Raw genomic sequence first — 48,803 nt, 5'->3', positions numbered from 1 at the left:
TCCGGCGCCGCGATCGCCGCCGCCCGCATGCTGCGCGGCCGCGGCGTGGACGGCGATATCGTCGCAGTCTGCTCCTCGCACATGGTCACCAGCCTGTGAGGCTGCATCAGGCCAGCGCCGGGGCGCTTCGCCTCCCGCCGCCCCTGCCGGACGCCGGGCAGGCGCGGCCGGCCATCGAGATTCCCTGGCGGGAGGCGTGGCCGGTGCCGCCGGAGGAAATCTGCGCCTGCAGCCGCGAGGCGCTGGTCCACCATGGATACATGACCGGCGCGCTGCAGGCCAGCCGCGGCTGCGCGTTGCGCATCCGCCGGCTGTGGCAGCGGCATGACGCCCGGCGACTGGAGCGCAGCATCCTGTTGCTGGACGAGCGGCAGCGCTGCCACGTGGCGGCCTGGATCAGGATAGAACTGCTGGCGTTCGAGCCGCGGCTGAAGCGCCAGCTGGTGGAGTCTGACCTGCCGTTCGGCAGCATCCTGGCGCGGGCGGGCATCCGTCCGTCGTTCTCCGGCCGGCAGTATTTCGCCTTGCCCGGGCTGTTCGCCGCCAGCGGCGCCATCGCCTACCGCCGCTGCTGCGACCGGCATTACGGGCGCAGCCATCACATGCTGGGCGAGGATGGCCGGGTGCTGGCCGAGGTGTACGAAGCGCTGCCCTGAGCGCCGCGCCGCAGCAAGGAGCCTTGAGTCCCGGCGGGTTCAGCGCAACGCGTGGGTCAGCAGGTAGTAGGCGATGTACAGCCAGCTCAGGAAACCGTGAATGATCGCCCATAGAATGGAATGATTGGCCGACCATGACAGGGCGACCGCGATCAGCGTGCCCAGAGAGAAGCCGTATCCTGCGCGGCGCGTGTTCATGATGGAGAGACTCCTGCAGAAAGTGGATGGGGCCAGTGTACGGCCATCGGCCATATCGTGGCATGATTGGCTTAAACGCGGCCGGCGGGATTTCGTATGCATGCCGTGCGGCATGGCTTGGGCCGCGCCGGGCTTTTTCAATCCAGAATTCAGGTGACAGATGGGCATCAAACGACTCAACCACGCGGTGCTTTACGTCAGCGACGTGGCGGGCAGCGCGGCTTTTTACCGCGATGTGCTGGGCTTTCGCCCCAAGGGCGACGCCGCTTCCCGCCGCGCGGTGTTCGCGCAGGCCGCGCATTCAGACAACGACCACGATCTGGCGCTGTTCCAGCTCAATCTGGGCCAGCAGCGCTCGGGCCCGTTCAGCCCGAGCGGCGAGACGCCGGCTCTCCATCAGCCCAAGGCCGGCCTGTACCATCTGGCCTGGGAGGTGGACACCATCCAGGAGCTGAAGCGGATACGCGACCATCTGGCCGAGATCGGAAAGCTGGGCATGGAAGAAGACCACGGCGTGCACAAGAGCGTGTACGGCCATGACCCGGACGGCTTGCTGTTCGAGGTGTGCTGGTTCGTGCCGGAGGCTGCGCTGGACGCGCGCGACCGCGAACCCGGCGACGGCCGGCTGGATTGGGCGCGCGAGCTGGCCCGCGGCGTTTAGCCGTTATCCGGCAGATAGGCCGCGCGCAGCCGCGGCAATTGCCGCCACAGGCATTCGGCCTGCCGCGGGTGGCGGTGGGCGTAGCCGCGGCTGAACACCCAGTAATAGGTTTTGCTGAGCAGGGGCGGCGACAGCCGGCGGATCTTGAGTTCCGGATGATGTCGCAGGTAGAGGTCGCCGGCTTGCCGATGCACCGCGTAGGCCTGGATGCGGCCCGCTTGCAGCTTGGCGAAGTTGTCGCCGATGGCGTTGCCGTTTTCCACCCGCAGGCCTAGCGCCCGCAGATCCCGTTCTATGGACCAGCCGCGATTGATGCCGACCGGTCCTTCCAGGCCGCGCAGCCGGGCGCCGTTCCAGCTCAGGTCGCTGTCGTCGCGGATGTAGAAGGCATAGTCGAAGGTGGCCATGCGGCGGCTGGGGTCCGCCTGGCCGTCGCGCATCGGGTAGGCCATCAGGCCGCGGCGAGGAGCTTGGTAGGACAGCAGCAGCGCGCCGTCCAGCCGGTCCAGGCCCAGGTTCTGCACCAGGCGCTTGCCCGGTTGGCGCAAAAAGCGCGCGTCCAGCCCGCAGCGGCGCAGCGCGCTCCGCGCCAGGTCGATGGCCCGGCCGCGGGGCGGGCTGTCGGCCGCCGGGTCTTCGATCATATAGGGACTGGTCAGCGCGTCGCTGATGCCGACGCGCAGCGGTTCCGCGGCGGACAGCGACAGAGGGCATAGACAAGCCAGCGCGATGGGCAGACGGGACATCGGATATTCGGAATGGGTAAAGGTCTGCCCATTTTATCAAAATTAATTGAAAATATGCCGATTGTTTCATCATTGTTTGATTGACAATCAACTGTACTAGCCGCCACGCTCCAATCCCAGCTCCTGAATCTTGCGGGTCAGCGTGTTGCGCCCCCAGCCCAGCAGGTGGGCGGCTTCCACCCGGCGGCCGCCGGTATGGCCGAGGCTGGCGCGGATGCAGGTGGTTTCGAAGCGGCGGGTCAGCTCGTCGACGATGCCGACGTCGCCGGCGCGCAGCCGGCGGCGGATTTCCTCCTCCAGCATCCGGTTCCAGTCTCCGTCCGGGCATGCGGCGGCCTCGGCTTGCGGCTCGCGCAGCTCCGGCGGCAAGTCGGCCACTTCGACGGTCTGGCCCGGCGCCATTACGCAGATCCACTGACACAGGTTTTCCAGCTCGCGGACATTGCCGGTGAAGGCGCTGCGCTGGATCAGCGCCATCGCCGCCTCGGACAGGCGCTTGGACTCGACGCTCAGCTGCGCAGCGCTCTTGGCCAGGAAGTGGCGGGCCAGGAGCGGGATGTCCTCGCGCCGTTCGCGCAGCGGCGGCAGCCGCAGCCGGATCACGTTGAGGCGGTGGTACAGGTCTTCGCGGAACTGGCCGTCGCGCACCCGCTGTTCCAGATTCTGGTGGGTGGCGGCGATCACCCGCACATTGGCCTTGATCGGCGTGTGGCCGCCGACGCGGTAGAAATGGCCGTCGGACAGCACCCGCAGCAGCCGGGTCTGCAGCTCGGTCGGCATGTCGCCGATCTCGTCCAGGAACAGCGTGCCGCCTTCGGCTTCCTCGAAGCGTCCGCGACGCGTGGCCAGCGCGCCGGTGAACGCGCCTTTCTCGTGGCCGAACAGCTCCGACTCCAGCAGATCCTTCGGTATCGCCGCGGTATTGAGCGCGATGAAGGGCTTGCCGGCGCGCACCGAGTGGCGGTGCAGCGCCTCGGCCACCCGCTCCTTGCCGGTGCCGGATTCGCCGGTGATCAGCACGGTGACGTTGGACTGGGCCAGCCGGCCGATGGCGCGGAACACGTCCTGCATCGCCGGCGCCTGGCCCAGAAGCACCGGCATCGCTTCCGGACTATCCGCGCCGGCGTCCTGCGCCTCGCTCTCGGCCAATGCGCGCTCGATCAGCAGCACCGCCTGGTCGATGTCGAACGGTTTGGGCAGGTATTCGAAGGCGCCGCCCTGGAAGGCCGACACCGCGGAGTCCAGGTCGGAGTGGGCGGTCATGATGATCACCGGCAGCTGCGGATGCTCGGTCTTGACCTTGGCCAGGAATTTCAGGCCGTCGGTGCCCGGCATGCGGATGTCGGAAATGATGGCCTGCGGCTTGTCGTCGTACAGCGCATTGAGCGCGTCGTCGGCGCTGGCGAAGCTGTCGAAGGCGATGCCGGCGCGGGTCAGCGCCTTCTCCAGCACCCAGCGTATCGCCTTGTCGTCGTCTATGATCCAGACCGGCTTGGCCATGGCGTTTCTCCTCGTGTTCTTTTGTCGTTATCCGGCTTCGCCGCCGAAGGGCAGCAGCACGGTGAAGCAGGTCTGGCCCGGCCGAGAGTCGAACTCTATGCTGCCGCCGTGCTGGTGGACGAAGGCCTGGGCCAAGGTCAGCCCCAGGCCGGTGCCTTCGGCGCGGCCGGTGACCAGCGGGTAGAAGATGTGGTCGCGGATGTCGTCGGGAATGCCGGGGCCGTCGTCGACGATCTGCAATTTCAGTGCCAGCTGGTGGCGTTTGCGCGCCAGCGTGATCTGCCGCGCCACCCGGGTGCGCAGCGTGATGCGCCCCTGGCCGCGCAGCGCCTGCACCGCGTTGTTGACGATGTTGAGCACCACCTGGATCAGCTGTTCCTTGTCGGCGGACAGCAGCGGCAGGCTGGTGTCGTAGTCGCGGACCACGGTTAGGCCTTGCGGATGCTGGGCCAGCGCGATGCTGCGCACTCGCTCCAGCACCTCGTGGATGTTGATCGGCCCGCGATTGTGGCTGCGGTGCGGCGCCAGCAGCCGATCCACCAGCGTCTGCAGCCGCAGCGCCTCCTCGGTGATCACCTCGGTGTATTCCTTCAGCTCCGGCCGGTCGGCCAGCTCGTGCTCCAGCAACTGCGCCGCGCCGCGGATGCCGCCCAGCGGGTTCTTGATCTCGTGCGCCAGATTGCGGATCAGCTCGCGGTTGGCCTGGTGCTGCATCAGCGAGCGCTCTTCGTTGGCGATCTTCAGCTGCTGGTCCAGCGGCCTGAGCTCGATCAGCGCCTGGCAGCCTTCGACATCGATCGGCGTGATCGACAGCATCACGTGCAGCGCCGCGTCGTTGTGCAGCGGCTTCAGCTCCAGGTCGTGCTCGATGTAGCTGGCACCCTGGCCGAGCGCGGTGGCGAGCGCCTGGACCAGCTCGGGGCAGGGCTGGAACAGGTCGGGCAGCGCATGGCGCAGCAATTCGCGGCTGCCCAGCGCCAGCAGGTTTTCGCAGGCGGGATTGACGAAGCGCAGCGCGGCGTCGGCGTCGCAGATCAGCACCGGGGTGTCCAGGAGCTCCAGTCCGGCAAAGCTGGGTATCGTCATGGGATGGCTTGGATGGTGGTGTCGCGCTGAATGCAGCAATAAGCGCGCCAGCCCGTAGGACCGCGCCGCGGGGCGCGGGCGCGCATCCTGGCGCAAGTGTGCACCATAATGGTGCGCATGGCTATGGCAGGCCCAGTTCCTTCTTCAGCGCCTGGACGTTCTTTTCGCGGTCAGTGACTTCGTTCTGCAGTTTTTGCACCCGGTCCAGATACTTCTGGTAGTTGCGGGCCTCGTCTCCCAGCCGCACCGCCTTGCCGTCGGCCAGCGCCTTCTTGGCGGCGTCCAGCGCCTTGGCTTCGTTGGACAGCTCTTGCTCCAGTATCTTTTTGCGGCCGCCGTCGCGCTGCTTCTGGGTATCGGCGTCCACATTGGGATAGCCGCCGGACGCGGCGGGCTTGCCGGCGGAGGCGCCGTTGTTCTTGGCGCGCTGGCTGGGATAGGAGGACAGCGGGTTCAGCTTGATCGGCTGCGCGCCGCGAATCGGCACATTGGTGTAGGTGACGTTGCCTTGCGGGTCGACGTACTTGTAGATGGTGGCCGCCTGGGCCGCCCCGCAGGCCAGCAGCAGGCAGAGTGCGAATGTCTTCATCGTCCGGATACAGGGTGTGGATCGCCCTTGCATGATAAGCAAATCGGGCCGTCGCGTCATTTATGCGAGAGCAAGAAAAACGGCAGCCTGGGCTGCCGTTCTGATTGACGCGTTTTCTGCTTACAGCGAGTAGTACATCGCGAATTCCACCGGGTGGGTGGTCATGCGGGCCAGGTTGACTTCCTGCATCTTCAGCTCGATGTAGGCATCGATCCACTCGTTGGAGAACACGCCGCCGCGGGTCAGGAACTCGCGGTCCTTGTCCAGGGCGGCCAGCGCTTCGTCCAGGCTGGCGCACACGGTCGGGATCAGCTTGTCCTCTTCCGGCGGCAGGTCGTACAGGTTCTTGTCCGCAGCGTCGCCCGGGTGGATCTTGTTCTGGATGCCGTCCAGGCCGGCCATCAGCAGCGCGGAGAAACACAGGTACGGGTTGGCCAGCGGATCCGGGAAGCGGGCTTCGATGCGGCGGCCCTTCGGGCTGGCCACGTGCGGGATGCGGATCGAGGCGGAGCGGTTCTTGGCCGAGTAGGCCAGCTTCACCGGCGCTTCGTAGTGCGGCACCAGGCGCTTGTAGGAGTTGGTGCCCGGGTTGGTGATCGCGTTCAGCGCCTTGGCGTGCTTGATGATGCCGCCGATGTAGTACAGCGCGGTGTCGGACAGGCCGGCGTAGCCTTCGCCCGCGAACAGGTTCTTGCCGTCTTTCCAGATGGACTGGTGGACGTGCATGCCGGAGCCGTTGTCGCCGACGATGGGCTTGGGCATGAAGGTGGCGGTCTTGCCGTAGCTGTGGGCGACGTTGTGCACCACGTACTTCAGGATCTGGGTCCAGTCGGCGCGCTGGGTCAGCGTGCTGAACTTGGTGCCGATCTCGTTCTGGCCGGCGGTGGCCACTTCGTGGTGGTGCACTTCAACCGGCACGCCCAGCTCTTCCAGCAGCAGCACCATCGCGGAGCGGATGTCTTGCGAGGAGTCCACCGGCGGCACCGGAAAGTAGCCGCCCTTGATGCCCGGACGGTGGCCCATGTTGCCGCCTTCGAATTCCTCGGCGGACGCCCATGCGGCTTCCTCGGCCTTGATCTTGACGAAGCAGCCGGACATGTCGGCGCCCCAGGTGATGCTGTCGAAGATGAAGAATTCCGGCTCCGGGCCGAAGTAGGCGGTGTCGCCGTGGCCGGATGCCTTCAGGTAGGCTTCGGCGCGCTTGGCGATGGAGCGCGGGTCGCGGTCGTAGCCCTTGCCGTCGGCCGGATCGATCACGTCGCAGTGCATGAACACGGTCGGTTCGTCGAAGAACGGGTCGAGGCGGGCGGTGGCCGGGTCGGCCATCAGCAGCATGTCGGAAGCCTGGATGCCTTTCCAGCCGGCGATGGAGGAGCCGTCGAAGGCGTGGCCGCGCTCGAACCACTCGTCGGCGTCTTCCAGCAGCACATGCGCCGGGATGGAGACGTGCTGTTCTTTGCCGCGGGTGTCGGTGAAGCGCAGATCGACAAATTTGACGTCGTTTTCTTGGATCAGTTTGACTACGTCGGCTACTGCCATGTTTTATCTCCTGGAAGGCAACGTGCACCCAAGGGCAAGTGCGTGAAAATTTTGGTACGTCCCGGTAAGCAGGAAGCGTGCCAGCCTCTGAAACGCTGCTGCTGCATTGTGTCATAGCCGCTTTGGCTTATCCAGCCGGCTGGAATGACTGGACTTGAACCAATCTGGTGCCTCGGTCCGGGCGACGCACCGATATGGTGCAATTTGCCAGCCATGCCGGGTGGGTCGATAATCGCCAACATAAGCCCGGAATGTTGCAGGAGGAAAACAGATGAGCAGAATGAACCTGATCCTGGAGGCTGCGCACCAGCGCGCCGAACAGTTGAGCCTGTCCTACAGCGGAGCCGTGCTGCCCGACGAGGCCTATGAGTTGATGCAAGGCCTGCCCAAGGCGGTGCTGCTGGACGTGCGCAGCCACGCCGAGTGGCAATTCGTCGGCACCGTGCCTGGCGCGGTGAACATCGAATGGCGCAGCTATCCCGGCATGGAGCCGAATCCCAACTTTTTGGCCCAGCTGACCCACCAGGTCGACCCGGAGGCTGTGCTGTTGGTGATCTGCCGTTCCGGCGCCCGTTCCGACCAGGTGGCGCGGCTGGCGGCGGACAACGGCTACAGCGAGGTGTACAACGTGCTGGAAGGCTTCGAGGGCGACCGCGACGGCGACGGCCACCGCAACTCGGTCGGCGGCTGGCGCTGGCGCGGCCTGCCGTGGGTGCAGGGCTGATTGTTCCCTTGTCCGAGGCGGTTGAAGTTTGCGGCGTTAAGCGGCAAAGTGTGGGGTGAACCCGCAGCTTCGATCTGCCGACAAAGCCATGGCGCGCCGCGCAGCGCGTTCCCGATGGGCGCACGCCCGGTTTCAGGGCGCGCCGGGAGGCTTTGTCGGCGGTTCCTTGGCCGCACAAAACATATCGCATTTTGGAAAGCCGGACATGACCGACCGTTACGCCGTAATCGGCAACCCGATCTCCCATAGCCAGTCGCCGTTCATCCACGAGGAGTTCGCCCGGGCCACCGGAGAGGACATCAGCTATGAGCGCCTGTTCGCCGACATCGGCCGCTTCAACGAGGTGGTGGGCGAATTCGCAGCCAAGGGCGGCAAGGGTTTGAACATCACGCTGCCGTTCAAGGGCGACGCTTTCCGCTACGCGTCCGAGCTGACCGAGCGCGCGCGCGCGGCCGAGGCGGTGAACACGCTGGCCTTCCGCGACGGCAAGGTGTACGGCGACAACACCGACGGCGTCGGCCTGGTGCGCGACATCGTGGAAAACCTGGATTACCCGATCGCCGGCCGGCGCGTGTTGATCCTGGGCGCCGGCGGCGCGGTGCGCGGCGTGCTGGAGCCCATTCTGGAGCAGAAGCCGGCCAGCCTGACCATCGTCAACCGCACCGTGATCAAGGCCGAGGCGCTGGCGCACCATTTCGCCCGCTACGGCAAGGTGGAAGCGGTCGGCTACGCCGCGCTGGAAGGCCGCAGCTTCGACATCATCATCAATGCCACCTCCACCAGCCTGAACAATGAAATGCCGCCGCTGCCGCACGGCGTGTTCACGCCGCGCACGCTGGCCTACGACATGGTGTACAGCGCTGGCCTGACGCCGTTCCTGCAGCGCGCCCAAGGCGAAAACGCCGGCATGCTGGCCGACGGCCTGGGCATGCTGGTGGAGCAGGCGGCCGAGTCGTTCTCCATCTGGCGCGGCGTGCAGCCCGAGACGCGCAAGGTGACCAATATGCTGAGGGAAGTGTTGGCCTGAGCATGACGCGCATCCTGTTCAAGATCCTGGCGGCCCTGGTGGCCGCCTTTCTGCTGTATAACCTGTGGGTGCTCGGCCATATCGTCTACTGGCGCGACCACAATCCCGGCGCCAGTTCTTTCATGAACGAGCAGCTGGCCAGGCTGCAGCAGGACGACCCCGAGGCCGAGCTGCGCCACAAGTGGGTGCCGTACGACAAGATATCGCCGAATCTGAAACGGGCGCTGATCGCGTCCGAGGACGCCAAGTTCGTCGACCACGAAGGCTTCGATTGGGACGGCATCGAGGCGGCGTTCGAAAAGAACCTGCAGAAGGGCAAGATCGTCGCCGGCGGCTCCACCATCAGCCAGCAGCTGGCCAAGAACCTGTTCCTGTCCAGCGGCAAGACGCCATGGCGCAAGCTGGAGGAGGCGCTGATCACGGTGATGCTGGAGTCGGTGCTGGACAAGCGCCGCATCTACGAGATCTACCTGAACGTGATCGAGTGGGGCAACGGCGTGTTCGGCGCCGAGGCCGCCTCGCGCTATTACTTCCGCACCGGCGCCTCGCGCCTGTCGTCGTCGCAGGCCGCCAAGCTGGCCGCGATGGTGCCCAATCCGCGCTATTACGACGAGCGTCGCGGCGCGCCGGGCCTGGCGCGCAAGACCCGCATCATCCAGCGCCGGATGGGCTACGTCGAACTGCCCTGATCCCGCTGTTCCGGCCCGCCGCCTTGTCCGCGGCGGCGGGTGGAAGCCGCTTGTGACGATATGTTACAATCGCGACTTTCTTTTCGCGCGCCGCGCGCATGCCGCGGCCAACGCAATGGACTTACCCAGTTATCCCTTAATCGAATCCCGTATCACTCTATAAAATCCCGCCTCACACCGTCGGCCCCCTTCGCGCGCCCAGTGGGCGGAAGGAGACGTGCATGACGGTTGCCTACAAGCAACAATCCGCCGATCGTCTGCAGGAAAGCCTGGGCCTGGTGCAGCGCCTGATCGAGCGCCAGCGCCAGCTTGAACATCTTGCTACGCGTCAGGACGCGGCCGAAGCCGCCGCCGATCCGCAGGCGCCGCAACACAATCTGCTGGAGCTGGGACAGAAACTGTCCCAACTGCACCCAGCCGACATCGCCCACGTGCTGGAGGCGCTGCCGCTGGAAGACCGGCTGCTGGCCTGGGATCTGACCGATCCCTCGCGCGACGGCGCGGTGTTGCTTGAAGTGTCCGACGCGGTGCGCGAGTCGCTGATCGAGGTGATGGAGCCCGACGAGCTGGTGGCGGCGCTGGACGAGTTGGACGCCGACGAACTGGCCGAGCTGGCGCCGGACCTGCCGCGCCAGGTGGTGTACGAGGCGATGGGCCGGCTGGACGAGGAAGAGCGCGGCCAATTGCAGGCGGTGCTGTCCTACGATGACGACCGCGTCGGCGCGCTGATGGATTTCGAGCTGGTGAAGATACGCGCCGACGTCAGCTGCGAAGTGGTGCTGCGCTACCTGCGCCGCTTCGAGGATCTGCCCGGCCAGACCGACAAGATCTTCGTCACCGATGACGCCGGCCTGCTCAAGGGCGTGCTGTCGGTGCGCAAGCTCTTGGTGTCCGATCCGGACACGCTGGTGGCGGAGGCGATGGCCACCGAGGTGGTGAGCTTTCATCCGGACGAGCCGGCGGTGGACGCGGCCCAGGCCTTCGAGCGCTATGACCTGGTCAGCGCGCCGGTGGTCGACGAGCGCGGCGCGCTGCTGGGCCGGCTGACCGTGGATGCGATGGTGGACGTGATCCGCGAGGAGTCCGATAGCGAGATGCTGAACCTGGCGGGCCTGAAGGAGGAGGAAGACCTGTTCGCGCCGGTGATGGATTCGGTGAAGAACCGTTGGTCTTGGCTGGCGATCAACCTCTGCACCGCCTTCTTCGCCTCCCGCGTGATCGGCGCCTTCGAACATTCCATCGCCCAGCTGGTGGCGCTGGCGGCCTTGATGCCCATCGTCGCCGGCATAGGCGGCAATTCCGGCAACCAGACCATCACCATGATCGTGCGCGCGCTGGCCATGGGCCAGATGCAGGTTGGCCAGGCCGGCCGGCTGTGGCGCAAGGAGCTGGGCGTCAGCGTGATCAACGGCATGGCCTGGGGCAGCGTCATCGGCGTGGTGGCCTGGCTGCTGTACGGCAGCGTGTCGCTAGGCCTGGTGATGCTGGCGGCGATGACGCTGAACCTGATGCTGGCCGCCACCATGGGGGTGATGATCCCGACGCTGATGCAGAAGCTGGGCAAGGACCCGGCGCTGGGCTCCAGCGTATTGATCACCGCCTGCACCGATTCCGGCGGCTTCCTGATTTTCCTGGGACTGGCCACCCTGTTCCTGCTGTAATAGAACCATGCCGACCATAGAACAGGCGCTGCGGCGCCACCCCCTGCCCAGGCTGGAGTCCCGGATGCTGCTGACGCATGCCTGGCCCGGTCTGACCCACGCCGCCATCATCGGCCATCCCGAGCGCGAACTGCCGGATGAGGCCGCGGCCGCCTTCGACGCGCTGGCCGCGCGCCGCCTGACCGGCGAACCCATGGCTTATCTGCTCGGCGCGCGCGAATTCTACGGCCGCGATTTCCAGGTCAGCCCGGGAGTGCTGATTCCGCGGCCTGAGACTGAGCATCTGATTGAGCAGGCGCTGTCCCGCGTCGACCGGACCGCGCCGGCGCGGGCGGTGGACCTGGGCACCGGCAGCGGCATCATCGCCGTCACGCTGGCGCTGGAAGCGCCGGACTGGGTTGTGGGCGCGGTGGATGTCTCGGCCCACGCGCTGGCCGTCGCGCGCGGCAATGCCGACGCGCTGGCCGCCCGGGTCGATTTCCGGCTGGGCAGCTGGTTCGATCCGCTGGATGCGGACGCGCGTTTCGACCTGATCGTCTCCAACCCGCCGTATATCGAGCGCGACGACCATCATCTGGCCGAAGGCGACCTGCGCTTCGAGCCGCGCGGCGCGCTGACCGACGAGGCCGACGGCCTGGCCTGCCTGCGCGAGATCGCCGCCGGCGCGCCGGGGCGGCTGGCCGACGGCGGCTGGCTGATGGTCGAACACGGTTACGACCAGGGCGAGGCGGTGAGGGGGTTGTTTTCCGCCGCCGGCTTGAGCCAGGTGGAAACTATTTGCGACCTGGCCGGCCAGGACCGCATCACCGTCGGGCGCAAGGCGGGCTGAGCGATGGTCGTGCTTCGTCGATTCTGGCCGGCCGTCCTGCTGGCGGTATTGAGCGCGGCGCTGGCGGCCTGGCCGCAGGCCAATCGTCAGCTGTTTCTGTTCCTGCATCCGCTGCTGCACCACCTGCCGGCGCCGCTGTGGCGCTTTTTCAGCGTGTTCGGCGATTGGCCGACCGCATTGGCGCTGATGCTGGCCTTGTGCTGGCGCGAGCCGCGGCGTTTGCCGGCGCTGATCGCCGGTGGCGCGGCCGCCATCGTGCTGGCGGTGCTGCTGAAGGCCGGTTTCGACGTGTCCAGGCCGCCGCAAGTACTGCCGCAGGGCATGGTGGACTTATTGGATCGTTTGCCCGGAAATGGCTCCTTCCCGTCTGGGCACGCGATGGCTTCGGCCGCGCTGGCCACCTTCGCCTGGCGCGGCATAGGCTGGGGCAGGGCGGCTGCATGGCTGCCGCTGGCCGGGCTGGTGATGCTGTCCAGAATCGCCATCGGTGTGCACTGGCCGCTGGATCTGACGGTGGGCGCGCTGCTGGGCTGGGGAGCGATAAGGCTGGCGCTGCGTTTTGCCTGGCCGGATGGCTGGCCGCGAGACATCTCCCGCACGGCGGAGTTGATCCTGCTGGTGTTGCTGGCCGGCACGCTGGCCTGGCTGCTGGGGCAGCGCGGCGTGTTCGCCGAATATTGGCTGCGCGCGGCGATCGCGGGCGGGGTGGTGCTGGCCGGATTCTGGCGCTTTGCCCGGCGCGGGCACTGAGCGCGAATAAAAAAGCGGCCCGGAGGCCGCTTTTTCCGACAGGGCGATGAATCGCCGCTGCCGCTCAGTGGTGGTGGCCGTGTTCGCCGTGGGCGTGGCCGTGGCTGACTTCGTCAGCGCTGGCGGCGCGCACTTCCACCACCTTGGCGGAGAAGCGGATGCTCTGGCCGGCCAGCGGGTGGTTGGCGTCGACGACGGCTTTGCCGTCGGCGATGTCGGTGACGCGGAACAGCAGCAGTTCGCCGGTTTCCGGATCGTCAGCTTCGAATACCATGCCGACTTCGACGTCGGCCGGGAACACTTCCAGATCTTCCACGCGGATCAGCTCTTCTTCCGGGTCGCCGAACGCGTCATCGGAGGTCAGCTTCACGTCGATGGATTCACCGACATTCTTGCCTTCCAGCGCCTCTTCCACCAGAGGGAAGATGCCATCGTAGCCGCCGTGCAGGTAGCTGATCGGCTCTTCGGTCTTGTCGAGCAGGTTATTGTCGACGTCAAACATCTCGTAGTGGATCGTGACGATGGTGTTTTTGGCGATTTGCATGAGTTGGATATCCGTGATGGATGGTAAAAAAACTTGACAGGGACGGTCCCGAGGGTGTTCCTTCCACCGCAAGATAGGACGCTCGCGCGTCCGCTGGCGTAATTGTAAACCATAGACGGGCGGCTGAGCCCGTAAAAGCTGATGAATACCACAAACTTGCTGGGCGGCATGTCGCCCGAACAATTCCTCGCCGAATACTGGCACAAGAAACCTCTGTTGATCCGCGGCGCGTTGACCGATGTCGGCCCGCACGTCGATTTTTCGGTGCTGTCCGAGCTGGCGCAGCGCGACGACGCCGAGTCGCGGCTGATCGAGTACAAGAAGGGCAAGTGGCACCTTGAGCGTGGCCCGTTCCGTCCCTCGCGCTTCCGCCGGCTGGCTGACACCGACTGGACGCTGCTGGTCCAGGGCGTCAACCATCACTTGCCGCATATCGACGACATCCTGTGGCGTTTCAACTTCATCCCTTATGCCAGGCTGGATGATCTGATGATCAGCTATGCTCCGCCTGGCGGCACGGTCGGCCCGCATTTCGACGCCTACGACGTGTTCCTGCTGCAGGTGGGTGGCAAGAAGCGCTGGCAGATTTCCTCCCAGCATGACGATGACTTCATCGAGGACGCGCCGATCCGGGTGCTGAAGGACTTCCGCACGGAGCAGGAGTTCGTGCTGGAGCACGGGGACATGCTGTACCTGCCTCCGCACTGCGCGCACTACGGCGTGGCGTTGGAGCCCGGCATGACCTACTCGATCGGTTTCCGCGCGCCGCCGGCGCAGGAGCTGGCGACGCAATTCCTGGTTTATCTGCAGGACCGCGTCTGCCTGGACGGCGTCTATGCCGATCCGGACCTGAAGCTGCAGGCCGATCCGGCGAGGATAGGCGACGAGATGATAGGGCAGGTGGCTGGCCTGTTGTCGCAGATCCGCTGGGACAAGGACACGGTCTGCGATTTTCTCGGCCACTATCTGACCGAGCCCAAGGCGCATGTGTTCTATGACGCGCCGGAAGACGAACTGGACGAAGACGCGTTCGCCGAGGCATTGGCCGAGCGGGGGCTGGAGCTGGACCGCAAGAGCCAGATCCTGTTCTGCGATGCCTGCGTCTACTGCAACGGCGAGAAAGTGGACGTTTCCGATGGTGATTTTGCCGATTGGCAACACTTCGGCAATCGGCGGAGGCTGAAAGCGGGCCGCTATTCCGCCGATATGATGGACGCGCTGCACGATGGTTATCTGTCAGGTTATTGGCATCTTTCGGCAAATGTAGCAGAATAACAACAGTTTTCTTGCTTGTATCGTTCAAGCAACGCGATGGAAGGCTGAATCCAGGGGGTAAACGCCCGTTTTAATGCTTGGGCGGACACATGTCAGTCTGTGCTTGGCATTGTTGTTTTTTTAGATTTTTGCCCTCTATACAGCCATTTTTTTCGTGATACAATTTGCTCACTGATGGATTTTCAGTCGCCCGGCTTATTGTCGAGACCGTGCGATAACTGACGTCTTGTTCAACTTATCCTCAAAGGTAAAGAAAAAATGAAACAGTCGCTCCTCGTTGCTGCCCTGCTGGCCGTAGCCCTGTCCGCTTGCGGTAAAAAAGAAGCTCCGGCTGAAGCCTCCGCTCCGGCAGTTGAAGCGTCCGCTCCGGCCGCTTCCGCTCCGGCAGCTGAAGCTTCCGCTCCGGCCGCTTCCGCTCCGGCTGCTGACGCTTCCGCTCCGGCTGCTTCCGCTGCCAAGTAATTAGCGGCGAGCAACACAAAAAAACCGGCCTCGGCCGGTTTTTTTGCGCCTGCTGTTTGGCGCGGGATCGATGATTTGTAAATGTTTGGTGGAAAAACCACAGTTATTGCTGTCGAATACAAAGCGTTACATATTGCTATCGGTAATCAGCAGCGCTATTTCATCTGGCGGTTTCTAGCGACCGGGCGGCAATTAAATGAATCCCGCATAAGAAACAGCCCGCTTTCGCGGGCTGTTGTTTTTTGGTCCAAGGCTTGTTGCGTTATTGCAGCTCGGTCTGCAGTTTGCCGAGCGCCGCTTTGACGAAGTCGTCGGACAGCGGCTTGCCCTGCTTGTCCTGGATCTGCAGGGTGGTGGTGGCGCCCTGTTCGACCAGCTTGATCCGATACTCGGGGGCGGTCGGTTTGATCGCCTGGCCGTCCTTGTTCTTCCAGAAGGCCAGATTGGACCAGAAGCCGCCGGATTCTTCCTTGTCGGTGTCGCCCTTGGCCGGCTTCACGTAGTACAGGCCCTGGGAACGGTCGCGGTCGGTGACGATCAGGCCGACGCGGTCCAGCGCCAGGCCGACTCGGCGCCAAGCGCGGTCGAAGCCGTCGGACAGCTGCAGCTGGCCGTCGACGATCGGATCCTGCGGCTTGGCCGGCTTGGCCAGCGTCTGCTTGACCTGGTCGCGGGCCTTCTCTTCGTTCATGCCCAGCCGCATCATGAAGCGGCCCAGCAGCTCGGCTTCCAGATTGGGGTCGGTGGCGCGCGGCTGCCACACGGTGTTGGTCTTGCTGTTGTCGGCGTAGACCTCTTCCATGCCGCGGTGCGAGAAGTAGACCTCGGTGCCCTGCGGGGTGTTTTCCAGGCGGATGCGGAACTTGTCGCGCTCGCCGGTGGAGTACACGCTGCCGAGGCCGACGGTTTCCAGCAGCTTGCGCAGGCCGTCGTTAGGCAGTTTGGCGCGGTTTTCCGCCCAGTCGGTTTCCATGATGCCCAGGCCCGGGTCTTCGGTTTTGATCACGAAACCGTTTTCCTGCCAGAACGCCTTCAGCACCGGCCACAGCTCGGCGGCCTTCTTGTTGCCCACCAGTAGCCAGCGTTGGGTGCCGGCGCGTTCCATCTTGATGTTGTCCAGCTGATTGACGGCGACGGGCGAGCCGACCGTCGGTTCCGCGGCGTCGACGTTGGTCGCGGTGGCGCCGGCAGGCAGGTTGTACTTGTTCTGGACTTGCGGCGCGGTCAGATCGGGCGGCACTTCCAGGCTGTTGGCGGTGGTTTTCGGAGCGTCGGACTTGAAGTCCAGAGGCTTGCTCAGCGGTTGCTGGGTGCTGCAGGCGGCCAGAACGCCGCTTGCCAGCAGAATCGCGACGGACGCGCTTCGTTTCATGCTTACTCCCATCTTTCGGGGGTGAATCAAATGACTTCGGCTTGTTTCAGCGCCGCGTCCACCAGAGGTTGGGCGGCGGCGCTCAGCGGGGTCAGCGGCAGGCGGATGCCGGCGGGGATGCGTCGCATCCTCTCCAGCGCCCACTTTGCCGGGATCGGGTTGGGTTCCACGAACAGCTGCTTGTGCAGGCCTTGCAGCTTGTCGTTGATGGCGCGGGCCTTGCGGGCGTCGCCGGAGGTGGCGGCTTGGCAAAGCTCGCTCATTTGTTTGGGCGCGATATTGGCGGTGACCGAGATCACGCCGTGGCCGCCGCACAGCATGAAGGCCATGCCGGTGGCGTCGTCGCCCGAGTACAGCGCGAAGCCTTCCGGCGCGCGCAGCGCCAGATCGCAGGCGCGGCCGATGTCGCCGGTGGCGTCTTTCAGGCCGACGATGTTCGGATGGGCGGCCAGGCGCAGCGCGGTGTCGTTGCTCATGTCGGCGACGGTGCGGCCGGGAACATTATAAAGGATGACGGGCAGCGGGCTTTCGTCGGCGATGGCCTTGAAGTGCTGGTAGATGCCTTCCTGGGTGGGCTTGTTGTAGTAGGGCACCACCGACAGCACCATGTCGGCGCCGACATCGGCCGACAGCTTGCCCAGCTCGATCGCCTCGCTGGTGGCGTTGCCGCCGGCGCCTGCGATCACTTTGACCCGGCCCTTGGCGTACTCGACCACCGCTTTCACCACGGCGATGTGCTCTTCCACCGACAGGGTGGCTGATTCGCCGGTGGTGCCGACGGCGACGATGCCGGCGGTGCCGTTTTCGATGTGGAACTCAACCAATCGTTGCAACGCCGCAAAATCCACCGCCCCATCGTTCGACATCGGTGTTACGAGCGCTACCAAGCTGCCGGTAAGCATAGTTTTGCCTATCTGGAATAAGGATTTACAAGGTTTACGATTGTATCGGAATTCGTCTGGCTGGCAAAAGTTCGTGAGACGCGGCCGCGCGAGGCTTCGGGGAATGGTCCCCGTTGTGATAGAATCCTACGTTTTTCCGATACTTAGAACCTGTTTGAGATCTTGTCCGAAGGCGGCCATTTGATGGGCGCGCCGCGGCGTCAGTCCCCGCCGGAGGCGTTTGGCGAAGCCATGCGCCGGCGAAAAGAGGCCGGGAGACGCTCGCGAAAAGATCGCAAACAGGCTCACGGCCCTGGCTGAAGGATCCTCAAGCGTGATTACCACAAGCAACATTACCATGCAGTTTGGCGTGAAACCTCTGTTCGAGAAGGTTACCGTCAAATTCGGCGAAGGCAACCGTTACGGCCTGATCGGCGCCAACGGTTCCGGCAAGTCCACTTTCATGAAAATCCTGGGTGGCGATCTGGAGCAGACCGCGGGCGAAGTCGCCATCGAGAATGGCTTGCGCCTCGGCAAGCTTCGCCAGGACCAGTTCGGCTATGAAGATCAGCGCGTGATCGACGTGGTGATGATGGGCCACACCGAGATGTGGGCGGCGATGAGCGAACGCGACGCCATCTACGCCAACCTCGAAGCTACCGAAGAAGACTACATGCACGCGGCCGAGCTGGAGGCCAAGTTCGCCGAGTACGACGGCTACACCGCCGAAGCGCGCGCCGGCGAGCTGCTGATGGGCGTGGGCATTCCGGTCGACCAGCACTTCGGCCCGATGAGCGAAGTGGCCCCGGGCTGGAAGCTGCGCGTGCTGCTGGCGCAGGCGCTGTTCTCCAATCCGGACATCCTGCTGCTGGACGAGCCGACCAACAACCTGGACATCAACACCATCCGCTGGCTGGAGCATGTGCTGAACGAGCGCAACTCCACCATGATCATCATCTCGCACGACCGCCACTTCCTGAACTCGGTCTGCACCCACATGGCGGATCTGGACTACAACACCATCCGCATCTACCCGGGCAACTACGACGACTACATGATCGCGTCGGCCCAGGCCCGCGAGCGCCAGCTGTCGTCCAACAGCAAGGCCAAGGAGCGCATCCAGGAACTGCAGGAATTCGTGGCGCGCTTCTCGGCCAACAAGTCCAAGGCCCGCCAGGCCACCTCGCGCCTGAAGCAGGTGGACAAGCTGAAGTCCGAGATGGTGGAGGTGAAGCCGTCCAGCCGCCAGAACCCGTTCATCCGCTTCGAGATGGATGACAAGTTCAAGCTCCACCGCCAGGCGGTGGAGGTGGAGAGCCTGAACAAGGCCTACGACAGCAAGGTGCTGTTCAAGGATCTGAACCTGATTCTGGAGGCCGGCGCGCGCCTGGCCATCATCGGCCCCAACGGCGCGGGCAAAACCTCGCTGGTCAAGTTGCTGGCCGGCGCGTTCGAACCAGCCTACGCCGAAGGCCTGACTGCCGATTACGGCAACATCAAGTGGGCGGAAAAGGCCCAGATCGGCTATTTCGCCCAGGATCACGAGGCGGACTTCGACAGCGACTGGACCCTGAGCGAGTGGATGCGCCAATGGGGCCAGGAGGGCGACGACGAGCAGGCGATCCGCGCCACGCTGGGCCGTTTGCTGTTTGGCGGCGACGAGGTGGGCAAGGCGGTGCGCGTGCTGTCCGGCGGCGAGAAGGGCCGCATGCTGTACGGCAAGCTGATTCTGCAGAAACCGAACGTGATGATCATGGACGAGCCGACCAACCACATGGACATGGAATCGATCGAATCCCTGAACATGGCGCTGGAGAAGTACAAGGGCACCCTGATCTTCGTATCGCACGACCGCCAGTTCGTCAGCTCTCTGGCCACCCACGTGCTGGAGCTGGACGGCAAGGGCGGTTACGACTACTACACCGGCAACTACGAAGACTACCTGGCCAGCAAGGGCCTGGAATAATCCGGTTACGGTCTGTCACAGGCCGTAGCTTTACCGACGGGAGGGCGTGCGCTATATTGCGGTGCACAAACTCCCGTTTTTCATATCCGCGATCCGCGGAAAGACAACAATAATCGGGGATTCGGCCGGGAAGGCCGATGCTGGAGACATCCGGGCTCATCCGTCCTGGCGACCCGATGAGATCTGCAAGCCAGAGAGATAGAAGGAAATCACATGCGTTTGAAAGGGAAAGTATCCATCATCACCGGCTCGGCCAGCGGCATCGGCAAGGCGACGGCGGAGAAGTTCGTCAAGGAAGGCGCTATCGTCGCGGTGTGCGACCTGAATCCGGACGCGGTCAAGACCGTGGTCGATGAACTGAAGGCGCTGGGCGGCGAGGCCTACGGCTACAAGGTGGACGTCACCGACAAGGGCCAGATCGCCGAGATGGTCGCTGACCTGAAAAATCGTTGCGGCCGCATCGACGTGCTGGTCAACAACGCCGGCATCGTCCAGGACGCGCAGCTGATCAAGATGAGCGAAGACCAGTTCGACAAGGTGATCGACATCAACCTGAAGGGCGTCTACAACTGTGCCCGCGCCGTGGTGGACACCATGGTGGAGCAGGGCGGCGGCGTGATACTGAATGCGTCGTCGGTGGTCGGCGTTTACGGCAACTTCGGCCAGACCAATTACGCGGCCGCCAAGTTCGGCGTGATCGGCTTCGTCAAGACCTGGGCCAAGGAGCTGGGCAAGAAGGGCATCCGCGCCAACGCGGTGTGTCCGGGCTTCGTGGCCACGCCGATTCTGAAGGCGATGCCGGAAAAAGTGCTGCAGGCGATGGAAGACAAGGTGCCGATGCGCCGCATGGCCGATCCGGCCGAGATCGCCAACGTCTACGCCTTCCTGGCGTCCGACGAGGCCAGCTACATCAACGGCGCCGCCATCGAGGTGACCGGCGGCCTGACGCTGTAAGCGCTAGCCTGTCCTCCCAAAGAAAACGCCCCGGCTGGTCCGGGGCGTTTGTGTATCGGCTGAGCGAGCGAAGCGAGGCCCCCTTGCAGAGCAAGGGCGGGGGGATGGGGATGCAAACGACAGGCTGCGGAATTGACTGCAAGAGTGGAGGGGCCCGGCTTTGCCGGGCCCTGTAGGTTCGCGCTGAATCATGATATCCGCAGCCGGCGCCCCGGCTGATCCGGGGCGTTTGTGCGTCGGCATGCGTCGGCGGGCGCTCATTCCTCGTCGTCGACGTCGTGGGCCAGCAGAGCCGAGTCCACCTCGCGCCGGTGCAGATGCGGCGCGAACAGTTCGATGAAGGTGTAGGCGAAGCCGCGCAGATAGGCGTCCTTGCGGATGCCGATCTTGGTGGTGGACGGTTCGAACAGGTGGCCGGCGTCGATCGCCGTCAGGTTGTGGTCGCGCTCGGGCTCGAAGGCCATGCTGGCGATGATGCCTATGCCCAGGCCCAGCGAAACGTAGGTCTTGATCACGTCGGTGTCGATCGCGGTCAGCACCACGTTGGGCGTCAGGCCCTGCTCGGCGAACGATTTGTTGATCTTGGAGCGGCCGGCGAAGGCGAAATCATAGGTGACGATCGGGTATTGGGCGATGTCGGCCAGGGTCACCTCGCGCTCCAGAGCGGTGAGCGGATGGCCTTTGGGCACCACCAGCGAGCGGTTCCACTCGTAGCAGGGCAGCGTCGCCAGTTCCTTGTACAGAGCGATGCCCTCGGTGGCGATGGCGAGATCGGCCTCGCCGGACACCACCATGTCGCAGATCTGCGTCGGGCTGCCCTGTTTCAGCGACAGCCGCACCTTGGGGTAGCGGCGCACGAACTCGGCGATGGCCTGCGGCAGCGCGTAACGCGCCTGGGTGTGGGTGGTGGCGATGGTCAGCGCGCCTTCCGACTCGCGGGAGAACTCGTCGCCGACGCGCTTCAGGTTCTGCGCCTCGCGCAGGATGCGTTCCGAGATGCGCAGCACTTCCTTGCCCGGCTCGGACACCGAGACCACCCGCTTGCCGTTGCGGATGAAGACCTGGATGCCCAGTTCGTCCTCCAGCAGGCGGATCTGCTTGGAAATGCCGGGCTGCGAGGTGTGCAGCTTCTCGGCGGCCTCGGAAACGTTGAGCCCTTGCTTGGCCACTTCGACCAGGTAGCGGAGTTGTTGTAGCTTCATCTTGGCGATCTATCCTCTATACAACCTGTAGTCATTAAATACTAACACAATATTCTTTTAGGTTTATAAGCGCTTTGGTTAGGATACGCTCGAACCATCCCCGGAGCGCTTAATGAGCCTGGAGTCCAAACTCGCCGCCACCACGGCCCTGTTGCAAACCGTCGCCGCCGAGCACCCCGACGCGGTGCTGGCCAACAGCTACGGCGCCGAAGACATGGTGCTGACCGACCTGATCGCCCGCCTCGATCTGCCGCTGGAAAGCTTCAGTCTGGATACCGGCCGCCTGCCGGCCGAAACCTACGACCTGATGCAGCGGGTGGCCGAGCGCTATCCAGGCCATCCGGTCAGGGTGTATTTCCCCGACACCGCCGCCACCGAGCAGTACGTCAACTTCCACGGGATCAACGGCTTCTACCAGAGCGTCGATCTGCGCAAGTCCTGTTGCCAGATCCGCAAGCTGGAGCCGCTGAAGCGCGCGCTGGCCGGACGTTCGGCCTGGATCACCGGCCTGCGCCGCCAGCAGTCGCCTACCCGGCAGGACCTGGCCGACAGGGAGTACGACGCCGATAACGGCCTGGTGAAGTTCAGCCCCTTGCTGGAATGGACCGAGGCCGAGGTGTGGCAGTACCTGAAGGAAAACCAGGTGCCGTACAACGCGCTGCACGACCGGCACTACCCGTCGATAGGCTGCGCGCCCTGTACCCGCGCCATCAGCGCGGGCGAGGATGTGCGCGCCGGGCGCTGGTGGTGGGAAAACCCGGAAACCAAGGAGTGCGGACTGCACGCGAAGTCCAGTCCGCTGCAACGCCCCGTTTGAACCGCCGGCCCGCAGTCGTCGGCATTCCCGCTGGAATCCAAACATGTATCGATACGATGAAGTAGACCATCGGCTGGTGCGAGAGCGCGTGGTGCAGTTCCGCGACCAGACCCGCCGTTTTCTGGCAGGCGAGCTGTCCGAGGACGAGTTCCGGCCGCTGCGGCTGATGAACGGCCTCTACATCCAGCGCCATGCGCCCATGCTGCGGGTGGCGATTCCCTACGGCCACTTGCGCAGCGAGCAGTTGCGCAAGCTGGCCGACATCGCCCGCCGCTACGACAAGGGCTACGGCCACTTCACCACCCGGCAGAACATCCAGTTCAACTGGCCGGAGCTGTCCAAGGTGCCAGACATCCTGGAAGAGCTGTCCACGGTGGAAATGCACGCGATCCAGACCTCCGGCAACTGCGTGCGCAACACCACCACCGACGCCTTCGCCGGCGTGGCCGACGACGAGCTGTTCGACCCGCGGCCCTACTGCGAGATCATCCGGCAGTGGAGCACGATGCACCCGGAATTCACCTTCCTGCCGCGCAAGTTCAAGATCGCGGTGTCCGGCAGCGTGGAAGACCGCGCGGCGACCATGGTCCACGACATCGGCCTGCACGTCAGCCGCAACGAGGCCGGCGAGGCGGGGTTCAAGGTGATCGTGGGCGGCGGCCTGGGCCGCACGCCGATGGTGGGCGAGGTGATCCGCGAGTTTTTGCCGCGCCAGCATCTCTTGACCTATCTGGACGCGGTGCTGCGGGTGTACAACCGTTTCGGCCGCCGCGACAACAAGTACAAGGCGCGCATCAAGATTCTGGTCAAGGCGCTGACGCGGGACGGTTTCGCCGCCAAGGTGGAGGACGAATGGCGCCATCTGAAGGATGGCCCGGCGACCCTCCGCGACGAGGATGTCGTCCATTACGCCAGCTTCTTCGGCGATCCGGCTTACAAGATGCTGGCCGACGACCCGGCCGAGCTGGCCGGGCCGCTGGCCGAGGACAAGGCCTTCGCCCGCTGGTTCGAGCGCAATACCCGCGGCCACCGGCTGTCCGGCTACCGCTCGGTGGTCCTGTCGCTGAAGGAGACCGGCGCGCCTCCGGGGGACATCAGCGCCGAGCAGATGGAAGCCGCCGCCGACTGGGCCGAGCGTTTCGGTTTCGGCGAGCTGCGCGTAGCCCACGAGCAAAATCTGGTATTGCCGGATGTCGAGCAGAAGGATCTGTACACGCTATGGCGCGAGGCGCGGCAACTGCGCATGGCGACGCCGAACATCGGCCTGTTGACCGACATCATCAGTTGCCCGGGCGGCGACTTCTGCTCGCTGGCCAACGCGCGCTCCATCCCGGTGGCCAACGCGATCCAGAAAACCTTCGACGATCTGGATTACTTGTATGATCTGGGCGACATCGCCTGTAACTTCTCCGGCTGCATGAATGCCTGCGGTCATCACCACATCGGCAATATCGGCATTCTCGGCGTCGACAAGAACGGCGAGGAGTGGTACCAGATCACGCTGGGCGGCAGCCAGGGCAGCGACACCGCCATCGGCAAGGTGATCGGCCCGTCTTTCGCCCAGGCCGACGTGCCGGTGGCTTTCTCCAAGATCATGCAGGTCTACATCGAGCGGCGGCAGAACGGCGAGCGCTTCATCGAAACCTTGCGCCGCCTCGGCGCCGAACCGTTCAAGGAGAGGGTGTATGCCCCAGTTCATTAAGGATGGCCGGCTGCAGGCCGACCACTGGCGGCTGTTGCGGCCGGACGAGAGCGGCAAGCTGCCGGAAGCGGATCCCGCCGAGGATGTGATCGTGCCGCTGGCCAGCTGGCTGGCCGATGTCGACGGTTGGCGCGCGCGCGGCGGGGGCGTCGGCGTCTACCTGTCGCCGGACGACGATCCGGCGCAGCTGCAGCCTTATCTGGCCGAGCTGGCGCTGGTCGCCGTGGATTTTCCCGCCTTCACCGATGGACGGGGCTACAGCCTCGCCAGGCTGTTGCGCGAGCGCTATGATTATGCCGGCGAGCTGAGAGCGGTGGGCGATGTCTGGGCGGATCTGATCCGGCCCTTGTGGCAAGTGGGTTTCGACGCCTTTGCGGTCAAGGACGGCAAGTCGCTGGATGATGGTGATTATTACAATACCTTCAGTGATAGCTATCAAGTAACTTACAGGCAGCCGTTGCCACTGTTTCGCCGGCGCGTCACAAGACCGTAATGTGTCGCATGGGAGACACAGCTTCGGGTATAATTTAGCGAAATGTGATGTATTTATACAACGCTGACGCGACAAAGCGCTCGACGCTGTGTTGACATGGTGTTGCAGCATTCCTATAGTGCGGGTTAACTGCATCAACACAGCATGTAGCCATCCCTGATGTTTGCAGTCAACTTAGTTCGCGTGGTCTTTGCGTCAGCCCGCATTGCTACCCATTTTATAGATTAAAGAGGGAATAACATGACTAAACAGCTGAAACTGAGCGCACTGGTTGCCGCCCTGTTGGTTTCTGCTAGCGCTTTTGCTGCCAAACCGGGTTATGCCGTTGACCAATCCACTGACGCAGTGACCCGCAACAGCTACGGCGAATGCTGGAAGACCACCTACTTCGACAAGGCCAAGGACGGCCTGGTTGAATGTGGCGATCGCGAAGCCGCCAAGCCGGTTGTCGCCGCTCCGAAGCCGGCTCTGGTTTCCGTGAAGGAAAAAGTGACCTTGTCCGCCAAGGTTCTGTTCGACTTCAACAAGTCCGTTCTGCGCGCTGACGCCAAGAACGAACTGGACCCGCTGGTCGCCAAGCTGAAGGCCCACGCCGGCAAGGGTTACCTGAACGGTGTTGAAATCGACGGTTACACCGACTTCATGGGTTCCGACAAGCTGAACAACGCTCTGTCCCAGAATCGCGCCGACGCTGTCAAGAACTACTTCGTGAATGCTGGCGTGCCGGCCGAGAAGGTTGCCGCTGTAGGCAAGGGCAAGGCTGAAGCCAAGATGACCGAAGAGTGCAAGGCCAAGTTCCCGAAATACGTGAAGAACAAGAAGCAAAACGCCGAAATCAAGGCTTGCATCGAGTCTGATCGCCGCGTGGAAGTGACCATCGACGCTGTTAAAGAGTCCGTGGTAGAGAAGTCTGGCAACTAATTTTTGCCAAACGCCAAAAAGCCCCGCTGCATGCGGGGCTTTTTGTTTGCCCTCCCTCCGGATCATGTCTGGACGCTATCGCTAGCCGGCGGCTACAATCGAAGGTTTCGGGACGTATGTAAAGACAGCGAATGCAGGTATTTCTGGGGGATCCGCGTCGTTTCGCCCTGCCGGGATGCGCGTTGACCATCGGCAATTTCGATGGCGTGCATCAGGGCCACAGGCGCATGCTGGAACGTTTGCGCTCGGAAGCGCGCGCGTTGCCGACAGCCTTGCTGACCTTCGAGCCGCACCCGCGCGAGTTCTTCGCCCGCGCCAATCCGCCGGCGCGCTTGTCGACCTTGCGCGACAAGTTCGCGCTGCTGGAAGAGCTGGGCTTGATCGATTACGTGTTCGTTTACCGTTTCAACCACAGTTTTTCCAATATGTCGGCGCAGGGCTTCGTCGACCAGGTGCTGGTGCGGGAACTGAATACGCGGTATTTGCTGATCGGCGACGACTTCCAGTTCGGCTCCGGCCGCAAGGGCGATTTCGAGTTGCTGGCCTCCTGTCCGCATTTCGCCACCGAGGCGATGCCGTCGGTGCTGGTCAAGGGCGAACGCGCTTCCAGCACCTTGGTGCGCGAGCGTTTGGCCGCCGGCGATCTGGATTCGGCCAACGCGTTGCTGGGCGGCGTGTACCGGATATCGGGCAAAGTGATGCATGGCAAGAAACTGGGGCGCACGATAGGCTTTCCCACCGCCAACATCCACCTGCCGCATTTGAAGCCGGCGTTGAAGGGCGTGTTCGTGGTGGAGGTTGACGCGCCGCAGGGCCGCCTGGGCGGCGTGGCCAGCCTGGGCCTGAACCCGACGGTCAGCGACACCTTGGATTACAAGCTGGAAGTGCATCTGTTCGATTTCTCGGGCGATCTGTACGGCCAGCGGCTGACAGTACGCTTCCTGAAGAAACTGCGCGACGAAGAGCGCTATGATGATCTGGCGACCCTGGTGGCCCAGATCGAGCGCGACGCGGCCAGCGCCAAGACCTATTTGACAAGTTTGCAGCGAGAGCAGGCATGAGCATCGATTATCGTAAAACCGTAAACCTGCTGGATACACCCTTCGCCATGCGCGGGGATCTGGCCAAACGCGAACCGGCCTGGGTCAAGCGCTGGCAGGAAGAGAAGCGCTACGACAAGCTGCGCAAGCTGTCCGCCGGCCGGCCCAAGTTCATCCTGCATGACGGCCCGCCGTACGCCAACAACGACATTCACCTGGGCCACGCGGTCAACAAGGTGTTGAAGGACATCATCGTCCGCTCCAAGACGCTGGCCGGCTTCGACGCGCCCTATGTGCCGGGCTGGGACTGCCACGGCCTGCCGATCGAGCTGATGGTCGAGAAGCTGCACGGCAAGGACATTCCCGCCGCCAAGTTCCGCGAACTGTGCCGCGAATACGCCAAGGAGCAGGTGGCGCGCCAGAAGAAGGGCTTCATCCGCCTGGGCGTGCTCGGCGACTGGGACAATCCCTATCTGACCATGGATTTCAAGACCGAGGCCGACATCGTCCGCACGCTCGGCAAGATCCATGAAAACGGCTATCTGACCAAGGGCGAGAAGCCGGTGCACTGGTGCATCGAGTGCGGCTCGTCGCTGGCCGAGGCCGAAGTGGAATACGAAGACAAGGTGTCGCCGGCGATCGACGTCGGCTTCAAGGTGATCGACGCCGACAAGGCCTCCGCCGCCTTCGACGCCGACGCATCCGGCGCGCTGGCCGTGATCTGGACCACCACGCCGTGGACGCTGCCGGCCAATCAGGCCGTCGCGGCCGGCGCCAATCTGGATTACCAGTTGGTCGACACGCCCAAGGGCAAGCTGATCCTGGGCAAGGATCTGGTCGAGTCGGCAATGAAGCGCTACGGCGTTGAAGCGTACCGCGTGCTGGGCGAAGCCAAGGGCGAGGCGCTGGAGCTGATCCAGCTGCGCCACCCGTTCTACGACCGCCAGGTGCCGGTGATCCTGGGCGACCACGTCACCACTGACGCCGGCACCGGCTTGGTGCACACCGCGCCGGCCCATGGCCTGGAAGACTTCCAGGCCGGCCTGCAGTACAAGCTGCCTATCGCCAACCCGGTTGCCGACGACGGCCGCTACAAGAGCACCACCGAACTGTTCGCCGGCATGCTGGTATGGGACGCCAACCCGCGCGTGATCGAGACGCTGGAGTCGCACGGCACGCTGGTGCACAAGGCCAAGCTGGAGCACAGCTACCCGCATTGCTGGCGCCACAAGACGCCGATCATCTTCCGCGCCACGCCGCAGTGGTTCATCAGCATGGACCGCCAGGCCAATGGCGGCGAGACGCTGCGCGAGATCAGCCAGCGCGCCGTCGACGCCACCGAGTTCTTCCCGGCCTGGGGCCGCGCCCGTCTGGACGCGATGATCAAGAACAGCCCGGATTGGTGCGTATCGCGCCAGCGCAACTGGGGCGTGCCGATGACCTTCTTCATCCACAAGGAGTCGGGCGAGCTGCATCCGCGCTCAGCCCAACTGCTGGAGGAAGTGGCGCTGCGCATCGAGCAGCAGGGCATCGAAGCCTGGTTCAGCCTGGACGCCAAGGAATTGCTGGGCGGCGAGGCCGAGCAATACCGCAAGCTGACCGACACGCTGGACGTGTGGTTCGACTCCGGCGCCACCCACTTCGCGGTGCTGAAGCAGCGTCCGGAACTGGCCTGGCCGGCCGACCTGTATTTGGAAGGCTCCGACCAGCACCGCGGCTGGTTCCAGTCGTCGCTGAAGACCGGCTGCGCCACCATCGGCCGCGCGCCGTACAAGCAGCTCTTGACCCACGGCTTCACCGTGGACGACAAGGGCTACAAGATGTCCAAGTCCAAGGGCAACGGCATCGCGCCGGAAGAGATCTGCGGCACCCTGGGCGCAGACATCCTGCGGCTGTGGGTGGCCAGCGCCGACTACTCCGGCGACATGTCGCTGTCGCAAGAGATTCTGAAGCGCACCACGGAAAGCTACCGCCGCCTGCGCAACACTATCCGCTTCCTGCTGTCCAATCTGTCGGACTTCGATCCGCTGGAGCACACCGTGCCGCTGGACAAGATGGTGGAGCTGGACCAGTACGCGCTGTTGCGCGCCCGCGAGGTGCAGGAAAAAGTGGTGGGCGAGCTGTACTCCCGCTACGCCTTCCACCACGTGGTGCAGGAAGTGGTCGGCTACTGCTCGGAAGACCTGGGCGCGTTCTACCTGGACGTGATCAAGGACCGCCTGTACACCACCCAGGCCGGCAGCCATGCCCGCCGCAGCGCGCAGACCGCCTTGTACCACATCACCCGCAGCCTGTTGCTGATGGTGGCGCCCATCCTGTGCTTCACCGCCGACGAGGCGTGGAATGTGCTGGTGGACAGCGAGGAAGAGTCCACGCTGTATCACATCTGGCATGAGTTCCCGGCGCAGGCCGTCGAGCGCGAGGCCGCCTTGTCCGCCAAGTGGCAAGCGATCCGCGAGCTGCGCGTCGCGGTGAACAAGGAGATCGAGGAGCTGCGCAGCGCCGACAAGCTGGGCTCTTCGCTGCAGGCGGAGATCGAAATCGACGCGCCGGCCGAGCTGGCCCGCCATCTGGCCAGCTTGGGCGAGGAACTGAAGTTCGTGTTGATCGTGTCCAAGGCGGGTGTGCGCGAGGCCGGCGAGCTGGCCATCCGGGTATCCCCGTCCGCGCACGGCAAGTGCGACCGCTGCTGGCACTACCGCGCCGATGTGGGCAGCCACGCCGGACACGGCGCTGTCTGCGGCCGTTGCGTCGACAACCTGGACGGCAAGGGCGAGCCGCGCTTGCACGCCTGACCGTCCGCCGGGGCCGCTCAGGCGGCCCCGCCAGCCCATGGATACCGATAGATGGATTCTGCAATGACTATGCCCGGCGCCCGCAGCTGGCCCAAGTGGTTCGCGCTGGCGGCCCTGGTGATCGTACTGGACCAGATCAGCAAGTTGTATTTCAACAGCCGCTTCCAGTACGGAGAAATCCGGCCGGTGGTGGAAGGCTTTTTCAATTTCACCCTGGTCTACAATCCCGGCGCGGCGTTCAGTTTTTTGCACGATGCCGGCGGTTGGCAGAAGTATCTGTTCACCATCCTGGCCTTCGCCGTGTCCGGCTGGCTGGGTTGGAACATCGTCAAGCGGCGTTTTTCCGGCATGATGAACCTGGCCGCGGCCTTCATCATGGGCGGCGCGCTGGGCAATGTGATCGACCGCCTGGCTTATGGCCACGTGATCGATTTCATCATGCTCCACTACTACAACCAGTGGTTTTACCCGGCGTTCAACCTGGCCGATTCCTTCATCTGCGTCGGCGCGGCGCTGATGGTGCTGGACAGCCTGAAAAAACCGTCGAACTGAGACGGCCGCCGTTGTGAATGCAAGGCGATGGCCCGCGCAGCGGGCCATTCGCGCACCTGCCGGGACGCGGTTCCGGCTCGATTGAGGAAATTTTGATGACGAAGACCATCATGCTCGCCAACCCGCGCGGCTTCTGCGCCGGCGTCGACAGGGCCATCGCCATCGTCGAGCGCGCCATCGAGCTGTACGGCGCGCCCATCTACGTGCGCCATGAAGTGGTGCACAACCGCTTCGTCGTCGATGACCTGCGCAACAAGGGCGCGGTGTTCATCGAGGAATTGAAGGACGTGCCGCCCGGCAGCACGCTGATCTACTCCGCCCACGGCGTGCCGCTGACGGTGCGGGCGGAGGCTGAGGCGCTGGGACTGACGGTGTTCGACGCCACCTGTCCGCTGGTGACCAAGGTGCATGTCGAGGTGAAGCGGATGCACAAGGCTGACATGGAAATCATCATGATCGGCCACGCCGGCCATCCGGAAGTGGAAGGCACGATGGGCCAGGTGGATTCCGGCATGTATCTGGTGCAAACGGTAGACGACGTCGCCACGCTGCAGGTCAAGCGCGAGGACGCGCTGTCCTACGTCAGCCAGACCACGCTGTCGGTGGACGAGACCCGCGACATCATCGCCGCCCTGAAAGCCCGCTTCCCCAAGATCCACAGTCCGAAGAAGGACGACATTTGCTATGCGACGCAGAACCGCCAGGACGCGGTGAAGCTGCTGGCCGACCAGTGCGACATCGTGGTGGTGGTGGGGTCGCCCAATAGCTCCAATTCCAACCGCCTGCGTGAAGTGGCGGCGCTGAAGGGCGTGGACGCCTATATGGTCGACAACGCCAGCCTGCTGGAGCCGGAATGGTTCGCCGGCAAGCGCCGCGTCGGCGTCACCGCCGGCGCCAGCGCGCCGGAAGTGCTGGTGCAGGCTGTGATCGACCGCATCAAGGCGTTCGACGTCACTCAGGTCACCGAGCTGCCCGGGGTGGAGGAGAGCACGGTGTTCGCCTTGCCGCTGGCGCTGCGTCCGCAAGCCTGACGCGAATTCCTATCGCAAAAGCCAAGGCCGCTCCACAGGGAGCGGCCTTTTTCATGGCTGGCTCAGGGCTGTGGAACGAAGCCGGTCGTCGGCGGCTTGCGCGGCACGAAGCCGGTGCTCGGCCCGTTATTGGCCTGCCCGCCGGATACGCACTCGATCTCGTCGGCGCTCAGGCGCACCAGTTGGGCGATTTGCAGGCTGTGGTCGAGTTGGGCGTCCCACTCGGTGTGTTGAAGGGTCTGGCTTTGTTTCATGGCGATTTTCCTTTGCTGAGCGATTGCTGGAAGGGGGTTCAGTTGCCGGCGGAGGCGGGCTGGGGCGGAATCCGGGCCTGGGCGATGGCTGCATCCGGCAGACGGTCGATGGATACCACCTGCGGGCAGCGCGTGCAGGCGTCGCGGCCGTGCTGGCTCCACCACATGCAGCGGGGCCGTATCGCGCAGTAGGCCAGCCGGTCCACCACTTCGTCCGCCGCGGCCACCACGCGCTCGGCCAGCGTGCAGCGCGATGCGGCATTGTCGTGATGGGCGCAACGGGTCTGGGCGCAAGGACCGGCGGTGCGGAACACTTCCTCCGGCGCGATGCCGTCCAATCGGGAACGGTCAATCTCGGCGGCCGGCAGCATTTTCTTCAGATAGATCACGCGGCGTTGATGCGCGCTGCCTCCCACGATGCCGAACACCATATTGCCATCGCCTTCGAAGGTGGAGCTGGGGCAGAGCCGGGTTTGGTCGTTGTTCATATTGGTTCGCGAAGCGCCTGAATGAATGTTCGCCCGCCGGTTGGGCGGAATGGATGGCCGCTTTTATTGCTTGGCTGATGACTGCACGATTTTCCCTGTCATGCGAGGCGGGTTTTCCTGCGTGCCGCCGTTGATCATTTCTATTTCCTCGGCGCTTAATCGCACCATTTTGGCAAGCGCCAAACTTTTCTGGATTTGGTTTTCAAATTCGGCGACGCTATTGATTTGTTTTGGTTTCATGTTTAATGCCTCGTGTTGATGGATTTTCATGCGGCTATTTATCAGCATTGTTTCAATTGCTTGGTTTGTTTTTCTCGCGCTATTTTTATATGACCAATAACAACCATTCAATTGCAGACATTCATTAAAATCAATGCGCTGCGTGGCTGAATGTTTTTGTTGCGGGGCATGATCGCAAAGTGAAATGACGCCGTCAATCTGGAAAGATTAATCTGGATCAGTAAATGCGTGATTTGATAAGAATATGGCGCGGAAGAATAAAATAAGACGGAAATTATTTTAAGCTGCGCTTGGATAAATAATCGGCAAATTATTTACGTGAAAATAAACCGTTTCGGAAGCGTGACGCGGAAATGCAAAAAGACGCCTGCGGCGTCTTTCATGGGATGGAGCTATCAGTCGGAGAGGCCGTGTAAAACCAGAGGCATGGCGGGGCACCGTTGATGACGCGCCTGGCTTCGCGCCGCGAGGGTTGCGTTTTAGTGCCGCTAACAAAACCTCGCCAAGAACCTGGGCCAAGGCGCGCCGACGCAGGCAATGCCCGTCGTTCGACAGGGAGACGCAACGCAGGATAGGGGGTTCTGTCAGCGGGTTTTAAAACGGCAGCTGGGCTTGCGCGCCTTCGGAATGCTCGATGCGGGCCTCGGTGCTGCCTTCGGCCAGCCGCAGCGTCACCTTTTCGTGGTTCAGCAGCTCGGCCGGATTCTTGACCGCCTGGCCGTCCTGTTTTTGCACGATGGCATAGCCGCGCGCCAGCACAGCGTCGGGATTGAGCGCGGTCAGCGTGGCGGCCAGCTGCGCCAGTCGTTGGGCGCGGCGCTCCAGCAGCCGGTCGCGCGCGCGGATCAGCGCGTCCTGCCGTTGCCGCAGCGCCTGCCAGCCTGCATCCAGATCCGGCTGGTGGCGGGAGAGGCGGGTGCCGGCCAGCTGCAGCCGCCAGCGGCCCTGCTCGAAGGCGGCGTGCACGCGTTGCTTCAGCGTTTGCGACAGCGTGTTCAGCCGTTCGCGCTGGGTCTGCAATCTGGCGCCGGGGTGGGTCAGGCGGCGGCCGAGGAAATCCAGCTGCTGGGCCTTGTCGGTCAGCAGCCGGCCCAGCGCCCGCTCCAGCGCGCGTTTGGTCTGCTCCAGCTGAATGGTCAGGTGCTCGCGGTTGGGCGACACCAGCTCCGCCGCGGCGGTCGGCGTCGGGGCGCGGCGGTCGGCGACGAAGTCGCAGATGGTGAAGTCGGTTTCGTGGCCGACGCCGCTGACGGTGGGAATCGGGCAGGCGGCGACGGCGCGGGCGACGATTTCCTCGTTGAATGACCACAAGTCTTCGATGCTGCCCCCGCCGCGGCAGACGATCAGCACGTCCACCTCGCGGCGTTCGCCGGCTTGGCGGATGGCGTCGGCGATCTGCCGGGCCGAGCTTTCGCCCTGCACCTGGGCCGGGTAGAGGATCAGCGGGATGCCCGGCATGCGGCGGCGCAGCGTGCTGACCACGTCGCGCAGCGCGGCGGCGGCGGGGGAGGTGACGATGCCGATGGCGGTTGGGTGGACGGGCAGCTCGCGCTTGCGGGCATTGTCGAACAGGCCCTCGGCCTGCAGCCGCGCCTTCAGCCGCTCGAAAGCCTCGTACAGCCTGCCGAGACCGGCGGCGCGCATCTCGCCGACGTTGATCTGGAATTCGCCTCTGGCCTCGTACAGCGTCACCTGGCCGCGCAGTTCCACCTGCATGCCTTCCTGCGGCCGGAACGGCAGCATGGACAGCTTGTGGCGGAACATCACGCAGCGGAGCTGGGCGCCGCCGTCCTTCAGTGAGAAGTAGGCGTGGCCGGAGGCGGCCAGCGTCAGGTTGGAGATTTCCCCACCTATCCACACTGGCGGAATGCCCGCTTCCAGCAGGTCCCGCGCCATGCGGTTGAGGGAGGAGACGCTGATCACGTCCTGGCTCTGATCAGGGAAATTGTATCTTGTCAAGTGATCCACAATGCTTCACTGGAGTAAATATTCAAGGGACGCGGGCGGCCTCCCACCTGCGTAGCGTTTGATATCTGATTAAAAATGCAAGCAAATCAATATCTTACAAAAATCAATCCCCGGCGTGAAAAACCAGTGGAAGCCCGGCTTGGCAAGGGTTTAGCCCAACTGTGCACCGGCTTATCCACAAAGTTATCCACAACTGGCCGCAAAGCTCGGCGCAGCCTTGTTCCCTGCCCGGCGTAGCGATTAGGATTGCCAATGGCATGTTGCGTCACTGCCGCAGCCAGAGTAAACGCTTGCTATTTGCCGAAGGCGATTTGTCTCTGTTGTGTCGAATAAATGACAATCGCGTGAATTGAAACCCGCCATCGCGGCAGCGGCCATGATACCACCCGGCGGCTTCCGGCGGCCGGAGATCGGGCGCGGGCCGCGAGGCAAAGGAGACGATATGGAAGATTTGCTGCGATGCGTTCAGGGCGACATCACCAGCATGAAGGTGGACGCCATCGTCAATGCCGCCAACAACAGCCTGCTGGGCGGCGGCGGGGTGGACGGCGCCATCCATCGGGCGGCGGGCCCGGGCCTGCTGGCCGCCTGCCGCCTGCTGGGCGGCTGCCCGACCGGCGAGGCGCGGCTGACCGATGGCTATCTGCTGCCCGCCCGCTACGTGATCCACACCGTGGGGCCGGTATGGCAGGGCGGGGGAGAGGGCGAGCCGGAGCTGCTGGCGGCCTGCTACCGCAACAGCCTGGAGCTGGCCGCGCGCCATGGCGTGGCCAGCATCGCGTTTCCCGCGATCAGCTGCGGCGTTTACGGCTATCCGTTGGAGGCCGCCTGCGTTTTGGCGATCGGCGAGCTGAGGGCCTGGCTGTCCGGCCAGCCCCATGGCCTGCGCGAGGTGAGGCTGGTGGCTTTCGACGCCCGCGCGCAGGAGGCTTACCGGCGGGCGTTCGACGCCTAGCTGACCTCGCCCTTGGCCGGGCGCGGCAGCTGGCCGCCGCAGTGCTTGCAGTGGCGGGCGTCCCAGTCATGCCCCTCGCTGAAACAATGCGGGCACAGCCGGGTGGCGGAGCGGTTTTCGGAAGGCTCGGGCGGGGAACTGCGGGCGATCTCGGCGCTGACGATGCCGGTGGGCACCGCGATGATGCCGTAGCCGGTGATCATCACCAGGCTGGCCAGCGCCTGTCCCAGCGGCGTTTTCGGCGTGATGTCGCCGAAGCCGACGGTGGTCAGCGTGACGATGGCCCAGTAGATGCTGATCGGGATGCTGGTGAAGCCGTGCTCGGGGCCCTCGATCACATACATCAGCGTGCCCAGCACGATCACCAGCAGCACCACGGTCACCAGGAACACGGTGATCTTGCGCTGGCTGGCCATCAGCGCCTTGCGCAGTTGGGCCGCCTCGCCCAGGTGGCGGCTGAGCTTGAGGATGCGGAACATCCTCAGCAGGCGCAGGATGCGCACGTCGGCTAGGAAGCGGCTTTCCGGGATGAAGAGGCCGAGGTAGAGCGGCAGGATGGACAGCAGGTCGATGATGCCGAAGAAGCTCTTCACATAGCGCATCGGCTTGTGCACGCAGATCAGCCGCAGCGCGTACTCGATGGTGAACAGCAGGGTGAACAGCCAGTCCAGCACGGTCAGCAGCGTGCCGTAGCGCTGGCGTATCGACGACACGCTTTCCAGCATCACGCAGGCGACGGAGAGCAGGATGGCGGCGATCAGCGCCATGTCGAAAATGCGTCCGGCGCGGGTGTCGGCCTCGTAGATGACGATGTACAGTTTGCGCCGCCAGCCGGACAGCGGGATCAGGGTTTCCTGAGTGGGCATATGAACCTTGCCTGTGTTTGCATTGACTATAACAAAGCGGTTTGAGTCCGCCGGCGTTTTCTCCGCAGCGGCGCCGGGCCTGTTTCCGGGCCGGCCGCGGGCGGATGCGCGGCGGGTTAGAGAGGGTAGCCGGAGTTTGGTTTGCTGGATATAAGCAAACAATATTAGGTCGCCCGCATTGTATTGATTATGATGCCGTGGAATATCGGCATCGTCATTTTAGCAGGATGAGGAATAAGATCATGCGCATAGCCAATACCATCACCGACCTGATCGGCAACACCCCGCTGGTCAAGCTCAACCGCGTCACCGAGGGCGTCGGCGCCACGGTTGTCGCCAAGCTGGAGTTCTTCAACCCGGCGCACAGCGTCAAGGACCGCATCGCGGTGGCGATGCTGGACGCGGCGGAGGCGGCCGGCAAGATCGGCCCCAACACCGTCATCATCGAGCCGACCTCGGGCAACACCGGCATCGGCCTGGCGATGGTGTGCGCGGCGCGCGGCTACAAGCTGGCGATCACCATGCCGGAATCGATGAGCAAGGAGCGCCGCCAGTTGCTGAAAGCCTACGGCGCCGAGCTGATCCTGACTCCGGGCCCGGATGGCATGGGCGGCGCCATCGCCAAGGCGAAGGCGTTGGTCGACGAATTCCCCGACACTTATTTCATGCCGCAGCAGTTCGAAAACCCGGCCAATCCGGAAATCCACCGCCACACCACCGCGGAAGAAGTGTGGAACGACACCGATGGCCAGGTGGACATCTTCGTGGCAGGCGTGGGCACTGGCGGCACCATCACCGGGGTCGGCGAAGTGCTGAAGGCGCGCAAGCCCGGCGTGCAGATCGTGGCGGTGGAGCCGGACGCGTCGCCGGTGCTGTCCGGCGGTCCCAAGGGGCCGCACCCGATCCAGGGCATAGGCGCCGGTTTCGTGCCGGCCATCCTCAACACCGGCATCTACGACGAGATCATCCGCGTCAAGAACGAGGACGCGCTGCAAGTGGCGCGCGAAGTGGCCACCAAGGAAGGCATCCTGGTCGGCATCTCGTCCGGCGCGGCGGTGTGGTCGGCGCTGCAACTGGCCAAACGGCCGGAAAACGCCGGCACGCTGATCGTGGTGGTGATCCCGTCCTTCGGTGAGCGCTATCTGTCCACCGTGCTGTTCGAGCATCTCGGCTGACGCCGGCAGCCCGTCTCTTGTCCTCGCCCGCAATCGATCGCAATACGTTTGCCGTTGACGGCGCGCGGGCAGGGCGGGCTACAATGGCCGCCATGAAAAGACAGCTCATCGCTTTCTCCCTGCTGGGCTCGCTGACCGCTTGCAGCGCGCTGCAGCAGCTGGGCGTGCCCATCCATTCCGGCTCCGGCGCCTCGTCCCGGCCGGCGCAATCGGCCCCGCCGCGCGCGTCCGGCAAGGTGGACCAGTTGCTGGCCGAAGCCAACCGGCTGGCCGACAAGGTCAAGTCGGGTGAACTGACCCGCACCGCGGCGGCCGACCAGATGAACGCCGCCCGGCTGCGCATCGCCGGCGGCAATCCGGTCGACAACGACAACTTCGCCGTCTACCGCCAGCTGACGGTGGAGCGCGACGCCGGCCGCATCGATTCCGACGCTTTCCGCGCCAAGCTGGAAGCGCATCTGCGCGAATGGATGCGGCGCTGGCCCAAATACTCGCCCAAGCCGGCCGATCCGGCGTTCTCCAATTTCCTGCTCAAGCTGTACGGTCTGCCGCCTCTGGGTTACTGATGAAGCCGAAGAAACACGCGAACGCCGCCTGCCCCTGCGGCGGCGGCGAACTGGCGGCCTGCTGCGGCCGCTACCTTGGCCCGGATGCGCCGCCGGCCCCGACCGCGCAGGCCTTGATGCGTTCGCGCTACAGCGCCTACGCGCTGGGGCTGGAGGCTTACCTGCTGGCCACCTGGCATCCGTCCACCCGGCCGGAGGCGCTGCATCTGGACGAGGACGCAGGCGTGGTGAAGTGGATAGGCCTGGAGGTGAAGCGCTGCGAAGCGGGCCTGGAGGCGGACGGGGAGGGCGTGGTGGAGTTTGTCGCCCGCTGCAAGGTGGGCGGCAAGGCCGAGCGCATGCATGAGACCAGCCGTTTCCTGTGCGAAGACGGCCGCTGGTATTACGTGTCCGGCCTGGTGGCCTGAGCGGCGCTTGTCCTGGCGCAAGTTCGCGCCCATCAATGTTTGACCACGCGGCGCCATGGCGGGAGCATAAGGCATTCCTCTGCGGGAGAACGCCATGCTCACCGTCTATTCCGATTCCCACCGCCTGCAGCACGGCCAGTCCGAGCTGATCGACGGCACTCTCAAACCCTGTTTCGAAACCCCGTCCCGCGCCGACATGGTGCTGGCCGCCGTCCGCGAGCGCGAGCTGGGCGACATCATCCATCCGCGCCGCCACGGCCTGGATCCCATCCTGCGCGTGCACGACGCCGACTACGCGCACTTCCTGGAAACCGCCTGGCAGCGCTGGAGCGACATGGGCCGCGACTATGACGCGCTGCCGAAGATGTGGCAGGTCCGCCGCCTGAGGGAGGCCATCCCCGATCACGTGGAAGGCCAGCTCTGCTATTACTCGATGGATTGCGGCACGCCGATCACCGCCGGCACCTGGGCGGCGGCGACCGCGGCCGCCGATACCGCGCTGACCGGGGCCGATAGGCTGATCGGCGGCGAGCGCGCGGCGTTCGCGCTGACCCGGCCGCCCGGCCACCACGCGGCTTTCGATTACTGCGGCGGCTACTGCTTCCTCAACAACGCCGCCATCGCCGCCCAGGCGCTGCGCGACAGCGGCATGCGCAAGGTGGCGGTGCTGGACGTCGACTACCACCACGGCAACGGCACTCAGGACATCTTCTACCGCCGCGCCGACGTGCTGTTCCTGTCGATACACGGCGATCCGCGCACCGAGTACCCGTTCTTCCTCGGCTTCGCCGATGAAAAGGGCGAAGGCGAGGGGCTGGGCTACAACTTCAACTTCCCGCTGCCGGCCGGTTCCTGCGTCAGCACATGGTTTATCGCGCTGGACTGCGCGCTGGATCAGATCGCCCGCTTCGGCGCCGAGGCGCTGGTGGTATCGCTGGGCGTGGACACCTATCGCGGCGATCCGATCTCGCGCTTCCAGCTCGACTCTCCCGATTTCGTCACCCTGGGCGCGCGGCTGGCAGGGCTGAAACTGCCGACGCTGTTCTGTCTGGAGGGCGGCTACGCGGTGGGGCCGATCGGGACCAATGTGGTCAATGTGCTGGCTGGTTTCGAGGCGCGCGGCTGACGCGGTTTTTTGCCGGACTTTGGCCTATGCTCAAAGAGTCTTTCGCCGCCATGATGGCGGGCGCCGTCGGCGCTCGAGTCGCGGGTTTGGCGACGCCTGGATGGCCCGTTATTGCCTGCTGCCAGGGCGCGCTGGCGGAGGCAGGACAACGGGGACGCCTAGGCCCCACGAATGAAACGACCGGGCCCTGCAGGCGGTCGGCGGGCGCGGAAAGGCACAGGCCGCAGGGGTCGGGCAGGACCCGGCGAAGATGAACGAGAGAGCAGGGGAGGGCGGAATGGGACTGGCCTTGAAAACCTTGTTGGCGGAGCTGGAAGCCCAGCGCGCGGCTTGCCCGGATGCGGCAGCCGAGTTGGAGCTGACGGTGGTGCGCAGGCTGGAGGTGCCGCTGGACATCACCGCATGCCGCGAATTGAGGGCGCTGGCCCATGTGTTCAACGGAGATCAGTCTGAACTGGCCGCGGCGGTATTGCGCGCGGCGTTGATGGATATCCAGGAACATCTGGACGACGATCTGGATCTGTTGGCGGAGATCGCCAAACGCCACATCGATTCATGCGCATAGGCGGGTAGACCCGCAGCGCCGCCATACAGGCGGCAACGGAGCCGGGCAGCGCCCGGCTCTTTTCATTGCAGCAGCGCTTCGATCCTGGCTGCCAGTTTTTCCGGCCGGGTTAACGGGGCGAAGCGCGCCACCACGCGTCCCTTGCGGTCCACCAGGAACTTGCTGAAGTTCCAGCGCACCGGCCGGCCCAGCAGGCCGCGTTTCTGTCGTTTCAGGTATTGCCACAGCGGATGGGCGCCGGCGCCGTTGACCTCTATCTTGTCGGCCATCGCGAAATCCACGCCGTAGTTTTTCTGGCAGAAGGCGCCGATCTCGGCGGCGGCGCCAGGTTCCTGCTCGCCGAACTGGTTGCAGGGAAAGCCTATCACCGTCAGTCCCTGCTCGCCGAAGCGGCGGTGCAGTGTCTCCAGGCCGGCGTACTGGGGGGTGAAGCCGCAGCGGCTGGCGGTGTTGACCAGCAGCAGCACGCGGCCGCGGTAATCGGCCATCGCCTGTTCGCCGCCGTCCAGGCGGCGGAAGGTGAAGTCGTAGATGTTCATGGATGACAAGGGGGAGAACAAAAAACGATGATGGCTTCAGCGCGGCGGGCTGGCAAGCGGACGGAGCATAAAAAGGGGGCGCAGCGGCAAGGGGGAACCGCGACGCCCCAAGAAGAAACAGCTTGCTGTGCAAAGGGTCGGCACAACCGGGATGTCAGCTAACCCTTTGTTTAGCCTAGAACAGATGCCGGAAATTGCGAGCGGCTTTTGCGCGCGGCGCAAACAAAAAGGATGGCGGAAGCCATCCTTTTCTCGCGCGCTTCCGCTGGCTCAGGGGCGCGGCAGCGTGACGCCCACCTGGCCCTGGTACTTGCCGGCGCGGTCCTTGTAGGACACGTCGCAGACTTCGTCCGACTCGAAGAACAGCACCTGGGCCACGCCCTCGTTGGCGTAGATCTTGGCCGGCAGCGGCGTGGTGTTGGAGAACTCCAGCGTCACATAGCCTTCCCATTCCGGCTCGAACGGGGTGACGTTGACGATGATGCCGCAACGGGCGTAGGTGGACTTGCCCAGGCAGACGGTCAGCACGCTGCGCGGAATGCGGAAGTATTCCACCGTGCGCGCCAGCGCGAAGCTGTTGGGCGGAATGATGCAGTAGCCCTTGCCCGACACTTCGACGAAAGAGTTGGGGTCGAAGTTTTTCGGGTCGACGATGGTGCTGTTGATGTTGGTGAACACCTTGAATTCGTCGGCGCAGCGGATATCGTAGCCGTAGCTGGAGGTGCCGTAGGAGATCAGCTTCTGGCCGTCGGCGGCCATTTTCACCTGGTTGGACTCGAACGGCGCGATCATGCCCTGTTCTTCCGCCATCCGGCGTATCCACTTGTCCGATTTGATGCTCATGGTCGTAGGCCCGTTAGTGTCGATGTGTGCGATGCCCGGGATTTTACCCGCTTCGCGCCATGTCGGGTGGCTGAAATCCGCAGGGCGCAAGCGCCGGGGCGTTGCGCGAAGGGGAGGCGGGCTTGACCGAGGTCAAGCGCCAGGCGGATTGCGGCAATATGCCGCAGGCCGGCGGCAGGAGCTTCGATATACTAATGCAAACTATTCGCATTATCTGGGAATTGCTATGCAGTCATTGGATGGCTTTCCGGCCGGCGCCTGCGGCGTCGTGGACCGGTTGGACCTGAGCGACGAGGCGTTTCGCCGCGTGGCGGCCTTCGGCCTGACGCCAGGCTGCCGCTTTCATCTGCGCCGCGCCGCGCCCTGGGGCGGCCCGCTGCTGCTGGAGGTGGGCGCCACCCGCTTCCTGCTGCGCCGCAGCCTGGCCCGCCACATTCAGGTGAGGGCGGCGGCATGAAGCGTTTCGCGTTGATAGGCTTGCCCAACACCGGCAAATCCACCTTGTTCAACCGCCTGACCGGCATGTCGCAGCGGGTCGGCAACTGGCCCGGCCTCACCGTGGAGCTGATCAGCTCGCGCCTGCTGCTGGGCGGCAAGATGGTGGAATTGATCGACCTGCCCGGCGTCAACGACCTCACCGGCTATACCGACGACGAGGCGGTGGTGCGCGACGTGCTGCTGTCCACGCCGTTCGACGGCGCGGTGCTGGTGCTCAACGCCAGCCAGTTGGACCGCCAGTTGCCCTTGGCGCTGCAGGTGATCGCCAGCGGCCTGCCTTGTCTGGTGGCGCTGAATATGGCCGATGAGGCCAGGCTGCTGGGCATTTCCGTGGATGTGGAGGCGTTGGCCGAGCGGCTGGGCGCGCCGGTGGCGTTGGTGTCGGCCAAGCGGATGGAGGGCTGGCCCAGGCTGAACGAAGCGCTGAACCGGCTGGCCGCGCGCTCGGACCCGGCGGCGCACGCGCAACTGGAGCAAGTGCCTGAATCGCAGCGCGCCATCGACCAGGCCCGCCGCGCGCTGGACGGCTGCTGGCGGCTGCCGCCGGTGCTGCCGACGCTGCTCTCCGAGAAGGTGGACCGCTGGCTGCTGCATCCGTGGCTGGGCCTGCCGCTGTTCTTCGCCTTCATGGCGCTGCTGTTCAATCTCACCTACCAGATCGGAACGCCGCTGCAGGACGCGGTGGGCGGCGGCCTGGATTGGGTCAAGGACCATGCGCTGGCGCCTATGGTGTCCTCGCTGCCGGCCATTCTGCAGAGCCTGCTGCTGGACGGCGTGTGGCAGGGCGTGGCCACGGTGCTGACCTTCGCGCCGATATTGTTCGTGTTCTTCGTGCTGATGGCGATGGTGGAGGACAGCGGCTACCTGGCGCGCGCCGCCTTTCTCACCGACGCGATGATGGCCAGGCTGGGCCTGGACGGCCGCGGCTTCGTGATGCAGCTGATGGGCTTCGGCTGCAATGTGCCGGCCATCATGGGCACCCGGGTGATGCGCGAGCGCAGCCAGCGGCTGCTGACCATGCTGGTGATCCCGTTCTCCTTGTGTTCGGCGCGGCTGCAGGTGGTGGTGTTCTTCGCCGGCATCCTGTTCAGCAAGAGCCAGGCGCCGTGGGTGGTGTCCGGTCTCTACTTGATGACTTTCGTCGCCGCCATCGTCACCGCATGGGTGTTCAAGCATCGCTACCGCGGCGACGAGGCCTTTCTGCTGGAAGTGCCGCCATACCGGCTGCCGGGCGCGCGCCACATGCTGACGCGGGCGGCTGGCGAGGTGAGCGCCTTTCTGCGGCTGGCCTCCACCTTCATCCTGGCCGGCGTGGTGATGGTCTGGCTGCTGACCCACATCCCGGCCGGCGACGGCAAGACCCTGGCTTACGCGCTGGGCGCGGCGTTGTCGCCGGTGCTGGACCCGATAGGCATACGCGCCGAGCTGGCGGTGGCGCTGCTGTTCGGATTCATCGCCAAGGAGATTCTGCTGGGCAGCCTGGCGGTGATCTACGGCGTGTCCGAGGCCGGTCTGGGCGGGGTGCTGGTTCAGCATCTGGATTGGGTGTCGGCGATGAGCTTCCTGATTTTCACGCTGGTGTACGTGCCCTGCCTGTCCACGGTGGCGGCGATGCACCGCGAATCGAAAAGCTGGCGCTTCGCCGCGATGTCGGTCGGCTGGTCGGTGCTGCTGGCCTGGTCGCTGTCCTTCGTTTTCTACCAGGGCGTGCATCTGCTGCGCTGAACGCCTAGAATGTCGGTTTGCATGACCCGGAACCACAGGACAAACACATGAAGGGCGATCCCAAGACCATAGCGCTGCTCAACGACCTCCTGGCCGAAGAGCTGTCCGCCGCAGACCAGTACTTCATCCATGCCGAGATGTACAAGGACATGGGGCTGAACAAGCTGTTCGAGCGCATCGACCACGAGCGCGAGGACGAACTGGAGCACGCGCGCACGCTGATCGCCCGCACCTTGTTCCTGCAGGGCCGCCCCGACGTTGCCCGCCGCGTGCCGATCAAGGTGGGCGAAGACGTGCCGGCGATGCTGAAGGCCGATCTGGAAGTGGAATACCGCGTCGGCGCGCTGTTGAAGGAAGTGATCGCCCACAGCGAAAGCGTGCGCGACTACGTGACCCGCGACGGGCTGATGGTGCTGCTGGAGGAAACCGAGAACGACCACGCGCACTGGCTGGAGCAGCAACTGAAGCTGATCGAGCTGATGGGCGTGGAAAACTACCAACAGGCGCAGATGTAAGGCTTGCCGCCATCGCCAGCATGCCCGGCCGCAAGCCGGGCATTTTCTTTGGCATATGCTCCAGCCTTGACCCCGCTCAGCATCGCCGCCGGTATTTCCCCGCACAATCAAGGACATTCCACTTTCAGCCGAAAGCTTCAAATGTCCGACGACCATGCGATCGATCTGTCCGTCACCTGGCTGGGCCAGACCATGCCGGGCTGTCTGTACAACGCCTCCGGCGTCTGGTGCCGCGAGACGGATGAACTGGAGGCGGTGCTTGCTTCCGCCGCCGCCGCGGTGATCACCAAGAGCGCCACGCTGATGCCGCGCGACGGCAACCCCGAGCCGCGCTATTGCCGCACGCCCCTGGGCAGCATCAATTCGATGGGCCTGCCCAACCGCGGCTTCGACTACTACCTGGACTACGCGCGCCGCTATCGCTACGGCAGCGGCAAACCGCTGTTCCTGTCCTTGTCCGGCCTGTCGCTGGACGACAATTGCGAAATGCTGAGGCGTCTGGCCGAGGAGGGATTGCCGGCGGTGCCGGAAGTCAATCTGTCCTGCCCCAACGTGCCGGGCAAGCCGCAGCTGGGCTACGACTTCGCCGCCACCGCCGAGGCGCTGGACGCTTTCGACGCCGCCTATTCCGGCTTGTACGGCGTCAAGCTGCCGCCTTATTTCGACCCCGCCCATTTCGCCGCGATGGCGGAGATACTGAACCGCCACCCGCGGCTGGCCTTCGTCACCTGCATCAACTCGATAGGCAACGGCCTGGTGGTGGACGTCGACAGCGAGGCTGTGGTCATCAAGCCCAAGGACGGCCTGGGCGGGCTGGGCGGCGATTACGTGCTGCCGACCGCGCTGGCGAATGTGCGGGAGTTTTACCGGCTGTTGCCGGGCAAGGACGTGGTGGGCTGCGGCGGGGTGAAGAGCGGGCGCGAGGCCTTCATGCACATCCTGGCCGGCGCGCGCGCGGTGCAGGTGGGCACCTGCCTGTACCACGAGGGGCCGGGCGCCTTCTCCCGCATTGCCGGCGAGCTGGCCGCGCTAATGCGGGTCAAGGGCTATCGCAGCCTGGACGCGTTCCGCGGCAGGCTGCGCGCCCTGTAGGCGGTTTTCCTTAATCGAAGCGCCAGCACGCCATCGACAGCGAGCCCATCCGCCAGTCGTCGTGCAGCTTGACCGGAACCGCGTCGTCGTCCGACGCGCCCAGCGCCACCAACAGCGGCTGGAAGTGCTCGTCGCTGGGGTGGTTCTCGTTCGGGTAGGGCGCGCGCTGTTGCCAGTGAATGATGTCGTCGCGGCGGTTTTCCAGCAGCGCCTGGTCCATCCAGCCGGCGAAGCCCGCCGCCCAGGGCGCGGGTTCGCTGCCTTCCGGGCTGAGCACCCACAGATTATGCGTGTAGCTGCCGCTGCCCATCACCAGCACGTTTTCGTCGCGCAGCGGCTTGAGCGCCCGGCCCAGCGCATAATGCTCGGCGGCGCCTGCCTTGTGGTGCAGCGAGATCATCACCAGCGGGATGTCGGCCTGGGGGAACATCAGCAGCAGCGGCGTCCACATGCCGTGGTCCAGCGGCCGTTCGGCGGTGGCGGCCACCGGCAGGCCGGCAGCATCCAACAGGCCGATCACGCGTTCGGCCAGCGCCGCGTCGGTGGCGGCCGGGTAGCGCAGCGTGCGCAGCACCGGCGGAAAGCCGCCGAAGTCGTACAGGGTGTCGGGCCTGGGCTGCAGATTGACGGTGAGGGCGCGCGTCTCCCAGTGGGCGGACACGATGACGATGGCGCGCGGGCGCGGCCAGTCGCGGCCCAATTGTTCCAGGAAGTGGCGGGTGGGGCTGTCTTCTATCGGCAGCGTAGGCGCGCCGTGGGAAATGAACAGCGAGGGTTGTCGGGTGGTCATGATCTGTTGCCTGCAATGAGGGTATGGCAACAGCTTACGCCGGCGTGGCGGTTAAAAAAACGCCGGTTTTCTCACTTAATTGTTTACTTTGGTTCAATAAATATCGGCTCAACGCGCGGTAGACGCCGCCACGGGGCGCGGCGCCGGCGCTACGCCGTGTTGCAGCCACAGCAGGCAGCCGGCGCAGAAGATGGCCAGGCCCAGCCAACGCCGCCAGCGGCGGCGCGGCGCAGGGGCGGGTTTGTTGGCCTTGTGGCGGGATGGGAAGGGGCTGACGGTTTGCATGGCGGTTCTCACGTGAATGGCTTTCCATAATAATGATAATGATTATCATTTAAATCAAGAGGGAAGAAAAAGCCGGCGGAGCTTTCGCCCGGCCGGCCGTTCAGCTCTGCGTCAGATCTTCAGGCCGAGCGCCTTGGCCACGCCGGCGCCGTAGGCGGGATCGGCCTTGGCGCAGTTGGCGATGTGGCGGCGCTTGATCGCCTCGTCGACGCCGCCCATCGCGCGGGCGGTGTTGTCGAACAGCACTTGTTGCTGGGCCGGCGTCATCAGCCGGAACAGCGCGCCGGGCTGGCTGTAGTAGTCGTCATCGTCCGCGCGGAAGTCGTAGTGGTAGGCGTTGCCTTGCAGCGCGAGCGGCGGCTCGTCGAACGCCGGCTGCTGCTGCCACTTGCCCTGGCTGTTCGGCTCGTAGCCGATGGTCGCGCCGGCATTGCTGTCCACCCGCATCGCGCCGTCGCGGTGATAGCTGTTGTGGAAGGGGCAGCGCGGCGCGTTGACCGGGATCAGGTGGTGGTTGACGCCCAGCCGGTAGCGCTCGGCGTCGCCGTAGGCGAACAAGCGGCCTTGCAGCATGCGGTCGGGAGAGAAGCTGATGCCCGGCACCACGTTGGCCGGGTTGAACGCGGCCTGCTCCACGTCGGCGAAGTAGTTCTGCGAATTGCGGTTCAGCTCCAGCACGCCCACTTCGATCAGCGGGTAGGCCTTGTGCGACCACACCTTGGTCAGGTCGAAGGGATTGAAGGGACAAGCGTCGGCCTGGGCTTCGGTCATCACCTGGATGTACATGGTCCAGCGCGGGAAATCGCCGCGGTCTATGCTCTCCAGCAGATCGCGCTGCGCGCTTTCTCGATCCTGGCCTACCAGCTTTTCGGCCTCGGCGTCGCTCAGGTTCTGGATGCCCTGCTGGGTGTGGAAGTGGAATTTGACCCAGTGGCGCTCGCCCTTGGCGCTGATCAGGCTGAAGGTGTGGCTGCCGAAGCCGTGCATGTGGCGGTAGCTGGACGGAATGCCGCGGTCGCTCATTACGATGGTGACCTGGTGCAGCGCCTCAGGCAGCAGCGTCCAGAAATCCCAGTTGGCGTTGGCGTCGCGCATATTGGTGTACGGATTGCGTTTCACCGCGCGGTTGAGGTCGGGAAATTTCAGCGGGTCGCGCAGGAAGAATACCGGCGTGTTGTTGCCCACCAGGTCCCAGTTGCCTTCCTCGGTGTAGAACTTGACGGCGAAGCCGCGGATGTCGCGCTCGGCGTCGGCCGCGCCGCGCTCGCCGGCCACGGTGGAGAAGCGCAGGAACAGATCGGTTTTCTTGCCGACCTGGGAGAACAGCGCGGCGCGGGTGTAGCGGCTGATGTCATGGGTGACGGTGAAGGTGCCGAAGGCGCCGGAACCCTTGGCGTGCATCCGGCGTTCCGGAATCACTTCGCGGTCGAAATGGGCCAGTTTCTCCAGATACCAGACGTCTTGCAGCAGCATCGGACCGCGCGGGCCGGCGGTCTGCACGTTCTGGTTGTCGACAACCGGGGCGCCGGCGGCGGTAGTGAGGTTGTGCTTGCTCATCCTGCTTTCTCCTTGAGTGGGGCGAATCGACGGAAGGGAACTCATTGCAGCCAGGCGAAGCCGGACCACATTTCCAGCAAGGTTTGATGCCAGTTTTGTTTCATGACTCTCTCCCGATAGTTGACGCTTGCAGTATCCGCAAGTTTGATAGTTTTGTTAAATCAATTATTTTAAGTTGATAGTTAGTTTTTCTTAATGACGGAAAATGGGCCGCGCGCGGGCGCAAAAAAACCCGGCGGGGCCGGGTTGTTCGCGGGTGGAATGAGGGATCAGTCCCAGGGCACGTCGACGGCGCTGCCCGCGTCGGACGGGGCCGATTGCGGAGCTTGCGTCTGTGTCGGCGCGGGGGCCGCCGGCTGCGCCTGGCTGTCTTCCACGCCGCCCAGCGCCTCCACCAGCGCTTCCACCAGTTCGCCGAGTTCTTCGCTCATCAGGATGAAGGTGGCCTCGAACAGGCTTTCGCGGTCGTCGCCGGCCTGGCTGGCCTCGTCCTGCAGCATGTCCAGGAACTGGATGCGCTTCAGTTGCAGCGTGTCGGTCAGCTGGAAGCGTATTTTCTCATTCCAGATCAGGCCCAGCTTGGTGGCTTGCTTGCCGGTGGCGATGTGCTGGCGGATCTCGTCGCTGGTCAGGTCGATGCGGCTGCAGCGCACCACCGCGCCGTTTTCGCTGCCGTCCTTCAGTTCGCAGTCGGCGTCCAGCTCGAAGCCGCCCGGCGCTTCGCCAGCGGCCAGCCAGTCGGTCATCGCGGTGTGCGGCGCGATCTGGGTGCGCGGCAGCGCGGCGGGGAAGGGCGGCAGCGCCTCGCGCAGCTTGGAGACCAGCGCCTCGGCCTTGCTGGACGAGCCGGAGTCCACCATCAGCCAGCCGCGGGCGATGTCCAGGTAGGCGCTGGTGCGGCCGCTGCGCACGAAGGCGCGCGGCAGCAGGTCGTCGGTGATCTGCTCCTTCAGCGCCAGTTTTTCCTTGCGGCCGACTTTGCGCAGCTCCTTGTCTTCGATCTCCTGCACCTTCATTTCGACGAAGTCGCGGATCACCGAAGCCGGCAAAACCTTGTCCTCGCGGCGCATGGAAACCATCAGGCTGCCGCGGGCGGCGTAGACCGGCGCTTCCAGGTGTCCGGCGGGCGGAACCCAGCCTTCGCTGAACCAATCCAGGCCCATGCAGGGTTGAAACGGACGTTTTTCCAATGCCTGCAACAGCTTATCGGCGTCCACCAGGCTTTCGCCGCTCAAACGATAAAAAGATAGTTGCCTAAACCACATATTTGTTCCATAATGCGCGTCCTCTGAAGCCGCTGATTGTACCGCAGCAAGCGATGCAGCAGCAGTTTTTCAGACAAGCAGTTTGTAAGCGGTCGTCGGAGTGTAGCTTAGCCTGGTAGAGCGCTACGTTCGGGACGTAGAGGCCGGAGGTTCGAATCCTCTCACTCCGACCAGTTAACAAATTGCTTGTCAGAAAATGAAGTCTGAGGTAAAGTAGCTTCCCTCGACGCAAGTCGAAAAGCAGCAAAATCGGAGTGTAGCTTAGCCTGGTAGAGCGCTACGTTCGGGACGTAGAGGCCGGAGGTTCGAATCCTCTCACTCCGACCAGAATTCAAAAAAGCCTTGATTTTCAAATTCAGAGAATCAGGGCTTTTTTTACAGATTGGTTCGCCGGTATAGCTCAGTTGGTAGAGCAGCGCATT

The 48,803-nt window shown here is 64.3% G+C and carries 50 protein-coding genes and 2 tRNA genes; 31 read left to right on the top strand and 21 right to left on the bottom strand.

All coding sequences use genetic code 11. The annotated features are described in order from the left end of the window. The first annotated feature begins 95 nt into the window (after positions 1–95). The gene (locus tag VL52_RS17185; RefSeq protein ID WP_046158176.1) at positions 96–656 is read left to right on the top strand and encodes a hypothetical protein; all 561 of its coding nucleotides are present in this window, start codon (positions 96–98) and stop codon (positions 654–656) included. A 39-nt stretch (positions 657–695) separates the two neighbouring features. Here the strand turns inward: VL52_RS17185 and VL52_RS25250 are convergent, their stop codons facing one another. Continuing rightward, positions 696–854: a hypothetical protein gene (locus tag VL52_RS25250; protein WP_186009511.1), complete on the bottom strand. Its 159-nt coding sequence runs from the start codon at positions 852–854 to the stop codon at positions 696–698. Between the two features lie 160 nt (positions 855–1,014). Between VL52_RS25250 and VL52_RS17180 the strand changes: the two genes are divergently transcribed. Further along, positions 1,015–1,515: a VOC family protein gene (locus VL52_RS17180; RefSeq protein WP_046158175.1), complete on the top strand. Its 501-nt coding sequence runs from the start codon at positions 1,015–1,017 to the stop codon at positions 1,513–1,515. On the opposite strand, the gene VL52_RS17175 is transcribed toward VL52_RS17180, so the two are convergent. The 5 genes from VL52_RS17175 to glnA form a co-directional block, all read right to left on the bottom strand. Continuing rightward, positions 1,512–2,261, bottom strand: coding sequence for a substrate-binding periplasmic protein (locus VL52_RS17175; RefSeq protein ID WP_046158174.1), 750 nt, complete (start codon positions 2,259–2,261; stop codon positions 1,512–1,514). The two genes, VL52_RS17180 and VL52_RS17175, sit on opposite strands and share 4 nt — an antisense overlap. 96 nt (positions 2,262–2,357) lie before the next feature. Continuing rightward, positions 2,358–3,761 carry a nitrogen regulation protein NR(I) gene (ntrC, locus tag VL52_RS17170; protein WP_046158173.1) on the bottom strand — a complete coding sequence of 468 codons (1,404 nt, stop codon included), beginning with the start codon at positions 3,759–3,761 and terminating at the stop codon, positions 2,358–2,360. 27 nt (positions 3,762–3,788) lie between these two features. Next, a complete protein-coding gene (gene glnL / locus VL52_RS17165; RefSeq protein ID WP_046158172.1) occupies positions 3,789–4,847 on the bottom strand; it encodes a nitrogen regulation protein NR(II) in 1,059 nt (352 codons plus the stop codon). Between the two features lie 121 nt (positions 4,848–4,968). Beyond that, positions 4,969–5,436, bottom strand: coding sequence for a DUF4124 domain-containing protein (locus tag VL52_RS17160; RefSeq protein ID WP_021479023.1), 468 nt, complete (start codon positions 5,434–5,436; stop codon positions 4,969–4,971). Between the two features lie 120 nt (positions 5,437–5,556). Beyond that, entirely contained in the window at positions 5,557–6,975 is a 1,419-nt protein-coding gene (glnA, locus tag VL52_RS17155; RefSeq protein WP_021479022.1) for a type I glutamate--ammonia ligase, read from the bottom strand. A gap of 271 nt (positions 6,976–7,246) precedes the next feature. On the opposite strand from glnA, the gene VL52_RS17150 reads away from it, so the two are divergent. The 6 genes from VL52_RS17150 to VL52_RS17125 all read left to right on the top strand — a co-directional run bounded on the left by VL52_RS17150 (position 7,247) and on the right by VL52_RS17125 (position 12,655). After that, entirely contained in the window at positions 7,247–7,699 is a 453-nt protein-coding gene (locus VL52_RS17150) for a rhodanese-like domain-containing protein (RefSeq protein ID WP_046158171.1), read from the top strand. A 205-nt stretch (positions 7,700–7,904) separates the two neighbouring features. Then, on the top strand, positions 7,905–8,726 hold the full coding sequence (aroE, locus tag VL52_RS17145; protein ID WP_046158170.1) for a shikimate dehydrogenase: 822 nt from the start codon (positions 7,905–7,907) through the stop codon (positions 8,724–8,726). A gap of 2 nt (positions 8,727–8,728) precedes the next feature. Continuing rightward, positions 8,729–9,415, top strand: a complete 687-nt coding sequence (gene mtgA, locus VL52_RS17140; RefSeq protein WP_046158169.1) for a monofunctional biosynthetic peptidoglycan transglycosylase — start codon at positions 8,729–8,731, stop codon at positions 9,413–9,415. 221 nt (positions 9,416–9,636) lie between these two features. Then, the gene (mgtE, locus tag VL52_RS17135) at positions 9,637–11,076 is read left to right on the top strand and encodes a magnesium transporter (RefSeq protein ID WP_046158168.1); all 1,440 of its coding nucleotides are present in this window, start codon (positions 9,637–9,639) and stop codon (positions 11,074–11,076) included. Positions 11,077–11,083: 7 nt separating this feature from the next. Further along, entirely contained in the window at positions 11,084–11,905 is an 822-nt protein-coding gene (prmC, locus tag VL52_RS17130) for a peptide chain release factor N(5)-glutamine methyltransferase (RefSeq protein ID WP_046158167.1), read from the top strand. A gap of 3 nt (positions 11,906–11,908) precedes the next feature. Beyond that, the gene (locus VL52_RS17125) at positions 11,909–12,655 is read left to right on the top strand and encodes a phosphatase PAP2 family protein (RefSeq protein ID WP_046158166.1); all 747 of its coding nucleotides are present in this window, start codon (positions 11,909–11,911) and stop codon (positions 12,653–12,655) included. 64 nt (positions 12,656–12,719) lie between these two features. Here VL52_RS17125 and VL52_RS17120 read toward each other — a convergent pair whose 3' ends face one another. Beyond that, on the bottom strand, positions 12,720–13,199 hold the full coding sequence (locus VL52_RS17120) for an FKBP-type peptidyl-prolyl cis-trans isomerase (protein ID WP_046158165.1): 480 nt from the start codon (positions 13,197–13,199) through the stop codon (positions 12,720–12,722). A gap of 141 nt (positions 13,200–13,340) precedes the next feature. On the opposite strand from VL52_RS17120, the gene VL52_RS17115 reads away from it, so the two are divergent. Then, positions 13,341–14,474, top strand: coding sequence for a ribosomal protein uL16 3-hydroxylase (locus VL52_RS17115; protein ID WP_046158164.1), 1,134 nt, complete (start codon positions 13,341–13,343; stop codon positions 14,472–14,474). Between the two features lie 724 nt (positions 14,475–15,198). Here VL52_RS17115 and bamC read toward each other — a convergent pair. Both bamC and dapA read right to left on the bottom strand, forming a co-directional pair. Next, positions 15,199–16,308, bottom strand: a complete 1,110-nt coding sequence (gene bamC / locus VL52_RS17110; RefSeq protein ID WP_046158163.1) for an NlpB/DapX family lipoprotein — start codon at positions 16,306–16,308, stop codon at positions 15,199–15,201. A gap of 26 nt (positions 16,309–16,334) precedes the next feature. Further along, complete coding sequence (gene dapA, locus VL52_RS17105; RefSeq protein ID WP_046158162.1) at positions 16,335–17,210, bottom strand: 4-hydroxy-tetrahydrodipicolinate synthase; 876 nt, start codon at positions 17,208–17,210, stop codon at positions 16,335–16,337. Between the two features lie 313 nt (positions 17,211–17,523). Between dapA and VL52_RS17100 the strand changes: the two genes are divergently transcribed. Together VL52_RS17100 and fabG are read left to right on the top strand one after the other, a co-directional pair. Further along, the gene (locus tag VL52_RS17100; RefSeq protein ID WP_046158161.1) at positions 17,524–19,155 is read left to right on the top strand and encodes an ABC-F family ATPase; all 1,632 of its coding nucleotides are present in this window, start codon (positions 17,524–17,526) and stop codon (positions 19,153–19,155) included. Positions 19,156–19,368: 213 nt separating this feature from the next. Beyond that, positions 19,369–20,109 carry a 3-oxoacyl-ACP reductase FabG gene (fabG, locus tag VL52_RS17095; RefSeq protein ID WP_011137123.1) on the top strand — a complete coding sequence of 247 codons (741 nt, stop codon included), beginning with the start codon at positions 19,369–19,371 and terminating at the stop codon, positions 20,107–20,109. Between the two features lie 257 nt (positions 20,110–20,366). On the opposite strand, the gene cysB is transcribed toward fabG, so the two are convergent. Then, positions 20,367–21,311: an HTH-type transcriptional regulator CysB gene (gene cysB, locus VL52_RS17090; protein WP_021479010.1), complete on the bottom strand. Its 945-nt coding sequence runs from the start codon at positions 21,309–21,311 to the stop codon at positions 20,367–20,369. A 112-nt stretch (positions 21,312–21,423) separates the two neighbouring features. Between cysB and VL52_RS17085 the strand changes: the two genes are divergently transcribed. From VL52_RS17085 to ispH, 8 genes are all read left to right on the top strand, one after another. Then, entirely contained in the window at positions 21,424–22,128 is a 705-nt protein-coding gene (locus tag VL52_RS17085) for a phosphoadenylyl-sulfate reductase (RefSeq protein WP_021479009.1), read from the top strand. A gap of 43 nt (positions 22,129–22,171) precedes the next feature. Next, entirely contained in the window at positions 22,172–23,830 is a 1,659-nt protein-coding gene (locus tag VL52_RS17080; RefSeq protein WP_046158160.1) for a nitrite/sulfite reductase, read from the top strand. Next, entirely contained in the window at positions 23,814–24,323 is a 510-nt protein-coding gene (locus VL52_RS17075) for a DUF934 domain-containing protein (protein ID WP_046158159.1), read from the top strand. Before VL52_RS17080 ends, VL52_RS17075 begins: the two co-directional genes overlap by 17 nt. A 240-nt stretch (positions 24,324–24,563) precedes the next feature. Further along, positions 24,564–25,244 carry an OmpA family protein gene (locus tag VL52_RS17070; RefSeq protein ID WP_021479006.1) on the top strand — a complete coding sequence of 227 codons (681 nt, stop codon included), beginning with the start codon at positions 24,564–24,566 and terminating at the stop codon, positions 25,242–25,244. Positions 25,245–25,375: 131 nt separating this feature from the next. Then, positions 25,376–26,305, top strand: coding sequence for a bifunctional riboflavin kinase/FAD synthetase (locus VL52_RS17065; RefSeq protein ID WP_046158158.1), 930 nt, complete (start codon positions 25,376–25,378; stop codon positions 26,303–26,305). Next, on the top strand, positions 26,302–29,079 hold the full coding sequence (gene ileS, locus VL52_RS17060) for an isoleucine--tRNA ligase (RefSeq protein ID WP_046158157.1): 2,778 nt from the start codon (positions 26,302–26,304) through the stop codon (positions 29,077–29,079). Before VL52_RS17065 ends, ileS begins: the two co-directional genes overlap by 4 nt. 69 nt (positions 29,080–29,148) lie before the next feature. Next, a complete protein-coding gene (lspA, locus tag VL52_RS17055) occupies positions 29,149–29,631 on the top strand; it encodes a signal peptidase II (RefSeq protein WP_021479003.1) in 483 nt (160 codons plus the stop codon). Positions 29,632–29,726: 95 nt separating this feature from the next. Then, positions 29,727–30,662 carry a 4-hydroxy-3-methylbut-2-enyl diphosphate reductase gene (gene ispH / locus VL52_RS17050; protein WP_046158181.1) on the top strand — a complete coding sequence of 312 codons (936 nt, stop codon included), beginning with the start codon at positions 29,727–29,729 and terminating at the stop codon, positions 30,660–30,662. A gap of 62 nt (positions 30,663–30,724) precedes the next feature. Here ispH and VL52_RS17045 read toward each other — a convergent pair whose 3' ends face one another. The 4 genes from VL52_RS17045 to xseA all read right to left on the bottom strand — a co-directional run bounded on the left by VL52_RS17045 (position 30,725) and on the right by xseA (position 33,603). Then, positions 30,725–30,916: a hypothetical protein gene (locus VL52_RS17045; RefSeq protein ID WP_046158156.1), complete on the bottom strand. Its 192-nt coding sequence runs from the start codon at positions 30,914–30,916 to the stop codon at positions 30,725–30,727. Positions 30,917–30,954: 38 nt separating this feature from the next. Continuing rightward, positions 30,955–31,404, bottom strand: a complete 450-nt coding sequence (locus VL52_RS17040; protein WP_052729373.1) for a hypothetical protein — start codon at positions 31,402–31,404, stop codon at positions 30,955–30,957. A gap of 63 nt (positions 31,405–31,467) precedes the next feature. After that, positions 31,468–31,644 carry a hypothetical protein gene (locus tag VL52_RS25055; protein ID WP_160298959.1) on the bottom strand — a complete coding sequence of 59 codons (177 nt, stop codon included), beginning with the start codon at positions 31,642–31,644 and terminating at the stop codon, positions 31,468–31,470. Positions 31,645–32,238: 594 nt separating this feature from the next. Next, positions 32,239–33,603: an exodeoxyribonuclease VII large subunit gene (gene xseA / locus VL52_RS17030; RefSeq protein WP_082113811.1), complete on the bottom strand. Its 1,365-nt coding sequence runs from the start codon at positions 33,601–33,603 to the stop codon at positions 32,239–32,241. A gap of 451 nt (positions 33,604–34,054) precedes the next feature. Here xseA and VL52_RS17025 point away from each other — a divergent pair, with 451 nt between their 5' ends. Continuing rightward, positions 34,055–34,567 carry an O-acetyl-ADP-ribose deacetylase gene (locus tag VL52_RS17025; RefSeq protein ID WP_046158154.1) on the top strand — a complete coding sequence of 171 codons (513 nt, stop codon included), beginning with the start codon at positions 34,055–34,057 and terminating at the stop codon, positions 34,565–34,567. Here VL52_RS17025 and VL52_RS17020 read toward each other — a convergent pair. Further along, positions 34,564–35,433, bottom strand: coding sequence for an ion transporter (locus tag VL52_RS17020; protein WP_021478996.1), 870 nt, complete (start codon positions 35,431–35,433; stop codon positions 34,564–34,566). The genes VL52_RS17025 and VL52_RS17020 overlap by 4 nt on opposite strands. A gap of 242 nt (positions 35,434–35,675) precedes the next feature. On the opposite strand from VL52_RS17020, the gene cysK reads away from it, so the two are divergent. From cysK to VL52_RS16995, 5 genes are all read left to right on the top strand, one after another. After that, positions 35,676–36,608, top strand: coding sequence for a cysteine synthase A (gene cysK, locus VL52_RS17015; RefSeq protein WP_046158153.1), 933 nt, complete (start codon positions 35,676–35,678; stop codon positions 36,606–36,608). 92 nt (positions 36,609–36,700) lie between these two features. Further along, the gene (locus VL52_RS17010; protein ID WP_046158178.1) at positions 36,701–37,174 is read left to right on the top strand and encodes a hypothetical protein; all 474 of its coding nucleotides are present in this window, start codon (positions 36,701–36,703) and stop codon (positions 37,172–37,174) included. Beyond that, complete coding sequence (locus VL52_RS17005; protein ID WP_046158152.1) at positions 37,174–37,581, top strand: YchJ family protein; 408 nt, start codon at positions 37,174–37,176, stop codon at positions 37,579–37,581. Before VL52_RS17010 ends, VL52_RS17005 begins: the two co-directional genes overlap by 1 nt. 94 nt (positions 37,582–37,675) lie before the next feature. After that, positions 37,676–38,707 carry a histone deacetylase family protein gene (locus tag VL52_RS17000; RefSeq protein ID WP_046158151.1) on the top strand — a complete coding sequence of 344 codons (1,032 nt, stop codon included), beginning with the start codon at positions 37,676–37,678 and terminating at the stop codon, positions 38,705–38,707. Positions 38,708–38,957: 250 nt separating this feature from the next. After that, on the top strand, positions 38,958–39,272 hold the full coding sequence (locus VL52_RS16995; protein ID WP_144410309.1) for a hypothetical protein: 315 nt from the start codon (positions 38,958–38,960) through the stop codon (positions 39,270–39,272). Positions 39,273–39,334: 62 nt separating this feature from the next. Here VL52_RS16995 and VL52_RS16990 read toward each other — a convergent pair whose 3' ends face one another. Together VL52_RS16990 and dcd are read right to left on the bottom strand one after the other, a co-directional pair. Beyond that, positions 39,335–39,811 (bottom strand): glutathione peroxidase, encoded by a 477-nt coding sequence (locus VL52_RS16990; RefSeq protein ID WP_046158149.1) that lies wholly within the window; start codon positions 39,809–39,811, stop codon positions 39,335–39,337. A 270-nt stretch (positions 39,812–40,081) separates the two neighbouring features. Beyond that, the gene (gene dcd, locus VL52_RS16985; protein ID WP_046158148.1) at positions 40,082–40,654 is read right to left on the bottom strand and encodes a dCTP deaminase; all 573 of its coding nucleotides are present in this window, start codon (positions 40,652–40,654) and stop codon (positions 40,082–40,084) included. A 226-nt stretch (positions 40,655–40,880) separates the two neighbouring features. On the opposite strand from dcd, the gene VL52_RS25050 reads away from it, so the two are divergent. The 4 genes from VL52_RS25050 (at position 40,881) to VL52_RS16965 (ending at position 44,484) form a co-directional block, all read left to right on the top strand. Beyond that, on the top strand, positions 40,881–41,111 hold the full coding sequence (locus VL52_RS25050; protein WP_046158147.1) for a FeoA family protein: 231 nt from the start codon (positions 40,881–40,883) through the stop codon (positions 41,109–41,111). After that, on the top strand, positions 41,108–42,877 hold the full coding sequence (gene feoB / locus VL52_RS16975) for a ferrous iron transport protein B (protein WP_046158146.1): 1,770 nt from the start codon (positions 41,108–41,110) through the stop codon (positions 42,875–42,877). Before VL52_RS25050 ends, feoB begins: the two co-directional genes overlap by 4 nt. Before the next feature lie 47 nt (positions 42,878–42,924). Continuing rightward, positions 42,925–43,392 carry a bacterioferritin gene (bfr, locus tag VL52_RS16970; RefSeq protein ID WP_046158145.1) on the top strand — a complete coding sequence of 156 codons (468 nt, stop codon included), beginning with the start codon at positions 42,925–42,927 and terminating at the stop codon, positions 43,390–43,392. A gap of 141 nt (positions 43,393–43,533) precedes the next feature. After that, positions 43,534–44,484: a dihydroorotate oxidase gene (locus VL52_RS16965; RefSeq protein WP_082113809.1), complete on the top strand. Its 951-nt coding sequence runs from the start codon at positions 43,534–43,536 to the stop codon at positions 44,482–44,484. Positions 44,485–44,494: 10 nt separating this feature from the next. Here the strand turns inward: VL52_RS16965 and VL52_RS16960 are convergent, their stop codons facing one another. From VL52_RS16960 to VL52_RS16950, 4 genes are all read right to left on the bottom strand, one after another. After that, the gene (locus tag VL52_RS16960) at positions 44,495–45,274 is read right to left on the bottom strand and encodes a DODA-type extradiol aromatic ring-opening family dioxygenase (protein WP_046158144.1); all 780 of its coding nucleotides are present in this window, start codon (positions 45,272–45,274) and stop codon (positions 44,495–44,497) included. 108 nt (positions 45,275–45,382) lie between these two features. Continuing rightward, positions 45,383–45,559 carry a hypothetical protein gene (locus VL52_RS25045; RefSeq protein ID WP_160298958.1) on the bottom strand — a complete coding sequence of 59 codons (177 nt, stop codon included), beginning with the start codon at positions 45,557–45,559 and terminating at the stop codon, positions 45,383–45,385. Positions 45,560–45,670: 111 nt separating this feature from the next. Next, on the bottom strand, positions 45,671–47,116 hold the full coding sequence (locus VL52_RS16955; protein ID WP_046158143.1) for a catalase: 1,446 nt from the start codon (positions 47,114–47,116) through the stop codon (positions 45,671–45,673). Between the two features lie 269 nt (positions 47,117–47,385). Continuing rightward, positions 47,386–48,381 (bottom strand): recombination-associated protein RdgC, encoded by a 996-nt coding sequence (locus VL52_RS16950; protein ID WP_046158142.1) that lies wholly within the window; start codon positions 48,379–48,381, stop codon positions 47,386–47,388. A gap of 96 nt (positions 48,382–48,477) precedes the next feature. Between VL52_RS16950 and VL52_RS16945 the strand changes: the two genes are divergently transcribed. Together VL52_RS16945 and VL52_RS16940 are read left to right on the top strand one after the other, a co-directional pair. After that, positions 48,478–48,554 (top strand) — tRNA-Pro (locus VL52_RS16945). Positions 48,555–48,631: 77 nt separating this feature from the next. Beyond that, positions 48,632–48,708 (top strand) — tRNA-Pro (locus tag VL52_RS16940). The last annotated feature ends 95 nt before the right edge of the window (positions 48,709–48,803 follow it).

This window comes from Chromobacterium vaccinii, assembly GCF_000971335.1.
GTDB lineage: Bacteria > Pseudomonadota > Gammaproteobacteria > Burkholderiales > Chromobacteriaceae > Chromobacterium > Chromobacterium vaccinii.
This window is presented reverse-complemented; position numbering and strand designations above follow the sequence as displayed.

Excerpts from the sequence above, each read along its gene's own strand:
- VL52_RS25250 (WP_186009511.1), bottom strand. The coding sequence starts at position 854 with ATGAACACGCGCCGCGCAGGATACGGCTTCTCTCTGGGCACGCTGATC.
- VL52_RS17180 (WP_046158175.1), top strand. The coding sequence starts at position 1,015 with ATGGGCATCAAACGACTCAACCACGCGGTGCTTTACGTCAGCGACGTG.
- VL52_RS17175 (WP_046158174.1), bottom strand. The coding sequence starts at position 2,261 with ATGTCCCGTCTGCCCATCGCGCTGGCTTGTCTATGCCCTCTGTCGCTG.
- ntrC (WP_046158173.1), bottom strand. The coding sequence starts at position 3,761 with ATGGCCAAGCCGGTCTGGATCATAGACGACGACAAGGCGATACGCTGG.
- glnL (WP_046158172.1), bottom strand. The coding sequence starts at position 4,847 with ATGACGATACCCAGCTTTGCCGGACTGGAGCTCCTGGACACCCCGGTG.
- VL52_RS17160 (WP_021479023.1), bottom strand. The coding sequence starts at position 5,436 with ATGAAGACATTCGCACTCTGCCTGCTGCTGGCCTGCGGGGCGGCCCAG.
- glnA (WP_021479022.1), bottom strand. The coding sequence starts at position 6,975 with ATGGCAGTAGCCGACGTAGTCAAACTGATCCAAGAAAACGACGTCAAA.
- VL52_RS17150 (WP_046158171.1), top strand. The coding sequence starts at position 7,247 with ATGAGCAGAATGAACCTGATCCTGGAGGCTGCGCACCAGCGCGCCGAA.
- aroE (WP_046158170.1), top strand. The coding sequence starts at position 7,905 with ATGACCGACCGTTACGCCGTAATCGGCAACCCGATCTCCCATAGCCAG.
- mtgA (WP_046158169.1), top strand. The coding sequence starts at position 8,729 with ATGACGCGCATCCTGTTCAAGATCCTGGCGGCCCTGGTGGCCGCCTTT.
- mgtE (WP_046158168.1), top strand. The coding sequence starts at position 9,637 with ATGACGGTTGCCTACAAGCAACAATCCGCCGATCGTCTGCAGGAAAGC.
- prmC (WP_046158167.1), top strand. The coding sequence starts at position 11,084 with ATGCCGACCATAGAACAGGCGCTGCGGCGCCACCCCCTGCCCAGGCTG.
- VL52_RS17125 (WP_046158166.1), top strand. The coding sequence starts at position 11,909 with ATGGTCGTGCTTCGTCGATTCTGGCCGGCCGTCCTGCTGGCGGTATTG.
- VL52_RS17120 (WP_046158165.1), bottom strand. The coding sequence starts at position 13,199 with ATGCAAATCGCCAAAAACACCATCGTCACGATCCACTACGAGATGTTT.
- VL52_RS17115 (WP_046158164.1), top strand. The coding sequence starts at position 13,341 with ATGAATACCACAAACTTGCTGGGCGGCATGTCGCCCGAACAATTCCTC.
- bamC (WP_046158163.1), bottom strand. The coding sequence starts at position 16,308 with ATGAAACGAAGCGCGTCCGTCGCGATTCTGCTGGCAAGCGGCGTTCTG.
- dapA (WP_046158162.1), bottom strand. The coding sequence starts at position 17,210 with ATGCTTACCGGCAGCTTGGTAGCGCTCGTAACACCGATGTCGAACGAT.
- fabG (WP_011137123.1), top strand. The coding sequence starts at position 19,369 with ATGCGTTTGAAAGGGAAAGTATCCATCATCACCGGCTCGGCCAGCGGC.
- cysB (WP_021479010.1), bottom strand. The coding sequence starts at position 21,311 with ATGAAGCTACAACAACTCCGCTACCTGGTCGAAGTGGCCAAGCAAGGG.
- VL52_RS17085 (WP_021479009.1), top strand. The coding sequence starts at position 21,424 with ATGAGCCTGGAGTCCAAACTCGCCGCCACCACGGCCCTGTTGCAAACC.
- VL52_RS17080 (WP_046158160.1), top strand. The coding sequence starts at position 22,172 with ATGTATCGATACGATGAAGTAGACCATCGGCTGGTGCGAGAGCGCGTG.
- VL52_RS17075 (WP_046158159.1), top strand. The coding sequence starts at position 23,814 with ATGCCCCAGTTCATTAAGGATGGCCGGCTGCAGGCCGACCACTGGCGG.
- VL52_RS17070 (WP_021479006.1), top strand. The coding sequence starts at position 24,564 with ATGACTAAACAGCTGAAACTGAGCGCACTGGTTGCCGCCCTGTTGGTT.
- VL52_RS17065 (WP_046158158.1), top strand. The coding sequence starts at position 25,376 with ATGCAGGTATTTCTGGGGGATCCGCGTCGTTTCGCCCTGCCGGGATGC.
- ileS (WP_046158157.1), top strand. The coding sequence starts at position 26,302 with ATGAGCATCGATTATCGTAAAACCGTAAACCTGCTGGATACACCCTTC.
- lspA (WP_021479003.1), top strand. The coding sequence starts at position 29,149 with ATGCCCGGCGCCCGCAGCTGGCCCAAGTGGTTCGCGCTGGCGGCCCTG.
- ispH (WP_046158181.1), top strand. The coding sequence starts at position 29,727 with ATGACGAAGACCATCATGCTCGCCAACCCGCGCGGCTTCTGCGCCGGC.
- VL52_RS17045 (WP_046158156.1), bottom strand. The coding sequence starts at position 30,916 with ATGAAACAAAGCCAGACCCTTCAACACACCGAGTGGGACGCCCAACTC.
- VL52_RS17040 (WP_052729373.1), bottom strand. The coding sequence starts at position 31,404 with ATGAACAACGACCAAACCCGGCTCTGCCCCAGCTCCACCTTCGAAGGC.
- VL52_RS25055 (WP_160298959.1), bottom strand. The coding sequence starts at position 31,644 with ATGAAACCAAAACAAATCAATAGCGTCGCCGAATTTGAAAACCAAATC.
- VL52_RS17025 (WP_046158154.1), top strand. The coding sequence starts at position 34,055 with ATGGAAGATTTGCTGCGATGCGTTCAGGGCGACATCACCAGCATGAAG.
- VL52_RS17020 (WP_021478996.1), bottom strand. The coding sequence starts at position 35,433 with ATGCCCACTCAGGAAACCCTGATCCCGCTGTCCGGCTGGCGGCGCAAA.
- cysK (WP_046158153.1), top strand. The coding sequence starts at position 35,676 with ATGCGCATAGCCAATACCATCACCGACCTGATCGGCAACACCCCGCTG.
- VL52_RS17010 (WP_046158178.1), top strand. The coding sequence starts at position 36,701 with ATGAAAAGACAGCTCATCGCTTTCTCCCTGCTGGGCTCGCTGACCGCT.
- VL52_RS17005 (WP_046158152.1), top strand. The coding sequence starts at position 37,174 with ATGAAGCCGAAGAAACACGCGAACGCCGCCTGCCCCTGCGGCGGCGGC.
- VL52_RS17000 (WP_046158151.1), top strand. The coding sequence starts at position 37,676 with ATGCTCACCGTCTATTCCGATTCCCACCGCCTGCAGCACGGCCAGTCC.
- VL52_RS16995 (WP_144410309.1), top strand. The coding sequence starts at position 38,958 with ATGAACGAGAGAGCAGGGGAGGGCGGAATGGGACTGGCCTTGAAAACC.
- VL52_RS16990 (WP_046158149.1), bottom strand. The coding sequence starts at position 39,811 with ATGAACATCTACGACTTCACCTTCCGCCGCCTGGACGGCGGCGAACAG.
- dcd (WP_046158148.1), bottom strand. The coding sequence starts at position 40,654 with ATGAGCATCAAATCGGACAAGTGGATACGCCGGATGGCGGAAGAACAG.
- VL52_RS25050 (WP_046158147.1), top strand. The coding sequence starts at position 40,881 with ATGCAGTCATTGGATGGCTTTCCGGCCGGCGCCTGCGGCGTCGTGGAC.
- feoB (WP_046158146.1), top strand. The coding sequence starts at position 41,108 with ATGAAGCGTTTCGCGTTGATAGGCTTGCCCAACACCGGCAAATCCACC.
- bfr (WP_046158145.1), top strand. The coding sequence starts at position 42,925 with ATGAAGGGCGATCCCAAGACCATAGCGCTGCTCAACGACCTCCTGGCC.
- VL52_RS16965 (WP_082113809.1), top strand. The coding sequence starts at position 43,534 with ATGTCCGACGACCATGCGATCGATCTGTCCGTCACCTGGCTGGGCCAG.
- VL52_RS16960 (WP_046158144.1), bottom strand. The coding sequence starts at position 45,274 with ATGACCACCCGACAACCCTCGCTGTTCATTTCCCACGGCGCGCCTACG.
- VL52_RS25045 (WP_160298958.1), bottom strand. The coding sequence starts at position 45,559 with ATGCAAACCGTCAGCCCCTTCCCATCCCGCCACAAGGCCAACAAACCC.
- VL52_RS16955 (WP_046158143.1), bottom strand. The coding sequence starts at position 47,116 with ATGAGCAAGCACAACCTCACTACCGCCGCCGGCGCCCCGGTTGTCGAC.
- VL52_RS16950 (WP_046158142.1), bottom strand. The coding sequence starts at position 48,381 with ATGTGGTTTAGGCAACTATCTTTTTATCGTTTGAGCGGCGAAAGCCTG.